Origin of the sequence: Kitasatospora sp. NBC_01300 (assembly GCF_041435235.1) — a bacterium.
Classification (GTDB): Bacteria; Actinomycetota; Actinomycetes; order Streptomycetales; family Streptomycetaceae; genus Kitasatospora.
In genome coordinates this window covers 1,871,095-1,926,942 of sequence record NZ_CP108408.1, presented here as the reverse complement: position 1 = coordinate 1,926,942, position 55,848 = coordinate 1,871,095, and the positions used below count along the sequence as shown (strand labels likewise).

Here is a 55,848-nt window from a genome sequence, read left to right as displayed (position 1 = left end):
CATGTGGATGAGCCGGCCGACGATGTGGCGAGAGTGAGGATCGAGGAGTCGGGTTGATCCGCTCGCCGTCCGCGTGACCGCTCATACCGCCGGGGTCGGCCGACCGGTGAGTGGTTCGGGATGGCGGTAGCCTCCGGCGGGAGGCGCTGAGCGTCGCTGGACCGGCTGGTGGACGACTGGTCGGTCAGCCCGACGTGGCGCGGGCGCCGCTGTTGACCGGATCTGGTGCCGTCCCTCGGTGCACCGCGGGGCGACACTCGAATTCCTGTCCCCTTGTTGTTCTTTGTTCATGATGTGTCGCCCCTCCTGGTGAAGGAGGGGCGACACATCATTTTTCCCTCTTTAAGGCAGGGGGAGGACGTGGCGGAGGGCTTCGAGGGCGTCGGGGGAGCCGTCTGCGGTGAGGGTGGTGTGGGTGCCGCGGCCGTAGGTGAAGAGGACCAGGTCGCCGGGTTCGCCGGTGAGTTGGACGGTGGGGGAGCCGGTGGGGCCGACGGTGAGGGACTGGCCGTCGGGGCGGCGCAGGGTCAGGCGGACGGGGGAGCGGCGGCCGGCTTCCAGGCGGGCCAGGAGCGGCAGGCGGCGCCACAGGGCTTCGGCGCGGCCGGCGGGCACCGGGGAGGGTGTCCAGTCGTCGGCGGCCCGCAGGACGTCCTCGGCGTGCACGTAGTACTCGACGGTGTTCGCGGCCTCGTCGGCGCCGGGCAGGGCGAACAGGGAGAACACCGGCGGGCCGGAGCGGAAGAGCTTCAGCAGCTCCTCGTACGGGCGCTCGGCGTACGCCGACTGCACCCGGTGGGTCCAGTCGGCGAGGGCGCCGACCCGGATGCCGGCCGCCGCGTCGGCGCGGCGCTCCCGGATCACCAGGTGGGCGGCGAGGTCGCGGGTGGTCCACCCGGCGCAGAGGGTGGGGGCGTCCGGCCCGGCGGCGGCCAGGAGTTCGGCGAGACGGTGGCGCTCGGCGAGGGCGTGGTTCGACATGGCGTCACCTTAGGGTGTGACGGACCGCGGTCAGTGCAGGTTGCCGGTGAGCTTGGGGCCGCCCTGCTTGTTGGAGGCCGTCAGGGTGCAGGTGTAGTCCCGCCAGCCCTGCTGGTAGTTGGCCTGGGCGGGGCCGAACTGGCGGCCGTAGTACGTCTTCCCGTCGGTCTGGCGGGCCTTGGCGGCGGCCTCGGCCTCCTTGCAGCCCTCGCGCATGGCGAGCGCGATCGGGATCTCGCCGGTCAGGCCGTCGGCCAGTTTCAGGTCGGCGATCACCTGGCCGTCGTGCTCGCCGGTGCAGGGGCGCTCCTCGGCCTTGGTGATCACCGGGCTGAGCTGGGGGTGGTCGAAGCAGGCGCCGACCGGGAAGAAGGCGTACGGCGGGGTCTTGGTCGGGGTGGGCGTCGGTGTGGGGGTGGGCGTCGGGGTCGGGGTGGCCGTGGGGGTGGGCGGGGGCGGCGCGGCGGCGGGCTTGCGCTCCTCCGGCCAGAGCAGGACGGTGGCCACCACCGCGAGCAGCACGGCCAGGACGGCCACGACGGCGAGGACCAGGCCCCGGGACGGGCGGGAGTCGGCGGCTGCGGGCGGCTGCTGCTCGGAGGTCATGGCCATGAGGATGGCCCACGCGGGGCCCGCCCGGCAGGCGGTTGGCCGAAATCGCCCCTTTACGGCGATGTTCGGGGTGGGGCGGGGCAGGCTCCCGGGCCAGACTCCCCGCGGCGCGGATCCGGCCCGGCGGTTGTGAGCGCACCGAGCAGGGGCACACCGCACAGGGGCACAGGCCGCACCGGGGCGGCGGGCCGGACTGCAACAATGGCCCCATGTCCACCACACCCGCCACCCCCGGCACCACCGCCCTGGCCCCCGAGATCGCCGCGCGCCTCAAGCGCACCGAGGACGGCCTGCTCCCGGCGATCGCGCAGCAGTACGACACCGGCGAGGTGCTGATGCTGGGCTGGATGGACGACGAGGCGCTGCACCGCACGCTCACCACCGGCCGCTGCACCTACTGGAGCCGCAGCCGCCGCGAGTACTGGGTGAAGGGCGACACCTCCGGCCACGCCCAGGCGGTCAAGTCGGTGGCGCTGGACTGCGACGGCGACACCCTGCTGGTGAAGGTCGACCAGACCGGTGCCGCCTGCCACACCGGTGACCGCACCTGCTTCGACGCCGACGTGCTCCCGCTCGCCTGACCCCTCCTCCTGCTCCTCCTACCGGAACTCCAGAAGGTGCCGCTCGCCATGGATCTCGAAGCCTTCCGCAAGCTCGCCGTCGACACCCGGGTCATCCCGGTCACCCGCAGGCTCCTCGCGGACGGTCTCACCCCGATCGGCCTGTACCGCAGCCTCGCCGAGGAACGGCCCGGCACCTTCCTGCTGGAGTCCGCCGAGCAGGGCCGCAGCTGGTCGCGCTACTCCTTCGTCGGCGTCCGCAGCGCCGCCGTCCTCACCGTCGGGGAGGACGGCGAGGCCCGCTGGCTGGGCACCCCGCCGGTCGGCATCCCGACCGGCGGCGACCCCCTGCAGGTGCTGCGCGCCGCGCTGGAGGCGCTGCACACCCCGCGCCGCGACGACGACGGCCTGCCGCCGCTCACCGGCGGCCTGGTCGGCTACCTGGGCTACGACGTCGTCCGCCGGCTGGAGAAGCTGCCCGACCTCAACCCGGACGACCTGCGGCTGCCCGAGCTGACCATGCTGCTCGCCACCGACCTCGCCGTGCTCGACCACGTCGACGGCACGGTGCTGCTGATCGCCAACGCCGTCAACCACAACGACCTCGCCAGCGGCGTGGACGAGGCCTACGCGGACGCGGTGGCCCGGCTGGACGCCATGGAGGCCGACCTGCTCAAGCCGGTCGACCCGGGCCTGGCCACCTTCACCCCGGCCGGGCCGGGCGAGGCCCGCTCCCCGTTCGGCGGCGCGCCGTACCGGGCGGCGGTGGAGGTGGTCAAGGAGCGGATCCGGGCCGGCGAGGCCTTCCAGGTCGTCCCCTCGCAGCGTTTCGAGGCGCCCTGCCCGGCCTCGGCGCTGGACGTCTACCGCGTGCTGCGCACCACCAACCCCAGCCCGTACATGTACCTGTTCCGCTTCCCGGGGCCGGACGGCACCGCCGAGGGCGGCTTCGACGTGGTCGGCTCCAGCCCGGAGGCGCTGGTCAAGGTGACCGGCGGCGAGGCGATGGTGCACCCGATCGCCGGGACGAGGCACCGCGGCGCCACCCCGCACGAGGACGCGGCGCTGGCCGCCGAACTGCTCGCCGACCCCAAGGAGCGGGCCGAGCACCTGATGCTGGTCGACCTGGGCCGCAACGACCTGGGCCGGGTCTGCGAGCCGGGCAGCGTGGAGGTGGTCGACTTCATGCACATCGAGCGCTACAGCCACGTGATGCACATCGTCTCCACCGTCACCGGCCGGGTGGCGCCCGGGCGGACCGCCTTCGACGTGCTGACCGCCTGCTTCCCGGCCGGCACCCTGTCCGGCGCGCCCAAGCCCCGCGCGATGCGGATCATCGAGGAGCTGGAGCCCACCCGCCGCGGCCTGTACGGCGGCTGCGTCGGCTATCTGGACTTCGCCGGGGACTCCGACACCGCGATCGCGATCCGCACCGCCGTGCTGCGCGACGGCACCGCCTTCGTGCAGGCCGGCGCGGGCGTGGTCGCGGACTCGGACCCGCACGGGGAGGACACCGAGTGCCGCAACAAGGCGGCGGCCGTGCTGCGGGCCGTCGCCACCGCCAATACGCTGCGGACGCCGGAACTGTCGTGAGTCGCCGGTCGTGAGTCGGCAGTCGTGAGCTGTCAGCCGTGAGTCGTCGAGGGAGGCGGCCGGGATGTCCGAGGTGTCGCCCGACGAACTGCGGCGGGTGGTCGTGCTCGACGCGGCCGCCCAGATCGAGGACCAGCTGGGCGGGCACGGCCGGGTGCTGGCCGGCGCCGTGACCGACGCCCCGGCCGGGGCCCCCGACCTGGTCCCCGACCTGACGGTGACCGCCCCGGGGGCGGAGCCCGACGGCCGGGGCCGGTACGCCGGGGGCGACGTCGAGGCCGTCCTGGAGGTGGCCCGGCCGCACCTCGCCGAGGCGGCGCTGGCGTACGCGCGCAGCGGGATCCCGCTGTACGTGGTGGTCGACCCGGCGGCGGCGGCCTGCACCGTGCACACCGCCCCGTCCGCCGACGGCGGGTACCGGGAGGCGGAGCGGGTGCCGTTCGGCAACGACCTGTTCCTGCCGCTCGCCGGGCGGACGCTGGTGCTGCGGACGGACGAGTTCCCGGCCGGGCCGCCCACCCCGGGTGCGGGGCCGGACGCCGGGCGGGGGATAGTGGACGGGTGAGCGCACCTGACCAGACCCCCGTACCCGCCCCGCCGGCCCCCGCGTCGGGCCGCCGGACGCTCGGCGTGATGCTCCTGCTGACCGTGCTGAGCGCCGTGCTGGTGCTGACCGCCGTCGGCCGGGTCTGGGCCGAGGGCCGGGCCGGCACCCTGGCGGTGTCCGTCTCCGGCGGCGCGATCTCCGAACTCCCGGGCGGGCTGGCCCTGGTGGGGCTCGCGGCGGCCGTCGCGGTGTTCGCGGTGCGCGGCGCGGGCCGGCTCGCGGTCGGCGCGCTGACCCTGCTGGCGGGCCTCGGCGCGGCCGCCGCCTCGGCCGCGGGCGCCGGGGACACCGCCGCGCTGGACGCCGAGGCGGCCCGCAAGCTGGCGCTGTCCGGCTCGGCGGCCACCGAGGTCGGCCACACCGGCTGGCCCTGGGTGGCGCTGGCCGGCGGGCTGCTGCTGGCCGTCGCCGGGCTGCTCACCCTCCGCTACGGCCGGAGCTGGCCGGCCATGGGCAGCCGCTACGAGGCGCCCACCCGCAAGGCCCCGGCGAAGAGCGACACCCCGGCCGACCTGTGGAAGGCGCTGGACCGGGGCGAGGACCCGACCACGGTCTGAGCGCGGGGCCTGGGCACCCTGGGCACCGGTCCTGAGCCGCCGGGCCTCAGCGGGCCGCAGCAGGCCTCGGCGGGCCCCGGCGCCGGTGTGACGCGATAGACCCGCCACCCGCTTTGGGCCGCCGGTGTGTGGCCCGGCACAATGGAACCCGTCAACCCGCCGGCGGCCCCGCAGGCCCGGCCGGGCCCCGAGAGGCTAGGAGCACCACTCAGATGGCAGCAGCAGCACACGGTCACACCACCGCCGCCTGGACCGGCGTGACCATCACGTTCATCGGTTTCGGGATCGCGGGGGTCGCGATGATCCTCCCGTCGGTGATGCTGGTCTGGGCCGGCATTGCGGTCATCCTGGCCGGCGGTGTGGTCGGCAAGGCCATGTCGATGGCGGGCATGGGCAAGCAGCCGAGCGCCAACGTGTACACCTCGCACGAGGAGCAGCGCGCGGCCCGGGCCGCCGTCGCCGCCTGACGACGAACTCCTCGCAGCAGAGCAGTGGATACGAATCGCAGCAGTACCCACTCGTAGCAGTACCGAACGGCGGGCGCGCCACGCCCGCCGTTTCGTTCTGTCCGGGCCCGGCCCGGGCAGAATCGGGGCGTGACCTCCGCCTCCACCACCTCCGCCCTGCCGCCCGTCCTGCGCCGGCTCGGCCCGCCGCTGGCCGCGCTGGCGGCGGTGGCCGTCCCCACCGTCTACGTCGCCGCGGTGGACCCGAACACCCCCGGGCACTACCCCGACTGCCCCTTCCTGGCCGCCACCGGCTGGTGGTGCCCCGGCTGCGGGGGGCTGCGCTGCGTCCACGGGCTGGCCCACGGGGACTTCACCGGCGCGCTGCACGACAACGCCGCGGCCGTCCTGCTGTTCGGCGTCCTGGCGCTGCTGTGGCTGCGCTGGGCCTGGGCCGCGCTGACCGGCGCCGGGCCGCGGCCCAGGCCCCCGCTCGGGGCCCGGCGCTGGGTGCTGATCCTCCTGCTGCTGCTGGTGTTCACGGTGGTGCGCAACCTGCCCGTCGGGGCGGGGCTGGCGCCCCTGCTGGTTTGATCGCCCACGCCGACGGGTAGCGACCCGCGCAGGCTCACGCACCGGTCCACACCGGGGCCCGTACATCGGTCCACTTGGTCCGCAACCCGCGTCCGGGCACCGCCGGAGAACCGGTGAAACCGCAGTTGGGAGCCGCCCAGGGGGGCGTCCGGCACGCGAGACGCACACCGGGCGGATGCGCCCCGCGCCCCCGGGTGCCGATACCATCGAAGTGCCGCCGGGCCACCGCCCGGACGGCTCGTCGCCGGCGAACGAACAGAAATGTTGGGGGCACTTCGCGTGAGCGAGCGAACCATTGACAGGTGCGTGTTGCGCGCAGCGCCTGCTGAGCGAAGCGAGGTGTGCGCATGAGTGTGCTCGACACGATCATCGAGGGGGTCCGTGAGGACCTCGCCGAACGACAGGCCCGGGTCTCCCTGGACCAGCTGAAGGAACTCGCCGCCAAGGCCCCCGAGGCCAAGGACGGCGTCGTCGCGCTCAAGGGCGACGGGGTCCGGGTGATCTGCGAGGTGAAGCGCTCCAGCCCGTCCAAGGGCGCGCTGGCCGCGATCGCCGACCCGGCGGCCCTGGCGAGCGACTACGCGGCCGGCGGCGCCGCCGCGATCAGCGTGCTCACCGAGCAGCGCCGCTTCGGCGGCTCGCTGGCCGACCTGGACGCCGTCCGCGCGGCGGTGGACACCCCGCTGCTGCGCAAGGACTTCATCGTCACCGCCTACCAGCTGTGGGAGGCCCGCGCGCACGGCGCCGACCTCGCGCTGCTGATCGTCGCCGCCCTCGACCAGTCGGCCCTGGTGTCGCTGATCGAGCGGGCCGAGTCGATCGGGCTCACCCCGCTGGTCGAGGTGCACGACGAGGAGGAGATCAAGCGCGCGGTGGACGCCGGGGCGCGGATCATCGGCGTCAACGCCCGCAACCTCAAGACCCTTGAGGTGGACCGCAACACCTTCGGCAACGTCGTCCACGCCATCCCGGACAACGTCGTCAAGATCGCCGAGTCCGGCGTGCGCGGCCCGCTGGACGTGATCTCCTACGCCAACCTGGGCGCCGACGCCGTCCTGGTCGGCGAGTCCCTGGTGACCGGCAAGGACCCGCGCGCCGCGGTCGCCGACCTGGTCGCGGCCGGCGCCCACCCCGCCGTCCGGCACAAGGACTGACCCGCCGACATGAAGATCGCCACCCGCCTCGCCCCCGGTTGCCGCCCGCGCGGCTGCCGCGCGCCCGCACGCCGGGTGCTGGGGCGGCGGGTGCGCTACGTGATCGGCTGCGAGCCCGGGCAGGTGCCGGGCCGCCGATGGCGACGGACATCCGGCTGAGCCCAGCCACGAGACGTCCCTGTCGTCATCTCCCGAAGGACTCCACCATGTCCGACAAGTCCGCGAAGGACTACCTGCCCGGCGCCCAGGTGCCGGATGCCCGAGGCTACTTCGGTGCCTACGGCGGCCGCTTCATCCCCGAGGCGCTGGTCGCCGCCGTCGAGCAGGTCGCCGAGGAGTACGAGAAGGCCAAGGCCGACCCGGCCTTCGCCGCCGAACTCGACGGCCTGCTCAAGGACTACACCGGCCGCCCGAGCCCGCTGACCGACGTGCACCGCTTCTCGGCCGAGGCGGGCGGCGCGCGCGTCCTGCTCAAGCGCGAGGACCTCAACCACACCGGCTCGCACAAGATCAACAACGTGCTGGGCCAGGCCCTGCTCACCCGGCGGATGGGCAAGACCCGGATCATCGCCGAGACCGGCGCCGGCCAGCACGGCGTGGCCACCGCCACCGCCTGCGCCCTGTTCGGCTTCGACTGCACCATCTACATGGGCGAGGTCGACACCCAGCGCCAGGCGCTGAACGTCGCCCGGATGCGGATGCTCGGCGCCGAGGTGGTGTCCGTCACCTCCGGCAGCCGCACCCTCAAGGACGCCATCAACGAGGCGTTCCGCGACTGGGTCGCCAACGTGGACTCCACCCACTACCTGTTCGGCACCGTGGCCGGCCCGCACCCCTTCCCGATGATGGTCCGCGACTTCCACCGGGTCATCGGCGTCGAGGCCCGCCAGCAGGTGCTCGACCGCACCGGGCGGCTGCCCGACGCCGTCGTCGCCTGCGTCGGGGGCGGCTCCAACGCGATGGGTATCTTCCACGAGTTCATCCCCGACGCCGGCGTGCGCCTGATCGGCTGCGAGGCCGCCGGCGAGGGCGCCGACACCCCCAAGCACGCCGCCACCCTCACCAAGGGCGACCCCGGCGTGCTGCACGGCTCGCGCACCTACGTCCTCCAGGACGAGGACGGCCAGACCATCGAGTCGCACTCCATCTCCGCCGGCCTCGACTACCCGGGCGTCGGCCCGGAGCACGCCTGGCTGAAGGACACCGGACGGGCCGAGTACCGCCCCGTCACCGACGACGCCGCCATGCAGGCGCTGCGGCTGCTGTCCCGCACCGAGGGCATCATCCCGGCCATCGAGAGCGCCCACGCGCTGGCCGGCGCCCTGGAGCTGGGCCGCGAGCTCGGGCCCGAGGCCACCATCCTGGTCTCGCTCTCCGGGCGCGGCGACAAGGACATGCACACCGCGGCCGAGTACTTCGGCCTGTACGACGAGCCGGCCGCCGGTTCGGCCCACGACGCGGCCCACGGGGGTAAGTGACCATGGCATCGAAGCTCAGTGGCATCCTGGCGGCCGCCAAGGCCGCGGACCGCGCCGCACTGATCGGCTACCTGCCGGGCGGCTTCCCGACCGTCGACGGCGGCATCCGGGCGATCAACGCGCTGATCGAGGGCGGCTGCGACATCGTCGAGGTCGGCCTGCCGCACTCCGACCCGGTCCTGGACGGCGCCGTCATCCAGACCGCCGACGACATCGCGCTGCGCGGCGGCGTGCGGATCAAGGACGTGCTGCGCACCGTCCAGGAGGTCGCCACCGCGCACCCCGAGGCGGCGGTGCTGGTGATGACGTACTGGAACCCGGTCGACCGCTACGGCACCGCGCGCTTCGCCGCCGACCTCGCCGCCGCGGGCGGCGCCGGCTGCATCCTGCCGGACCTGCCGGTCGAGGAGTCCGAGGAGTGGCGCAAGGCGGCGGACGAGCACGGGCTCGACACCGTGTTCGTGGTCGCCCCCAGCAGCAAGGACCCGCGCCTGGCCGAGGTCACCGCGGCCGGCAGCGGCTTCGTCTACGCGGCCGCCGTGATGGGCGTGACCGGGACCCGCGCCCAGGTCGGCTCGCTCGCCGAGGACCTGGTCGCCCGCACCCGGGCCACCACCGACCTGCCGGTCTGCGTCGGCCTCGGCGTCTCCACCCCCGAGCAGGCAGCCGAGGTGGCGGGCTTCGCCGACGGCGTGATCGTGGGCTCCGCGTTCGTGAAGCGGATCCTGGAGGCCGGCGACGACGAGGCGGCCGCGCTGGACGCGGTGCGCGCCCTGGCCGGCGAGCTGGCGGCGGGCGTCCGCCGGCGCTGACCCCCGTACCACCTGACGGCCCGCCGCCTCCTCGGAGGCGGCGGGCCGTCGCGCTCGCGTGCGCCCGGCTCGCCGGGCGGCGGCGCTCGCGCGGCCCCGAACGGGTGAACAGCGACGGGCACACGCATCAGCCGGGGTTGACCGGCGTTGAGTGGAGGGACGAGTGCACGAACGAGGTGCACGGGGGTTGCCGAGCGAACGAAGGAGTGAGCCGGTGCCGGGTCTCCATCGGGCCGTTCTGCTGCGGGCGGCCGCCGCCGCGCTGGCGCTCGGCGCCGCCGTCGGAGCGCACACCGAGGTGGGGCAGGCGCTGGCCAAGCGCGGTGCCGAGCGGGCCGTGCGGGACGCGTACGCCTGCGCCGAGGCGGCCCGCTGGGACGCCGCCGAGCGGGCCGCCCACCCGCACCACGACGGCCGCGCCGACCTGTTCGACCCCGGCCGCCCGCCCGGCTGCCGCTCCTGAGGGCCGCGCCGACCTGATCGACCACGGCCGGCCGCCCCTGAACGGACGTTCGCCGGATTCGGACACACCATCACCAGACGTCACCCATCCGGCTTAATTCCTGAATATGGAGGAACCGTCCTTCATCCCTTACGGTTCATCAGGAAGTGAACGAGTTTCCCGAGGGGGGTTCCCTGATGGCCGGCCCGGCAGCGCAGCCCGGTGACCCGGCGCCCGCGCCGCCCGCGCCGCCCGCCCGGCGGCCGGTGCCGGCCTGGAGTCCGTGGCTGGGCACCGTCGTCCGGCTCGGCCTCGCGGTGGTCTGGGGCTGGGCCGGCCTGGCCAAGATCGCCGACCCGGCGGAGGCCGCCCAGGCCGTCCGCGCCTACGAGATCCTGCCCGAGGGCCTGGTCAAGCCGGTCGGCTACGCCCTGCCCTTCCTGGAGCTGGCGCTCGCCCTGCTGCTGGTGATCGGCCTCGGCGTCCGGATCGTCGCCGGCGTCTCCGCGCTGCTGCTGCTCACCTTCATCGCCGGGATCGCCGCCGCCTGGGCGCGCGGCATCTCGATCGACTGCGGCTGCTTCGGCGGCGGCGGGCACGTCGACGCCTCGCAGACCGAGTACCTCCAGGAGATCCTGCGCGACACCGGGTTCCTCCTGCTGGCCGGGTGGCTGCTGTGGCGGCCCCGCACCAGGTTCTCGGCGGACGGCCGGCTGGCGAGCTGACCGACCGGCCCCGCGGCACCCCCACCCCACCCCACGAAGGCCCTCCCCGATTGTGGATGTCAAGGCAATGAGCGAGAAGAACCGAGAAGGCAAGCGCACCGCCCGCGAGCGGATGCTGGAACAGCGGGCGGCCGACGAGGCCACGTCCAGGCGCAGGAAGAAGCTGTTGGTGGGCGGCGCGGTGCTCGTGGTGATCGCCGCCGCCGTGGTCACCGGCGTCGTGGTGCAGAACCAGCGCTCCAAGCCGGAGACCCCGGTCGCCGCCCCCGCCGGGACGATCGGCGACAAGAACCTGGTCATCCCGGCCGGCTCGGCCAACGCCCCGGCCGTCCTCACCGTCTACGAGGACCCGCGCTGCCCGGCCTGCGGGATCTTCGAGCGCGAGTTCTCCTCGACCGTCGACCAGCTGGAAGACGCCGGCAAGATCTACACCAACTACCACATCGTGTCGTTCATCGACCGGGCCGTCCCGGGCAAGGGCTCCAAGGCCGGCGCCAACGCGCTGGCCTGCGCCCAGGACGCCGGGCACTTCCGGGACTTCCACGACGTGCTGTACCGCAACCAGCCGGACGAGACCAGCGACGCCTTCGGCGACAAGGCCGTCCTGATCAACCTCGCCAAGCAGGTCGACGGCCTCGACACGCCCGCCTTCCAGGCCTGCGTCAACGACAACAAGTACGGCGGATGGGTGTCGTCCGTGCAGCAGGACTTCGACAAATCGAGCTACAAGTCCACCCCGACCGTGCTGCTCAACGGCCAGCCGATCTACCCCAAGAACGGCGCCGAGGAGATCACCCCGGCGAACCTGGTGAAGTGGGTCGACGCCGCCAACCAGGGCAAGCAACTGGGCACCGCGGGCTCCAACGGGCAGACCCCCGCGCCCACCAGCACCGCCTCGGAGGCCAACAACCCGTCGCCGACCGCGGGCTGAGCCCCGCACACCGCCGGGTGACCGCCGCCGCCTCCTCCCCGTCCGGAGGGGGCGGCGGCGCCGTTCCCGGTGCCCGTTGTTCGGCATCTGTGACCCCGGGGGTGTCCAGCAGGGGCCGCAGACCCTGTAGCGTCGGAACCGCCATGGATATCGCCTACATTCCCAGCCCGTCGCGGGGCGTCCTGCAACTCGGACCGATCCCGCTGCGCGCCTACGCCTTCTGCATCATCCTCGGTGTCGTCGTGGCCGTCTGGCTCGGCAGCAAGCGCTGGGTCGCCCGGGGCGGTGCCAAGCACACGGTCGGCGACATCGCCGTCTGGGCCGTGCCCTTCGGCCTGGTCGGCGGCCGGCTGTACCACGTGATCACCGACCACCAGCTGTACTTCGGGGCCGGCAAGAACCCCTGGAACGCCTTCAAGATCTGGGAGGGCGGCCTCGGCATCTGGGGCGCCGTCGCGCTCGGCGCGGTCGGGGCCTGGATCGGCTGCCGCCGCCGGGGCGTGCCGCTGCCCGCGTACGCGGACGCCATCGCGCCGGGCATCGCGCTCGCGCAGGCGATGGGCCGCTGGGGCAACTACTTCAACCAGGAGCTGTACGGCCGGCCGACCACGCTGCCGTGGGGCCTGGAGATCCACAAGACGCTCCCGGGCGGCGAGGTCGTCAAGGGCGTCTACCACCCGACCTTCCTGTACGAGTCGATCTGGTGCGTCGGGGTCGCGCTGCTGGTGATCTGGGCCGACCGCCGCTTCAAGCTGGGGCACGGCCGGGCCTTCGCGCTGTACGTGGCCGCGTACACGGTGGGCCGGTTCTGGACCGAGTGGCTGCGGATCGACGAGGCGCACGTCTACTTCGGCCTGCGGCTGAACGACTGGACGTCGATCGTGGTGTTCGTCGGCGCCGTGGTCTACCTGGTGGTCGTCGGCAAGAAGCGGCCCGGCCGGGAGGACCCGGCGAGCATCGACCCGCTGGCCGACGAGGAGGGCGAGGCGCAGGGCCCGTCCGACAAGGCGGCGGCGTCCGAGAAGGCCTCGGTGTCCGGCAAGGCCGCGGTGTCCGAGAAGTCGGGCAAGGCCGAGAAGGCCGGCAAGGCCGCTCCGGCGGACAAGGCCGGCGGGAGGCCCGCGCCGTCCGAGAAGGTCGCCGGGGCCGGTGAGACCGCCGAACTGTCTCAGTCCACGGACGAAAAGGCGGACGCGGAGGCAGCCTCCGAAGCCGTCGAGAGCGCCGACAAGAATGCCAAGAACCTGACCTGACCTGGGAGTTCCCCCCGCTTCGGCCGCCCGCGCGATGCTCGCGCAGGGCGGCCGAAGCGCTGTTCGGACAGCCTTACTTTGCTGGAAATGCGCAGGTCAGACGGTCTACGGTCGGGGCAGACGAATCGAACGGAGGGGAACTGCCGTGAGCGCGACCACCCTGGAGCCCGAGGCCGGGCACCACCCCCGCATACCCGCTGCCGGGCACCACCGGGACGTGAACGGCGGCTGGCTGCGGCCCGCCGTGTTCGGGGCGATGGACGGCCTGGTCTCCAACTTCGCGCTGATGACCGGCGTGGTCGGCGGCTCGGTGTCCAGCGGCACGGTGGTGCTGACCGGGCTCGCCGGGCTGGCGGCCGGCGCCTGCTCGATGGCGGCGGGGGAGTACACCTCGGTGGCCTCGCAGGCCGAGCTGGTGCAGGCCGAGATCGAGGCCGAGCGGCTGGAGCTGAGCCGCAACCCGCACGGCGAGCTGGCCGAGCTGGCGCAGCTGTACATCACCCGAGGGGTGGAGCCGGACCTCGCCCACGAGGTGGCCCGGCAGCTGTCCGCCAACCCGGACCAGGCCCTGGAGATCCACGCCCGGGAGGAGCTGGGCATCGACCCGAACGACCTGCCGTCACCGTGGGTGGCCGCCGGGTCGTCCTTCGTCTGCTTCGCGGTGGGCGCGCTGCTGCCGCTGCTGCCGTACCTGCTGGGGGCGACCTCGCTGGTGCCGGCGCTGCTGCTGTCGGTGGTGGGGCTGTTCCTGTGCGGCGCGGTGGTGGCGCGGGTGACGGCGCGCAGCTGGTGGTTCAGCGGGCTGCGGCAGCTGGTGCTGGGCGGGGCGGCGGCCGGGGTGACGTACCTGCTGGGGTGGCTGATCGGCGGACACGTCGGCTAGGTCCTGTCCGGCCGGGGTGTGTGTGACGACCCGGAAGAGTGCATGACTATGCCGGGCAGTGCGTGACGTTCCGCACACGGCTGCCGGGTGGCGCCTGGCCTAGTCTCACCATTCGGGCCTCGGGGCCGAGGATTCGCATCCGCGGGTGAGCCCTCGGGATCGATTCACAGGCGTCCTTGATCGTCCCGTGTGGCGATCGGGTTTCGCCCCTGTTTCAGGCGGCCGACCGCCGGGCACAATCGAGGGGACGCGCATTGTGGCGCGTCCTCTCATTCCCCCCTTGACCTGCGGATCAGTCCGCCATGTGGACGAGATATTCCACTTCCCGGGATCTTGGGCATCATGTAACTTGCACGAAATCGCATCAGGGCCAACGTCGTCCCTCCTTGCACCACACAGCCGAAAGACGACGACGGGAGAGCCGATGCTGCCTGCATCCATGCACTCCGCCAACGAGCCCCAGGCCGGCGCAGCCCGCCAGCCGTACGCGCTCGTTCCGGATGCGCGACCTACCGCTCAGGGCCTGTACGACCCGCGAAACGAGCACGACGCCTGCGGCGTCGGTTTCGTCGCCACGCTGACCGGCATCGCCGACCACACCATCGTCGAACAGGCGCTGACCGTCCTGCGCAACCTGGAGCACCGCGGCGCCACCGGCGCCGAGCCGGACTCCGGTGACGGCGCCGGCATCCTCACCCAGATCCCGGACGCCTTCCTGCGCGGCAAGGTCGACTTCGAGCTCCCCGCCGCCGGCTCCTACGCGGTCGGCATCGCCTTCCTGCCCGACGAGGACGCCGCCGACGCGGACGCCGTCGCCCGGATCGAGGCCATCGCGGCCGAGGAGGACCTCACCGTCCTCGGCTGGCGCGAGGTCCCCGTCACCCCGGACCTGCTCGGCGCCACCGCCCGCAGCGTCATGCCGCGCTTCCGGCAGCTCTTCCTCGCCAAGGAGGGCCTGGCCGGGATCGAGCTCGACCGGACCGCCTTCGTCGTCCGCAAGCGCTCCGAGCGCGAGGTCGGGGTCTACTTCCCGTCGCTGTCCGCGCGCACCATCGTCTACAAGGGCATGCTGACCACCGGCCAGCTGGAGCCCTTCTTCCCCGACCTGTCGGACCGCTCCTACGCCTCCGCCGTCGGCCTGGTGCACTCGCGCTTCTCCACCAACACCTTCCCGAGCTGGCCGCTCGCCCACCCGTACCGGTTCGTCGCCCACAACGGCGAGATCAACACGGTCAAGGGCAACCGCAACTGGATGAGCGCCCGCGAGTCCCAGCTCGCCACCGACCTCATCCCCGCCAACCGCAACGGCCGGGGCCTGGAGCGGATCTTCCCGGTCTGCACCCCGGAGCACTCCGACTCCGCCTCCTTCGACGAGGTCCTGGAGCTGCTCCACCTCGGCGGCCGCTCGCTGCCGCACTCGGTGCTGATGATGATCCCGGAGGCGTGGGAGAACCACGCCACCATGGACCCGGCCCGCCGCGCCTTCTACCAGTACCACTCCAACCTGATGGAGCCCTGGGACGGCCCGGCCTGCGTCACCTTCACCGACGGCACCCAGATCGGCGCCGTGCTCGACCGCAACGGCCTGCGCCCGGCCCGCTACTGGATCACCGAGGACGGCCTCGTCGTCCTCTCCTCCGAGGTCGGCGTGCTCGACATCGACCAGGAGAAGGTCGCCAAGAAGGGCCGCCTGCAGCCCGGCCGGATGTTCCTCGTCGACACCGCCGAGGGCCGCATCGTCGGGGACGAGGAGATCAAGTCCTCCCTCGCCGCCGAGCACCCCTACGCGGAGTGGGTCGCCGCCGGGCAGATCCAGCTCGCCAAGCTGCCCGAGCGCGAGCACATCTTCCACACCCACGCCTCGGTCACCCGCCGCCAGCAGACCTTCGGCTACACCGAGGAGGAGCTGCGGGTCATCCTCGCGCCGATGGCCAAGACCGGCGGCGAGGCGCTCGGCTCGATGGGCACCGACTCGCCGATCGCCGCGCTCAGCGAGAAGCCGCGCCTGCTGTTCGACTACTTCGTCCAGCTCTTCGCGCAGGTCACCAACCCGCCGCTGGACGCCATCCGCGAGGAGCTCGTCACCTCGCTGCTCAGCAACCTCGGCCCCGAGGGCAACCTGCTGGCCGCCGAGGCCGCCGCCTGCCGCTCGGTCGGCATCACCTTCCCGGTGATCGACAACGACGAGCTGGCCAAGCTCGTCCACATCAACCACGACGGCGACCAGCCCGGCCTCAAGGCCGTCACGCTCTCCGGCCTCTACAAGGTCGCCGCCGGCGGCCAGGGCCTGGCCGCCCGGCTGGCCGAGATCGCCGCCGAGGCCGACGCCGCGATCGCCGACGGCGCCCGGATCGTCGTGCTCTCCGACCGGCACTCCGACGCCGAGCACGCCCCGATCCCCTCGCTGCTGCTCACCTCCGCGATCCACCACCACCTCATCCGCACCAAGCAGCGCACCCAGGTGTCGCTGCTGGTCGAGGCCGGCGACGTCCGCGAGGTGCACCACGTCGCGCTGCTGATCGGCTACGGCGCCGGCGCCGTCAACCCGTACCTGGCCATGGAGTCCGTCGAGGACCTCGTCGCCCAGAAGGTGTTCATCCAGGGCGTCGAGGCCGAGAAGGCCATCAAGAACCTGATCAAGGCGCTCGGCAAGGGCGTGCTCAAGGTCATGTCCAAGATGGGCATCTCGACCGTCGCCTCCTACCGCGGCGCCCAGGTCTTCGAGGCCATCGGCCTCTCCCAGGAGCTGGTCGACGGCTACTTCGCCGGCACCACCACCAAGCTCGGCGGCATCGGCCTGGAGGAGATCGCCAAGGAGACCGCCGCCCGCCACGCCAAGGCCTACCCGGCCTCCGGCATCCCGGCCGCGCACCGCGCGCTGGAGATCGGCGGCGAGTACCAGTGGCGCCGCGAGGGCGAGCCGCACCTGTTCGACCCGGACACCGTCTTCCGGCTCCAGCACTCCACCCGCAACCGCCGGTACGACATCTTCAAGCAGTACACGGACCGGGTGAACGAGCAGTCCACCCGCCTGATGACGCTGCGCGGCCTGTTCCAGCTGGACGCCCTCGGCCGGACCCCGATCCCGGTCGAGGAGGTCGAGCCCGTCTCCGAGATCGTCAAGCGCTTCTCCACCGGCGCCATGTCGTACGGCTCCATCTCGCTGGAGGCGCACGAGACCCTCGCCATCGCGATGAACCGCCTCGGCGGCAAGTCCAACACCGGCGAGGGCGGCGAGGACCCGGACCGCCTGTACGACCCCGAGCGCCGCTCGGCCATCAAGCAGGTCGCCTCCGGCCGCTTCGGCGTCACCTCCGAGTACCTGGTCAACGCCGACGACATCCAGATCAAGATGGCCCAGGGCGCCAAGCCCGGCGAGGGCGGCCAGCTGCCCGGCCACAAGGTCTACCCGTGGGTCGCCAAGACCCGGCACTCCACGCCGGGTGTCGGCCTGATCTCGCCGCCGCCGCACCACGACATCTACTCGATCGAGGACCTGGCGCAGCTCATCCACGACCTCAAGAACGCCAACCCGGCCGCCCGCATCCACGTGAAGCTGGTGTCCGAGGTCGGCGTCGGCACGGTCGCCGCGGGCGTCTCCAAGGCGCACGCCGACGTGGTGCTGGTCTCCGGGCACGACGGCGGCACCGGCGCATCCCCGCTGACCTCGCTCAAGCACGCGGGCGGCCCCTGGGAGCTCGGCCTCGCCGAGACCCAGCAGACCCTGCTGCTCAACGGCCTGCGCGACCGCATCGTCGTGCAGACCGACGGCCAGCTCAAGACCGGCCGCGACGTCGTCATCGCCGCGCTGCTCGGCGCCGAGGAGTTCGGCTTCGCCACCGCGCCGCTGGTCGTCTCCGGCTGCATCATGATGCGCGTCTGCCACCTGGACACCTGCCCGGTCGGCGTCGCCACCCAGAACCCGGTGCTGCGCGAGCGCTTCTCCGGCAAGCCCGAGTTCGTGGTCAACTTCTTCGAGTTCATCGCCGAGGAGGTCCGGGAGATCCTCGCCGAGCTGGGCTTCCGCACGATCGAGGAGGCCGTCGGCCACGCCGAGCACATCGACGCGGCCGCCGCCATCGACCACTGGAAGGCCGCCGGGCTCGACCTGGCCCCGCTCTTCCACGTCCCCCAGCTGCCCGAGGGCGCGGCCCGCCACCGCACCACCTCCCAGGACCACGCGCTCGACAAGGCCCTGGACAACCAGCTGATCACGCTCGCCGAGGACGCCCTGGAGCGCGGCGAGACCGTCCGCATCCAGCTGCCGATCCGCAACGTCAACCGCACCGTCGGCACCATGCTCGGCCACGAGGTGACCAAGCGCTACCGCGGCGAGGGCCTGCCCGAGGGCACCATCGACGTCACCTTCACCGGCTCCGCCGGGCAGTCCTTCGGCGCCTTCGTGCCGCGCGGCGTGACCCTGCGGCTGGAGGGCGACGCCAACGACTACGTCGGCAAGGGCCTCTCCGGCGGCGTCGTGATCGTCCGCCCGGCCCGCGACGCCGCGGCCATCGGCAACGACGCCCAGAACCACGTCATCGCCGGCAACACCATCGGCTACGGCGCCACCTCCGGCCGGATCCACCTGCGCGGCAAGGCCGGCGAGCGCTTCGCCGTCCGCAACTCCGGCGCCACCCTGGTCGTCGAGGGCGTGGGCGACCACGGCCTGGAGTACATGACCGGCGGCCGGGTCGTCATCCTCGGCGAGACCGGGCGCAACCTGGCGGCCGGCATGTCCGGCGGCATCGCCTACGTCCTGGACCTGCGCCCCGCGAACGTCAACGACGGCCTGGTGGGCATCGAGGCCCCCTCCGCCGCCGACCGCGACTGGCTGCGCGAGACCGTGCAGCAGCACTACGAGGAGACCGGCTCCACCGTCGCCGCCGAACTCCTGGCCGACTGGGGCAGCGGGGTCTCCCGCTTCTCCACGATCATGCCGACCGACTACAAGGCAGTGCTCGCCGCCAAGGACGCCGCTGAGCGCGATGGCCTCTCCGAGGCCGAGACCACTCGCAAGATGATGGAGGCGGCTAATGGCTGACCCCAAGGGCTTCCTGACCACGCCCAAGCAGCTGGCCGAGCGGCGACCCGTCGACGTGCGCCTGCGGGACTGGAACGAGGTCTACGTCGAGCGCAGCCTCCTGCCGATCATCACCGAGCAGGCCGGCCGCTGCATGGACTGCGGCATCCCGTTCTGCCACAACGGCTGCCCGCTCGGGAACCTCATCCCCGAGTGGAACGACCTCGCCTACCGGGACGACTTCGTCGGCGCGATCGAGCGGCTGCACGCGACCAACAACTTCCCGGAGTTCACCGGCCGCCTCTGCCCGGCGCCCTGCGAGTCGGCCTGCGTGCTCGGCATCAACCAGGACGCGGTGACCATCAAGAACGTCGAGGTCACCATCATCGACAAGGCCTGGGACCGCGGCGGCGTCACGCCGCAGGTCCCGGAGCGGCTGTCCGGCAAGACCGTCGCCGTCGTCGGCTCCGGCCCGGCCGGCCTGGCCGTCGCCCAGCAGCTCACCCGGGCCGGGCACACCGTCGTCGTGTACGAGCGCGCCGACCGCGTCGGCGGCCTGCTGCGCTACGGCATCCCCGAGTTCAAGATGGAGAAGCGCCACATCAACCGCCGCGTCGAGCAGATGCGCGCGGAGGGCACCCGCTTCCGCACCGGCGTGCACGTCGGCGAGGACATCACCGGCCAGCAGCTGCGCGAGCGCTTCGACGCCGTCGTCGTCGCCGCCGGCGCCACCACCGCGCGCGACCTGGCGGTGCCCGGACGCGAGCTCAAGGGCGTCCACCAGGCCATGGAGTACCTGCCGCTGGCCAACAAGGTGCAGGAGGGCGACTTCGTCGAGTCGCCGATCAGCGCCAAGGGCAAGCACGTCGTCGTCATCGGCGGCGGCGACACCGGCGCCGACTGCGTCGGCACCGCCCACCGCCAGGGCGCGGCCTCCGTCACCCAGCTGGAGATCATGCCGCGGCCCTCCGAGGAGCGCCCCGGCCACCAGCCCTGGCCGACCATGCCGATGACCTACAAGGTCACCTCCGCGCACGAGGAGGGCGGCGAGCGGATCTACTCCGTGAACACCACCCGCTTCACCGGCGACGAGGACGGCAACGTCCAGGAGCTGCACCTCGTCGAGGTCGAGTTCAAGGACGGCCGCTTCGAGCCCGTCCCCGGCACCGAGCGGGCCATCCCGGCGCAGCTCGTCACCCTGGCCATGGGCTTCACCGGCACCGACGTCCGCAACGGCCTGGTCGAGCAGCTCGGCGTGGACCTGGACGCGCGCGGTAACATTGGCCGCGACGGCCGGTTCGCCACCAATGTCGATGGCGTGTACGTCTGCGGAGACGCCGGCCGCGGTCAGTCGCTGATCGTCTGGGCCATCGCGGAAGGCCGCTCGGCCGCAGCCGCGGTGGACAAGTACCTCGGCGGCAAGACCCCACTGCCGGCCCCGATCCGTCCCACCGACCGCCCGCTGGTCGTCTGACGGGCCGACCGGCCCCCCGAACCCCCGGTGCCGCATCGCCGGGAGCTCAACCCGCTGCCCCCGCCAGCGTCGCCGGGCCAACGCGGTCTCCTGGCGCCTGCCCTCTTCCCCGACCAGTTGGAGGGCGGGCGCCGTCGCGTTCCCCCGCTCTACCCCGAAGCCGGCCGGCCCGTCAAGGGTCGTGTCAACTCTCAGACATTTCCCAGGACTTGGGTCTACCGTAGGCCCGTTCCGGACGCCGCGCGGGAGGGCCTGACCGGACGGACTGTTGTTCGTCGGTGCCAGGTGGCAGACTGCCGCCGACGGCCGGGGGGCTGCTGCGCGAGTGCGGAGGTTGACGCGATGAGCACGACTCAGACAAGCGGAGGCGCCACGGTACGGCGCCTGCTGCTCGGCACCCAGCTGCGCAAGCTCCGCGAGGCCAGGGGCGTCAGCCGCGAGGAGGCCGGCTACTCGATCCGCGCCTCCGAGTCCAAGATCAGCCGGATGGAACTCGGCCGGGTCGGCTTCAAGGAACGCGACGTCGCCGACCTGCTCACCCTCTACGGCGTCGAGGCCGAGCAGGAGCGCGCCACCGTCCTCGGACTCGTCCGGGACGCCAACGCCACCTCCTGGTGGCACGAGTACGGCGACGTGCTGCCCGCCTGGTTCCAGAACTACGTCGGCCTGGAAGAAGCCGTCGCCGAGATCCGCAGCTACGAGGTCCAGTTCGTCCACGGGCTGCTCCAGACCGCCGACTACGCCCGCGCCGTCATCGCCGCCGGCGGCCACGTCACCGACCCCGGCGAGATCGAACGCCGCGTCGAGGTCCGGCTCAAACGCCAGGCCCTGCTCACCGCCGAGAGCGGCCCCCGTCTGCTCGCCATCCTCGACGAGGCCGCGCTGCGCCGCCCCTGGGGCGGCCCCGAGCTGATGCGCAACCAGATCGACCGGCTGCTCGAACTCGGCGAACTGCCCAACGTCCGGCTCCGGGTGCTGCCGCTGGGCTGCACCGGACTGAGCGCCGAGAGCGGCGCCTTCACCGTGCTCGGCTTCGCCGAACCCGAACTCGCCGACGTCGTCTACGTCGAACAGTTCACCACCGCGCTCTACCTCGACAAGCCGGCCGAGGTCGCCGAGTACCGCCACGCCATGGAAGGGCTGCTCGCCGACAGCCTCGACCCCGAACAGACCCGGCAGCTCCTGTACTCCGTACGCCAAGAGCTCTGAGACGTCAGTACGATGATGCCCAATCAGACCGGGCCGTAGCGGCTCGCCCGCCGACGTTCCCCGAACCGGCACGAGAGGGATCAGATGTCGTACTTCTCCGAGTTGGCGCTGCAGTACATCGACGGCGAATGGTGCAGCGGCAGCGGCTCCTGGGACATCGTCGACGTCGACCCCTACACCGGCGACAAGCTCGCCACCATCACCGTCGCCACCACCGCCGAGGTCGACCGGGCCTACCGGGCCGCCGAACGGGCCCAGAAGCAGTGGGCCGCCACCACCCCCTACGCCCGCCGGCTCGTCTTCGAACGCGTGCTGCGCCTGATCGAGGAGCGCGAGGAGGAGATCACCCACGCCATCATGGCCGAACTCGGCGGCACCGCGCTCAAGGCCGCCTTCGAACTCTCCCTGGTCAAGGACATGCTGCGGGACTGCCTGCGGGTGGCCCTGGGCCTGGAGGGCCGGCTGCTGCCCTCGATCACGGAGGGCCAGGAGAACCGCCTCTACCGGCTGCCGGTCGGCGTCGTCGGCGTGATCAGCCCGTTCAACTTCCCGCTGTACCTCTCGATCAAGGCCGTCGCCCCCGCCCTCGCCCTCGGCAACGGCGTGGTGCTCAAGCCGCACCAGGAGACCCCGATCGTCGGCGGCACCCTGATCGCCCGGCTCTTCGAGGAGGCGGGCCTGCCGGCCGGGCTGTTCAACGTCGTGGTCACCGACATCGCCGAGATCGGCGACGCCTTCATCGAGCACCCGGTGCCCAAGGTCATCGCCTTCACCGGCTCCGACCGGATCGGCCGGCACGTCGCCACCGTCGCCGCCGCCAACTTCAAGCGCACCGTGCTCGAACTCGGCGGCAACAGCGCGCTGATCGTGCTCGACGACGCCGACCTCGACTACGCCGTGGACGCCGCCGTGTTCAGCCGCTTCGCCCACCAGGGCCAGGTCTGCATGGCCGCCAACCGCATCCTCGTCGACCGCTCCGTCGAGGCCGAGTTCACCGCCAAGTTCGTCGCGAAGATCTCCTCGCTCACCGTCGGCGACCCCAAGGACCCGGCCACCCAGATCGGCCCGCTGATCAACCCCGTCCAGGCCGACACCATCACCGCCCAGGTCGACCAGGCCATCGCCGCCGGCGCCACCGCACTGCTGCGCGGCACCACGGTCGGCAGCCTGATGGAGCCCGCCGTCCTCACGGGGCTGGCCGAGGACGCGCCGATCCTCCAGCGCGAACTCTTCGGCCCGGTCGTGCTCGTGGTGCCCTTCGACGGCGAGGACGAGGCCGTCCGGCTCGCCAACGACAGCCCCTTCGGGCTCAGCGGCGCGGTGCACACCGGCGACGTCGAGCGCGGCGTCCGGGTCGCGCACCGGATCGAGACCGGCATGATCCACGTCAACGGCGGGACCATCGCCGACGAGCCGGCGGTGCCGTTCGGCGGGGAGAAGAACTCCGGCATCGGGCGGCTCAACGGGGAGTCCACGGTGGACGCGTTCACCACCGTGAAGTGGATCTCCGTCCAGCACGGGCGCACGGCCTTCCCGTTCTGAGCGTGATCGTTCTGGCGGTGCGGCTTTCGGCGGTGCTTTGACGGCTCTGCTTTCGGCGGTGCCGCCCTTGAGGGTGCCGCTTCGGACAGCGCGAGGCCCCCGGCGGATGGATGCCGCCGGGGGCCCGAGAGCGGTCCTGGGTCAGCTCACGCCGAGTTCACCGAGCTGGAGGTAGTAGTCGCCGAACTGGTCGGCGCTCAGCCGGGTTCCGGCGACCTTCACGTACCGGGCCGTGGTCGGAGCGAAGGTGAGGACCTGCGGCGCCGCGCCGGGGCGCGGCGTGCCCGTCCGGGTGGCGACGGTCGACCAGGTGGAGCCGTCCGCCGAGACCTGGACGGTGTAGTCCACCGGGAAGCCCAGACCGGTGTTGGCACCGTCGTTGCGCGGGGTCAGGCTCACCCGGCTGATCAGGCTGGGGCCCTGGAGGTCCACGGTGACCCACTCGTTCGCGACCGGCCCGGCGGAGCGGGCGCTGCTCCAGCCCATCGAGTAGTCGAGCGTGGAGTTCGCGATCCCGTCGTTGACCGCGGCCGGCCGCCAGCTGTACGGGCCCGCCGAACTCGACGCCTGGACCGGCCGGTTGACCGCCAGCTCGCCGCCCGCCGCCTCGATCTCGGCGAACTGCATCCGGTACTGGCCGTTCGGGTCGGTGCCGAGCCTGGTCCCCGTCACCCGGACGTAGCGCACGTCGGCGGGCTGGAACGGGAAGGTCTGGACGGAGGCGTCCGACGGCTTCGGGTAGTTCTTGCGGTCGGCGACGGTCGACCAGGTGGAGCCGTCCGCGGAGACCTGGACGGTGAAGTCCACCGGGAAGCCCTTGCCGGCGGCCGGACCGTCGGCGCGCGGGTGGAGGTCCACCCGGCTGATCCGCCTGGTCGCGCCGAGGTCCAGCTGCGCCCACTCGCTGTGGTCCGCGTTCACGTCGGTGTTGCTGCTCCAGCCGTTGGTGCCGGTGGCCAGGCCCCGGCGCCCGTCGGTCAGCGCGGCCGTGCTCCAGCCGTCGCCCTCGTACGTGCTGGAGGTGACGACGGCGGCGTTCTCCGCCGGGTCGGTGCCCGGGTTGAGCCGCACGTGCTCGAAGCGGGCGGACGCCCCGCCGGTGGCGAGGCCGAAGCCGCCGACCGGGTAGCCCTGGTCGGTCACGGTGAGCAGTTGGACGGCCCCGGCGTACACCTTGATCGTGCCGCCCTGGGCGGACACCCGCAGGCTGACCGTCTGGCCCGGGGTGTAGCCCGGCACCTTGGCCGACGCCAGCGGGACGCCGCTGCGGTTGACGAACACCTCGCCGGTGTTGCGCAGCGCGACCAGGTACCCGGTCTGCGACTCGGTCGGGTTCTGGTTGCGGACCACCATGCCCGCCCAGTTGGTGTCGCCGCCGTCGGCCCGGACTCCGGTGATCCGGACGTCGACGGAGGCCGAGACGTCCTGGTACGCGCGCCCGGTCAGGCCCGCGACCACGTCCCAGCCGGAGTTGGCGTCACCCTGCACGTACCCGCCGTCCCCGGCCGCCGACCAGGAGCCGCGGACGGTGCGCCAGGAGGCGTCCTTGTCCGCGCCGAAGTCGTCGGTGAACGGGAAGGCCGCGTCCGGGGCGGGGGAGGCGAGCGCGTCGAGGAGCTGCTTGTGCCGCTGGTCGGCCGCCGCGCCGGAGGTGGAGAAGCTGGTGGTGCCGCTGATCAGCGAGCCGAGGAGCGCGCGGGCCAGCACCGGCTTGGTGGCGGAGAGCTGGTGCAGCAGCTCGTAGTCCTGGATGCCGGCGAGCAGGGCCTCGCTGCGGACGCTGTCGTAGACGCCGTAGGTGGCCTTGTTGGGACGGACGAGGTAGAAGTCGCCGTCCATCCTGCCGTTGAAGGTGTCGAGGGGGGCGTAGTTGTTGCTGGGGTCGGTCCAGATGTTCCAGCCCCAGTGCAGGAAGCCGTTGCCGCCGGCGGACGCCACCATCCACGGCGTCAGCCGGGAGTCGGACAGGGGGTAGCTGATGTAGCGGTTGAGGTGCTTGTCGGTGGGGTTGTTGCAGTAGTAGAGCCAGAAGTCCTTCCCGGAGAGGCGGAGGTTCTGGTAGTACGCCGTGTTCTCGTCGTACTGCGGCCCGCCGATGGAGGTCACCGTGCTGAGCGAGCCGTCGATGCCGGGGACCGGGCTCTGACGGGACTCGTTGCTCAGGCCGGCCGGGAACGCGCGCTTGTAGTGGTCGTAGAGCCAGACCGCGTTCCGGGTCTGGGTGGTGTCGGCGGGGTTGGGCTCGTCGACGGCGCTCATGTAGAAGACGTCGCTCCAGCGCCGCCCCGGGGCGCAGGTCGGACCGGAGTCCAGGCACTTGGTGTCGAGGTGGTCCTTGAGCGCCTTGAACACCGTGTCCAGGTACGTGCCGGCCGCGTCCGAACCGGCCTGCTGGGGCGGCGAGGCTGTACGGGGTGTTCTCGACCAGCGCGTCGTAGTAGCTCGACCCGCCGTCCGGGGGCTCCTGGTGGTCGTTGCCCGTCCAGTCGGTCTTCTTGTCGACGTTCGGGTGGTTGTACTCCCGGTTCACGGTGATCCGCGAGGCCGGGATGGTGGCCCCAACCCGATGGGCCACGACGTGACGGGCCCGGACATGACGAGGAGCCCCGGCCGCGGTTGCGGCACGGGGCTCCTCGGTTCAGCGGAAAGGGGCCGGGCGGGCTAGAACACCGGCTGGCCGGCGCGCACCAGGCGCCAGGAGTCGGTGAAGAAGTCGGCCGGGTCGATGACGCCCTTGGCCTTCACCCAGGCGATCATCGTGTTGCGGATCTCGTCCGAGTTCGACCAGACCAGCTTGGCCTGCGCCACGTGCGGGAAGTTGCCGCCGCCGTTGGCACGGTAGTTGTTGACCGCCAGGACGAACTGCGCGGCCGGGTCGATCGGCTTGCCCTGGAACGACAGGTTGACGATCCGCTTGCCCTTCGGCTGCGCGATGTCGATGTCGTAGCTCAGCCCGTACACCGAGTCGTAGTTGTAGTCCGGCGTGGTCTCCGCACCGGTCAGCGCGTCCTTGTCGACCGGAGCGCCCGGGGCCAGCTGGTTGTAGTACTTGGCCGAGAACTCCAGGTAGTCCTTCAGCTGCGCACCCGTCAGGACGCGCGCCTCCAGGGTGTTCTCGTAGATGTACAGACCCGCCGCGTCGCGCAGCTTCACCTGGCCCGCCGGGATCAGCGCCGTCCGGTTGAACGGCGCCGCCTGCGCCAGCACCGGCAGGTTGGCGTACTGCCCGCCCGCCAGCGCCGCCTTCACCGCGTCCGCCTGCACCCGGCCGATCAGGTCGATGATCGGGGTCGCCCGGAACCGCGCCTCGGCGATCGACAGGTCCGTCTTGCAGGTGCCGATCTGCTGGTTGACGTACGCCACGACCTTCTTGTGCTGCTCGGTCAGCGCGTCCACGATCTCCGGGTTCTCCGGCACGGTGTTGGAGTTCAGCACCCGCGAGGACACCGAGAGGACCTTCCACGCGCCGTCGGCGAACTCGACGTCGAAGTCGAAGCAGCTCAGGCGCTGGCCCCAGCACAGCGGCTCGGAGAGCACCACGGTCCTGCCGGTCTTCTTGTTGACGATCAGCCGCTGCGCCACCTCCTTGTGGGTGTGGCCCACCAGCACCGCGTCGATGCCCGGAACGGTCTCGGCCATCTCGCCGGAGGCGTCCTCGGGCCAGGGCAGCTGGTCGCCGTAGGTGGTCGGCTCGTCGATGCCGGAGTGGGCGGAGACGACGATGACGTCCGCGCCCGCGGCCTTCATCCGGGGCACGTACTTGGCGGCCGTCTCGACGATGCCCGGGAAGACCATCTTGCCGGTGACGTTGGCCTTGTCCCAGATCGCGATGCCCGGGTTGGTGAGGCCGAGGATGCCGACCTTCAGCGGGGTGTCCTCGTCCAGCCACACCTCCTTGATCACGTACGGCTTGAAGGCCGGCTTCTCGTTCTTCGCGTGCAGCGCGTTGGCGCCCAGCAGCGGGAACTCCAGCTGGTCCTCGAAGGCCTTCAGGGTGGGGATGCCGTAGTTGAACTCGTGGTTGCCGAGCGCGGCGGCGTCGTAGCCCATGAGGTTCATGGCGACGGCCATCGGGTGGTCGGGCACGTTGTCGCCGTCGGTGGCGATCGGCTCGATCCGGGCGTAGTAGTAGGTCAGCTGGGTGCCCTGGATGATGTCGCCGGAGTCGATCAGCAGGCAGCGGTCCCAGCCCTTCTCCTCGCGGACCTGGTTGGCCAGGGTGGAGATCTTGGCGAGGCCGACGTCGTTGTGCGCCTTGTCGGCGTACACGGCGTCGGTGAAGTAGTCCCAGTTGAGCACCCGGCCGTGCAGGTCGGTGGTGCCCATGACGGTGAAGGCCTGCTTGCGGCCCTTGCGCTTGCCCTTGGCGGCCGCCGGAGCCGGCTCGGCGGCCACGGCGGCGGGGGCGGCGGCGACGACTGCTCCGCCGGTCAGGGCGGCGCCGGCGGCGGTGGCGGCGGACCGGGTGACGAAGTCACGGCGGTTCAGGGGCATGGACGACTCTCCCGGGTGGGGACTGACGGGCCGATGGTCCGTCAACTGGTGTTCGGGTGGCGTGCCGACGCGCATCGACGCGCGTAGAAGGACGCGCGTAGAAGTGTGCCGTGCGGGCCCGGCCGGTGGATAGTCCTCCGACGTTTCCAGCAGGTGAGATCTTGGCGACTCGTTCGTGACGGGGGTGCGCGGAGGGCGGGGTGGTAAGGGGCCCTGCCCGGGTCTCCTCGGGCAGGGCCCTCAGGTCAGGGCCCTCAGGCCAGGTCCGCGACCAGTAGGCGCACCTCGCGGCCGAGCTCCGCCTCCGGGTCCGGCGCGTCCGGCCCCGCCCACGGCCGCCAGGTCAGCGCCCGCAGGTAGCCGGCCACCGCCACCGGCAGCCGGTGCCGCACGATCCCCTCGGGCACCGGCCCCGGCTCCGCCGAGCGCAGCGCCGCCAGCAGGCCCGCCACCCCCGCCGAATCCGGTAGCGGCACCGTGGCCAGGTAGTCGGCCAGCGCCGCGAGTTCGGGATCGGGCCGCGGTGCGGGCTCCGGCTCGGGCTCCGGTCGCGGCCCGGGCGTCGGTGGCAGTAGCAGCGGATCGCCGGGCAGGACGACGGGCAGGACGACGGGCGGCTCCGTCCGCGGGCCCGGCGTCAGCAGCGCGCCCGCCCCGTACAGCCCCGCCACCACCGCCGGCCACCACGCCCCGCCCAGCCCGGCGAAGTGCAGCCCCAGCCCCACCGCGCCGCCCCCGCAGCCGACCAGGTTCCGCGCCGACTCCAGGTACCGCAGCACCCGCCGGCCGAACCCGTCACTGGTAGCCACGGATCTCCTCGAACACCCCGTCCAGCGAACCCGACCCGTCGAACAGCTTGCCGCCGCTCACGTCCGCGATCCCCTGTAACTGGCTCACCGCCGCCTCCCCGAACTTGATCGGGAACACCGGGATCGACTTCTGCCCGGCCGGCAGCCCGTCGTGGAACCGCTTGAAGTCGCCGTCCGAAGCCCCCTCGTTGCTCTCCCCGTCGGTCATCAGCACGATCGACGTGAACCGGTCGTCCCCCGCCGCCGACTGCTGCCGGTCGATCACCCGGTACGCCTCCTCCAGCGAGTCGTACAGCGCCGTACCCCCCGACGCCGCCAGCGACTGCACGTCCGCGTCGATCGACGCCAGCTCCGCCTCCGGGCCCGGCTTGCTCCCCGAGGCCGGCACCGCGTGCGTCCTCGCCCACTTCACCTTCGACGCGAAGGAGATCAGCGTCACCTCCTCGCGGTCCCGGAAGCGGCGCACCGCCCGGGTGTCGTCCGCCCCCGTCAACCGGCCCAGCGCCGACTTCAGCGCCGAGATCCGCGAACCCTCCATCGACCCCGAGGTGTCCAGCACGTACACCGTCCGCGACGGCCGCCGCAGCTCGTTCTGGTACGAGGCCAGCAGCCCGTCCGCCACCGCCCGGCTCCCCGGGAACGGCAGCTCCCGCCGCCGGTCCGCCGGCAGCCCGGCCGCCGGCGACACCCCCGGCGCCACCGGGCGGCGCAGCGTCACCTCGGAGATCCGTTTCTGCACGTCCTCCTTCAACAGGTACGCCGTCAACCGCTGGAAGGAGTCCCGCTCCCGCTGCGCGGACGAGGACAGCAGCGACAGCGGATAGTCCGCCGACACCACCCCGTCCACCGGGCGGATCACCGTCAACTGCTGGTCCGCCGCCAGCGACTTGTTCATCGACAGCAGCACCGACTCGTAGTTCACCAGCGCCCCGACCTTGCCCGGCTCCGCCCGGGTGTACGCCTGCGCCAGCCAGCCCGAGGAGCCCGACGTCAGCTTCTGGCCGGTGAAGAACTGCTTCAACTGCGGCGCAGCCTTCTGCACGTCCCCCTCGGTCAGCGCCGCCCCCGCACCCGAGAACGCCGACGCCACCGCCACCAGCGTCGAGAAGCCCGAGTTCGACCGGGACGGGTCCGCCATCCCGTACGCCAGCTTCCCGGCCGACGCCGCATCCCCGATCTGCGCCCAGGAGACCTTCGAGCCGTCCCCCCAGCCGAGCTCGTTGAGGACCGAGGAGCGCACCCCCACCGCCACCGGCGACACCATCACCGGCGTCTCCGACAGCACCTTCGACTTCCCCGCGTCGTCCAGTCGCAGGTACTGGTTGGACGGGAACCACACCGCGTCGTACTTGCCGCCCGCCCGGCCCGAGGACACCGCGTCCGCGCCGTCCAGCGAGCCCGTCCAGGAGAACTGCACCGTCACCCCGGTCGCCTTCCGGGCGTCCTCCAGGATCGGCGCCAGGTCCTGCAGCTCGCTGCCGGCCAGCACCCGCAGCACCCCCGCCTGCGCCGTCGTGGCCGGCGGGTCGGACGGCTTCGGGCCCGGCGGGGTGGAGGTGCAGGCGGTGGCCGCCAGCAGGGTCGCCAGCGCAGCGACCGGCCAACTGTGCTTCTTCATGCGGGAGTTCACTGAGCCTTCCCCTTGGCGGCCTTGATCAGCCTGGTCAGGACGTCGGGCACGGGAATCTGCGGCTGGTTGACCTTCGCCGCCGCGAGATTGGGCGCCAGGACCGGGGTCTTGCCCTTCACCAGCGCGGCGAAGGCGTCCGGGTCGTCCTGCGGGCGGAAGCCGAACTTCGCCTCCAGCCGCCGCAGTTCGGCGTTGTCGTGCAGCAGGGCGGCCAGCCGCCGGCCGTTCGGCGTGCGGCCGACGATGGTGTGGTCGGTGTAGATGGTGGTGTCCGGGTACAGCACCACCATGTCGCCGGTCGACTCGCCCTTCAGCACCATCGCGGCGGCCTGCGACTCGTACGCGAGCACCAGCGGATTGCCGACCCCGGCCAGGAAGGCCTTGAACGGCTCGTCGCTGCTGCTCTTCTGGCCGCCCTGGATCGCCGTCGCCGTGCGCAGCACGTCCTTGGTGGCGTCGATCCCGGCCTGGTCGTAGACCACCTGGCGGTTGTTCAACAGGTACGACAGCAGGGCGATGTGCAGCGCCCCCGAGGAGGACGTCTCCGGGTCGGTGGTGGTGAGGAACACCGGGCCCTTCAACTCCGCGTGCTCGGCCGCGCCCGTGAGGTCCGGCCAGGTGCGGCCGGCCTTCAGCGCGGCCAGGTAGGCGTCCATCCGGAACGTCCACAGCCCGGTGGAACTGTCCAGGGTGGCCAGGCCGTTGCCCATCAGGACGTCCGCCACCGGGCGGTGCGCGAGGATCACCAGCGGCGAGTAGAACGGCTGGACCGGGACCTCCTTGATGTTCCAGTCCGCGCGCAGCTTCTCGGCCGGCGGCTGGCTGGCCGGGAACGCGAAGTCCTTCGCGTCGCCGTCCATCAGCCAGGAGCCGATGCTCTCCGCGTTCACCTTCATGCCCTGCTTGGCCAACTCGGCGACGACCTGCGGATCCTGGAAGAAGTCGCGCTTCTCCGAGCCGATCAGGCCGGAGACGGTGACGATGTCGCCGCCCGGGCCGTCCTGCGGGATCAGTGCGTACGTCACCCCGCCCAGCAGGGCCAACGCCGCCAACACCCCCAGAGTGCGTCTCATGCCGAACGCCTCCCCCTCGTCCGCTACGTCGTCCGGGTGGTCACCCGGAGGTGACGAGCGTCCCGCCGGGCGAGGAGCGGTGGCCGAACCGACAGTGAACCAAGGGTGAACACCCCTTCACGGGTTCGCATCGGAAGGCCGGACGGCGACGGCACCCGGGCAGGTGCTCGTACACCGGTCCGAGGATGTGTCAGATTGTTCAACTCGCCTTACGGCAAAGGTCATCCCGCCGTCCGGACCCGCGTCGTGGTTACGCGCCGGTAATGCCTACCCTCAGCAGTATGCGCCGAGCAAAAATCGTCTGCACCCTCGGGCCGGCCACCGACTCGTACGACCAGATCAAATCCCTGGTCGACGCCGGAATGGACATCGCCCGTTTCAACCTCAGCCACGGAACCCACGACGAGCACGAGGAACGCTACCGCCGCGTCCGCAAGGCCGCCGACGAGAGCGGCCGCAGCGTCGGCATCCTCGTCGACCTTCAAGGCCCGAAGATCCGGCTCGACACCTTCGCCCACGGCCCCGTACTTCTCGAACGCGGCGACGAGTTCACCATCTCCACCGACAACGGCGTCGTCGGAGACAAGGACATCTGCGGCACCACCTACCCCGGCCTCGCCGCCGACGTCACCCGCGGCGAACGCATCCTCGTCGACGACGGCCGGGTCACCCTGGAGGTCGTCGAGGTCGACGGGCCGCGCGTGCGCTGCCTCGTCATCGAAGGCGGCCTCGTCTCCGACCACAAGGGCCTCAACCTCCCCGGCGTCGCCGTCTCCGTCCCCGCACTCAGCGACAAGGACATCGCCGACCTGCGGTGGGGCCTGCGCACCGGCGCCGACCTGGTCGCGCTCTCCTTCGTCCGCAGCGGCCGCGACATCGAGGACGTCCACCGGATCATGGCCGAGGAGGGGCGCCTCGTCCCCGTCATCGCCAAGATCGAGAAGCCGCAGGCGGTCGACAACCTGGAATCCATCGTCGACGCCTTCGACGGCATCATGGTGGCCCGCGGCGACCTGGGCGTGGAGATGCCCCTCGAACAGGTCCCGCTCGTCCAGAAGCGCGCCGTCAAGCTCGCCAAGCGCAACGCCAAGCCGGTCATCGTCGCCACCCAGATGCTCGACTCGATGATCAACGCCTCCCGGCCCACCCGGGCCGAGGCCTCCGACGTCGCCAACGCCGTCCTCGACGGGACCGACGCGGTGATGCTCTCCGGCGAGACCTCCGTCGGCAAGTACCCCGTCGAGACCGTCAAGACCATGAGCCGCATCATCGAGGCCGCCGAAACCGACATCCTCGCCGCCGGACTGCCGCCCCTGACCACCGGCAACAAGCCGCGCACCCAGGGCGGCGCCGTCGCCCGCGCGGCCGCCGAGATCGGCGACTTCCTGCACGCCAAGTACCTCATCGCCTTCACCCAGTCCGGCGACACCGCCCGCCGGCTGACCCGCTACCGCTCGCCCATCCCCGTCCTCGCCTTCACCTACGAACCCGCCGTCCGCAGCCAACTCGCCCTCACCTGGGGCGTCGAGACCTTCCTCGGTCCCTTCGCCCCCACCACCGACCAGATGGTCGAACAGGTCGACGCGGCCCTCCTGTCACTCGGCCGCTGCCAGAAGGGCGACATCGTCGTCATCACCGCCGGCTCCCCGCCCGGCCTCGCCGGCTCCACCAACCTCGTCCGCGTCCACCACGTGGGGACCCTGGACAACTGACGGCCCCTGGGCGGCATCCCTCGTGTGAGGGATGCCGCCCAGGACGGAAAGAGCGCGATGAACGAGCACACCCCCTGGCGCGAGCTCCGCGAGGAGATCCTCAACCACCCCGGCGCGGGCGCAGCCTACGAGGCCGCCAGAGCCCGATTCGAACAGGACGAACAGGTGGAGCCGGATCCCGAGGGTGACTGAACCACTCTGCCGCTGTCAGTACTTGGGGCCGATGTGGGCGTCCATGAGGGCGACGGAGTCCTTGCGGGCGACGGAGATGTTGGTGGCACCGGTCGGCCGGGCCGCGGCCTTCCACTGGACGCCGACGGCGTCGAGGGTGGCGGTGAACAGGCCGATGATGTCGGTCGAGGTGTTGGTGAAGAAGTACCGCGGGTACTCGTAGCGCTTCTTGACGCCGCCGACCGTTCGCGTCGTCCAGTTGGTGATGCGGCAGCCGTCGGAGTGGATCAGGCCGCGCAGGAACTCCCACGGGTGGGCGTCGACGATCTCCTGCTGCCAGGGCGCGAGGGAGATCGACCGTCGGTGCTTCGGGCCGGGGCCGTGCTGGGGGAAGAGGCAGGGCCAGTGCTTGCTGGTGCTCACGACACTGGTGCAGCCCGGTGCGCGGACGCGCTGAACCCCGTTGAGCGGCATGACGGCGGAGACGGCTCGCTGGCATTCGTCGATCAGGCCGGGCCAGGCGTCGCAGCACGCGATGCGGAGGGCGTAGACCTTGCGGCGGCCCTCGCTGACACAGCCGTCGCCGAGGTAGAGGCCGAGGAGGTAGGCGTAGTCGGCGCGCGGGCGTGACGGGTCGAGCCGGCCGCCGCGGACCGGGCACTCGGCGGTCATCCGCGGGCTGGGCACGGCACCGGAGGCCCACGCGCGGATCGCGGACCGGGATATGCCGGTCGTACGGCTGACCTGGCTGAAGGTCAGCCCGGTCGCGTGGAGGTCGAGCGCCCGCTGCCGCGTGGCCGTGTCGTACATGCCGCTGTCAGTACTTGGGGCCGATGTGGGCGTCCATGAGGGCGACGGACTCCCTGCGGGCGACGGAGATGTTGACCTGGCCGGTCGGGCGGGGGACCGAGGCCTTCCACGAGACGCCGACGGCGTCGAGGGTGGCGGTGAAGAGGCCGATGATGTCGGTGGAGGTGTTGGTGAAGAAGTAGCGCGGGTACTCGTAGCGGCGGACGACGCCTTTGACGGTCCTGGTCGTCCAGTTGGTGATCCGAGTACCGTCCGAGTGGATCAGGCCGCGCAGGAACTCCCAGGGGTGGGCGTCGACGATCTCCTGCTGCCAGGGTTCCAAGGCGATGGTGCGCTCGTGCTTCTTTCCCGGGCCGTGCTGGGGGAAGTAGCAGATGAGGTGTGTCGAGTACATCTTGACGTTGTGGCTGCCGGGCCGCCGCACGCGGCAGGGCGTGAGGTTCGGCAGGACCTGCCTCATGGCCGTTTCGGCGGCATCCATGATTCCCGGCCACTTGTCGTCACAGGATATGAACAGACTGGGGACTCGATGCTGTTTGGGGTGGCTGATGTGGCCATCGCCGAGGTAGAGCCCGAGTAGATACGAGTAGGCGGGGCGGTTCAGTTCGTCGCCGTGGCAGTGCATGCAGGAGGTGCGCTTGCGGCCGGGGAGTTCGCCGCGCTTGGCCAGGTCCTGATGCTTCCACCAGGAGACCGTGCCGCAGGGAACGGCCAGTCGGCGGGCGGTCTCCGCAGTGCCGACGCCGCTGCGGAGGAGACTGACGGCCTGCTCGCGCACAGATCGGTCGTACATGTGACCGAGATTGCACGGTCGAGGGGATGTCGGCATGCAAACAAAGAGAGCTTCACCCGTGTGGGTGAAGCTCTCCGGCTGTTGGACCGAATTAGGCTTCCTTCGATTCGAAGGTTAGGTGCCCCGAGTGGGATTCGAACCCACACTGTATGGTGTTTGAGACCACTGCCTGCTGCCGATTGGGCTATCGGGGCCTACGATTCGAAGGCGGTTGCCCGAATCGATTAACTCAAACATACCGTGTCTAGGTACCCTCGTGCATGCAGTACCCCGCCGGAACTAGGAGCCCCGTGAGCACCGCCGACGAGCAGGCACAGCCGCTTGAGACCGATTCGCCCCAGATCACCCGGATTGTGATCGCCGAGGATGAGGCGCTGATCCGCCTTGACCTCAAGGAGATGCTCGAAGAGGAGGGGTACACCGTCGTCGGTGAGGCCGGGGACGGGGCCACGGCGGTGAAGCTGGTGGAGGAGCTTCGGCCGGACCTCGCGATCTTCGACGTGAAGATGCCGGTGCTGGACGGGCTCTCCGCCGCCGAGCAGATCCACGAGAAGCACCTGGCGCCGGTTCTGATGCTGACGGCGTTCTCGCAGCGGGAGCTGGTGGACCGGGCGCGGGACGCCGGGGCGATGGCGTACATCGTGAAGCCGTTCAGCAAGGCGGACCTGGTGCCGGCGATCGAGATGGCGGTGTCGCGGTACACCGAGATGCGGACGCTGGAGGAGGAGATCGCGGATCTCACCCAGCGGCTGGAGACCCGGAAGCTGGTGGACCGGGCGAAGGGCGTACTGCAGACGAAGTTCGGGCTGAACGAGCCGGCGGCGTTCCGGTGGATCCAGAAGACGTCGATGGACCGTCGGATGACGATGGCCGCGGTGGCCGAGGCGGTCATCGAGGAGGGCGCGGCCCAGGACCGCAAGAAGGCGGACGAGGACGCGTCCGAGTAGCCGGATGCGAGGAGGGCCCGGCGGACCTCGTCCGCCGGGCCCTTCGCGTGTGTGGATGCGTGGAGGTGTCAGTCCTCGCCGAGGTAGGCCTTGCGGACGGACTCGTCGTGCAGGAGGTCGGCACCCGTCCCGGAGAGGACGATGCGGCCGGTCTCCATGACGTAGCCGCGGTCGGAGAGGGAGAGGGCGGCCTGGGCGTTCTGTTCGACGAGCAGGATGGTCGTGCCGGCGGCCTTGAGCTCGATGATGGTCGCCATGATCTTCTGCATCATCAGCGGCGACAGGCCCATGGACGGCTCGTCGAGCATGAGCAGTTTGGGCTGGGACATCAGGGCCCGCCCCATGGCGAGCATCTGCTGTTCGCCGCCGGAGAGGGTGCCGGCGGCCTGGCGGCGGCGTTCTCCGAGGATGGGGAAGAGGTCGTAGGCACGGTCGACGTCGGCGGTGATGCCGGCGGTGTCGGCGCGCAGGAAGGCGCCGAGGAGGAGGTTCTCCTCGATGGTCATGCGGGGGAAGATGTGCCGGCCTTCGGGGGAGTGGGCGAGGCCGAGGGCGACGATCTTGTGCGCGGGGACGGTGGTGAGGTCCTGGCCGTCGAAGGAGATGCGTCCGGCGGTGGGTTTGAGGAGTCCGGAGAGGGTGCGCAGGGTGGTGGTCTTGCCGGCGCCGTTGGTGCCGATGAGGGTGGTGACCTCGCCCTGGTTGACGGTGAAGCTGATGCCCTTGACGGCTTCGATCTTGCCGTAGGCGACGCGGAGGTCCTCGACCTCGAGGAGTGCGGTCACTGGTCGGTCTCCGTAACGGTCTCCGCGACTGCGGGGGTGGTGCCTTCGAGCGGGGCGCCGAGGTAGGCGGTGATGACGCGTTCGTCGTTCTGGACGGTTTCGCGGTCGCCTTCGACGATCTTCTGGCCCTGGACGAGGACGGCGGTGCGGTCGCAGAGGTTGAAGATGAAGCGCATGTCGTGCTCGATGACGAGGATCGAGACGCCCTGGTCGCGGATGGCGAAGACGAGTTCCTCGGCGGCGCGGGTCTCCTGGGGGTTCATGCCGGCGGTGGGTTCGTCGAGCAGCAGGAGGCCGGGGTCGGAGGCGAGGGCGCGGGCGATCTCCAGCTTGCGCTGTTCGCCGTAGGGGAGGTTGCGGGCGAGGTGGTCGGCCTTGTCGGCGAGGCCGGTGAAGGCGAGGAGTTCCATGGCCTTCTCGCGGCTCTCGTTCTCGGCGCGGTGGTAGCCGGGGCCGCGGAGGATGGCGGAGAAGATGCCTTCCTTGGTGCGGGTGTGGCGGCCGACGAGGACGTTCTCCAGGACGGTCATGTTGGCGAAGAGCCGGATGTTCTGGAAGGTGCGGGCGATGCCGGCCTGGGTGACGAGGTGGGGCTTGGGCGGCAGGAGGGTGCCGCGGTAGCGGACGGCGCCCTCGGTGGGGACGTAGAGGCCGGTGAGGCAGTTGAAGAAGGTGGTCTTGCCGGCGCCGTTGGGGCCGATGAGGCCGATGATCTCGCCTTCGCCGACGGTGAGGCTGACGTCGTTGACGGCGGTGAGGCCGCCGAAGCGCATGGTGACGCCGGTGACTTCGAGCAGGGGTGTGGCGGTGGTGGTCATCTGGGTGGTCACGCCCCTGCCTTGGTGAGTGCGGCGCCGTCGCCGGCGGGCTGGGCCGGGATGGCGGCCTCGTGGAACTCCAGTTGGCGGCGCCGGTTGGGGATGAGGCCCTCGGGGCGGACGCGCATCAGGATGATGAGGGCGGCGCCGAAGGCGAGCAGCTGGTAGTCGGAGAGGAATTCGAGCTTCTTGGGGATGAGGAAGAGGAGGGTGGCGCCGGCGAGGGGCCCGCTGATGGTGCCCATGCCGCCGAGGATGACGGCGGCGAGCAGGAACGCGGAGTTGGGCGGGAGGGCCTCGGCGAAGGTGTACTGGTCGGGGGTGACGGTGTAGCTGACGTGGGCCTGGACGGTGCCGGCGAGGCCGGCGAGGCAGGCGCCGAGGGCGAAGGCGAGGAGCTTGAGGCGGAAGCCGTTGATGCCCATGGCCTCGGCGGCGGTCTCGTCCTCGCGGATGGCGACCCAGGCGCGGCCGATGCGGGAGTTGCCGACCCGGGCGAAGACGAGCACGACCAGGGCGGTGACGAGGAGCATCAGCAGGTAGTAGTTGGAGAAGCGGCCGAGTTCGATGCCGGCGACGGTGTGCGGTTTGCCGAGGTCGAAGCCGAGGATCTCCAGGTCGGGGATCCGGGGGATGCCGTTGGAGCCGTTGGTGACCTTGGGGCCGGTGGTGCCGTTGAGGTTGAGCATGGTGATGCGGAAGATCTCGCCGAAGCCGAGGGTGACGATGGCGAGGTAGTCGCCGCGCAGTCGCAGCGTGGGGGCGCCGATGAGGACGCCGAAGACCATGGAGACGGCGGCGCCGGTGAGCATCGCGGCCCAGAACGGGAACTGGACGTGGATGGGGGAGGCGGGGGAGCCGGAGACCAGGGCGGCGGCGTAGGCGCCGACGCCGAGGAAGGCGACGTAGCCGAGGTCGAGCAGGCCGGCGAGGCCGACGACGATGTTGAGGCCGAGGGCGACGGTGGCGAAGATCAGGATGTTGGTGGCGACGGAGGTGTACTGGTCGCTCGTCTGGGTGAAGGGGAAGCTGGCGGCGGCGGCGAAGGCGGCGCCGGTGGTGACGGGGCGGTGCTTGACGGTCAGGGCGCGCAGCCGGGCGAGCAGGCCGGACCGGGTGAGGGCGGGGACGACGAGGGCGGCGAGCAGCAGGTAGCCGATGAAGAGTTCGCCGTACTCGGTGTCGATGCCGAAGGTGATCGCGAACAGTCCGAGGCCGAAGGCCAGGACGATGATCAGGACTTCGGCCCAGGAGGGGAGTTGGCGCGGCGCGGGCAGGGGCCGGTCGACGGTGCCCAGGCGCAGCCAGGCGTTCGCGAGGTGGCCGAGCTGGAGGAGCAGGACGACGCCGGCGGCGATGGCGAGGGCGCCCGCGAGGGCGGTCATCACGGGGGCGACGGCCTGGTCGCCGGGGATGGCGTGGGCGGCGAACCAGCCGGCGGGGGCGACGGGGACGAGCAGGAAGAGTCGCCTGTCGAGGATGCGCAGCGGGACGCGGGTGCGGCGGTCCAGGGGGAGGCCGAGGGCGCCGAGGACGGTGAGGAGGCCGCCGGCGGCGAGGATCCAGCCGCCGGCTTCGAGGTTGGCGAGGCCGCCGAGTTCGGTGGCGATGGCGGCGACGGAGAAGACGCTGACGGCGAGGGCGCCGGTGGCGGCGTAGAGGACGGCGTTGTGGCTGCGGGTGGGGGCGGCCCAGCGCAGGCCGGGGGTGCCGTGGGTGGCGAGGAGCAGGAGGAGGACGAGGAGTCCGGCGGCGAGGGCGAGCCATTGGAGGCCGGCGGGGGAGCCGGTGTAGGTGAGGTCGCCGGGGAAGTCGGAGGTCCAGGTCCAGGGGAGGGCGGCGGAGGCGGCGGTGGTGAGGGCGCCGAGGCCGGTGAGGGCGGCGGCGGCGCGGGCCGGCAGGGGGATGACCGGGGTGGTTTCGGTGGTGGTGGTCATGGTGGTCACGCCCTGTCCGCGACGCGCTCGCCGAGCAGGCCCTGGGGCCGGACGAGGAGCACGAGGATGAGGAGTACGAAGGCCCAGACGTCCTTCCAGGCGCCGCCTCCGAAGAGGTGCATGCCGGGGAGGTGCTGGATGTAGCCGGTGGCGAGGCTTTCGGCGAGGCCGAGGGCGATGCCGCCGAGCATGGCTCCGTAGATGTTGCCGATGCCGCCGAGGACGGCGGCGGTGAAGGCCTTGAGGCCGAGGATGAAGCCCATGCGGAAGTCGACCTGGCCGCTGCGCAGTCCGTAGGCGACGGCGGCGACGGCGGCGAACGCGGCGCCGATGGCGAAGGCCATGACGATGATGCGGTCGGTGTCGATGCCCATGAGCTTGGCGGTGTCGGGGTCCTGGCTGGTGGCCTGCATGGCGCGGCCGGAGCGGGTGCGGGTGACGAACCAGCCGAGGGCGAGCATGCACAGCGGGGCGGCGACGAGCAGGAAGAGGTCGCTGCGCTGGATGGTGACGGAGCCGAGGCTGAAGGGGTCGCCGGGGATCTTGGGGAAGACCCGGGCCTTCTTGGCGTCGGGGTAGAAGGAGAAGACGAGTTGCTGGAGGAAGATGGACAGCCCGATCGCGGTGATGAGGGGTGCGAGTCGGGGGGCGTTGCGCAGGGGCCGGTAGGCGAAGCGCTCGGCGGCGACGGCGGTGAGGGTGGAGACCAGGATGCCGGCGATCAGCATGAGCGGCAGGGCCAGCCACAGGGTGGTGCCGCCGGGGAGGGCGAGGTAGGCGGTCAGGGCGCCGAAGCCGCCGACCATGACGATCTCGCCGTGGGCGAAGTTGATGAGCTGGACGATGCCGTAGACCATCGTGTAGCCGATCGCGACGAGTCCGTAGAGGGCGCCGAGGATCAGGCCGTTGGCCAGCTGCTGCGGTAGGTCGTGCACCGCTGGGCCTCCGTAGTGCGTTCGGGGGTGTCCGCGTGGGTGTGGTGGATGTGGGGGCGCGCGGGGGCACTCGTGGCGCCCCCGCGCGCTGTGCTGCTGGAAGGTGGTGCGGCCGGTTCAGCGGTTGAGGTTCCGCCACTGAGGGTTCAGCCGCTGAGGGCTGAGCCGCTGGAGGTCGGGCCGCTGGAGGTTCAGCCGCTGAAGGTGCCGGTCTTCTCCACGGTCCACTTGCCGTCCTTGACGGTGTAGACGGTGAGTTGCTTGTTGGTGGTGTCGCCGAACTCGTCGAAGGAGACCTTGCCGGTGACGCCGTCGAAGGAGACCTTCTGGACGGCGTCGACGACGGCGGCGCGCGGGTTGGCGGGCAGCTTGCCGTTGTTGGCGGCGGCGACGGCCTTGACGGCCTGGATGATGGCCCAGCCGCTGTCGTAGGAGTAGCCGCCGTAGGTCTCGTAGGGGTCCTTGTAGCCGGCGGCCTTGTAGTCGGCGATGAACTTGGCGGCGGTGGGGAGTTGTTCGACGGCGCCGCCGACGGCGGTGGCGAAGTCGCCGGCGCTCTTGGGGTTGAGCTTGATGAAGTCGGCGCTCTGCATGCCGTCGCCGCCCATCAGCGGGATGTTGACGCCGGCGTCCTTGAGCTGGAGGGAGAGCGGGCCGGCGGCGGGGTACTCGCCGCCGTAGTAGACGGCTTCGGCGCCGGAGGTCTTGACCTTGGTGACGATGGCGGAGAAGTCGCGGTCGTCGGGGTTGACGTGCTCCTCGCCGACGATGCTGCCGCCCTGCTTGGTGAATTCGGCCTTGAAGGTGGCGGCGAGGCCGGCGCCGTAGGTCTTCTGGTCGTCGATGAGGAAGACCTTGGACTTCTTGGCGTCCTTGGCGAGGTACTGGGCGGCGAAGGGGCCCTGGACGGCGTCGGTGGTGGCGGTGCGGAAGTAGGTCTTGAAGGGGCGCTTCTTCTCGCCGGTGACCCACTTCTCGCCCTGGCTGAGGGCGACGCCGGTGTTGGCGGGGGAGATCTCGACGAGGTTGGCGTCGTTGAAGATCTGCTGCATCGACTGGGCGACGCTGGAGTTGAGCGGGCCGACGACGCCGAGGACGCTGTTGTCGGCGACGAGCTGGGTGGCGTTCTGCTGGCCGGGGCCGGGCTTGGCGGTGTCGTCCAGGGCCTTGACCTGGAACTTGACGCCGGGGACCTCGTTCTGCTCGTTGGCCTTCTTGACCGCGAGGTCGACGGAGTTGCGGATGCCGATGCCGATGGCGGAGAGGTCGCCGGTGAGCGGGGCGTCGATGCCGATGGTGACGGTGGTGGCGGAGCCGCTGTTGCCGCTGCCTCCGTCGGCGGACTTCTTGTCGTCGCGGGAGCCGCACGCGCTGAGGCTCAGGGCGCCGATCACGGCAATGCTCACGACAATTGCGGAACGGTGACGCACGAGGGTCCCCTTCGGTTCGGGAGGCGCCGCGCCTGAGTTGGCGGGAGCCGGGATGCGCGGAGGGCCGGGCCCAATCCGTTGGCGCGGTGACTGGCCGTGACTCTAGATGCCTCTGGGCGACTCGGGCAGTGGTGTGGCGAGGCTGTGATTCTCTTGTTATGAGCACACAGAGCACTTGTCTCAGCATGTGGTCGTTTTGGCGCGACCGATCCGCCGATGTAGGGCGTTTAGGGGCTGTTGGGGCGATGTAAGGGCCAGAAATGGGGGTTGCAGCTGGCCTGGTCGATAGTCGGACACGCATGTCCGATTCACTTGTTCCGGTCATGCCTGTCCGAATTTCGGACAACGAGGGCATGGCGAGGGAACTCCGGGCCGCCTGCGGGCCTCGGAGCGGGCCATTGCTCGGATTTCCTACTTGTTACACAGCGTTACCTACGCGGTTTCCGGGCATGCTGCCGCGTCGGCCGCGCCCGGACATGCCGCCGCCCCCTTGTCCAGACCAACGCCTGCCCAGGGGGGCGGAAGGTCAAACAAGGGGGCGGCCAAGGGATTTGATGAACCGTCGGCACCGGGAAGGACCCCGGCGCGGGGTCAGAGGTCGCGCAGCATGCAGGTCAGCCGGCAGCTGGTGACCCGCTTGCCGGTGTCGTCGGTGATCGCGATCTCGTACGTGGCGGCGGTGCGGCCCTTGAACACCGCCGTCGCCACCCCGGTGACCAGCCCGGAGGTGGCCGAGCGGTGGTGGGTGGCGTTGAGGTCCACCCCGACCGCGTACCGGCCGGGGCCCGCGTGCAGCATCGCGCCGATCGAGCCCAGCGTCTCGGCCAGTGCCGCCGACGCGCCGCCGTGCAGCAGCCCGTACGGCTGCTGGTTGCCCTCCACCGGCATGGTGCCGACCACCCGGTCGCCGGAGGCCTCGACGATCCGGATGCCGAGCTTCTCGCCGAGGGCGCCGCCGGAGAAGGTCTGCGGGTCGACGCCGAGCTTGGCGAAGTGGTCCAGCACGTCCTGCGGGACCTTCAGGACGGGGGCCGCGTCGGGGGCCGCGTCGGTCATGGGGAACTCCTGCCGCTCGGGGATCGTCATCGTGCTGCCTGTGATCGTACGACCGTCCTACTCGGCGGTAGCGGCCGTGTCCGGGGTCGGGGCGTGTTCGGGGCCGTGTCCGGGGTCGGGCCGTGTCGACGGGCGCCCGCGCCCCGCGCCCGACCGGCACGGCGCCCCTTTTGTCGGTGCCGGGCCATAGGATCGGTGGCCGGTAGTGGAATCGGCAGGAACGGGACGTTGACGTGGCTACGCAGAGTACGGACAAGGGCGCGACGGGTGGCGGCGGGGCCGGCCCGCGGCCCCGGCTGATGCTGCTCGACGGGCACTCGATGGCCTACCGGGCCTTCTACGCCCTGCCCGTGGAGAACTTCAACACCTCCACCGGCCAGCCCACCAACGCGGTCTACGGCTTCGCCTCGATGCTCGCCAACACCGTCCGGGACGAGCAGCCCACCCACCTCGCCGTCGCCTTCGACCTCTCCCGGCAGACCTTCCGCTCCGTCGAGTTCCCCGACTACAAGGCCAACCGCGCCAAGACGCCGGACGAGTTCCGCAGCCAGGTCCCCCTGATCGGCGAACTGCTCGACGCGATGAACGTCCCCCGGCTGACGGCCGAGGGCTTCGAGGCCGACGACATCATCGCCACCCTGGCCACCGCCGCCGAGGCGGCCGGCTACGACGTCGACATCGTCACCGGCGACCGCGACTCCCTCCAGCTGGTCACCGACCACATCACCGTCCTCTACCCGACCAAGGGCGTCTCCGAGCTCACCCGCTACACCCCGGAGAAGGTCGCCGAGAAGTACGGCGTCACCCCGCGCCAGTACCCGGACCTCGCCGCCCTGCGCGGCGACCCGTCCGACAACCTGCCCGGCATCCCCGGCGTCGGCGAGAAGACCGCCGCCAAGTGGGTCAACCAGTTCGGCTCCTTCGACGAACTCGTCTCCCGCGCCGACGAGGTGAAGGGCAAGATCGGCGAGAAGCTGCGCGAACACCTCGACTCGGTCAAGCGCAACCGCGTCCTCACCGAGCTCGTCCGCGACGTCGAACTCCCGCTCGGCGTCGGCGACCTGGCCCGCGCCCCGTTCGACAAGGCCGCCGTCGGCACGCTGATGGAGTCGCTGGAGTTCCGCAACGCCAACTTCCGCGACCGCGTCCACGGCATCGACCCGGCCGCCGGCGAGGAGGAGGCCGCGGCCGAACTCGCCCCCGGCGTCGAGGTCGACGGCGAACTCCTCACCGACCCGGGCACGCTGGCCGGCTGGCTGCGCGAGCACGCCGCCGACACCAAGGCCCCGGTCGCCCTCGCCGCCGTCTACCAGTGGGCGCTCGGCACCGGCGAGGTCACCGAAGTCGCCCTGGCCGCAGGGGAGTCCGCCGCCTGGTTCGACCCGGCGCAGCTCGCCGAGGAGGACGAGCGGGCCTTCGCCGCCTGGCTCGCCGACCCGGCTGCCCCCAAGGCCCTGCACATCGCCAAGCAGGTCATGCGGGCCTTCGCCGAGCGCGGCTGGGCCATCGAGGGCGTCGTCGCCGACACCGCCCTCGCCGCCTACCTGGAGAAGCCCGGCCGCCGCACCTTCACCCTGGAGGTGCTCGCCGAGGAGTACCTGGCCCGCTCGCTCACCCCCGCCCCCGCCACCGAGGACGGCCAACTCGCCTTCGACGCCCCGGAGGAGGACCCGGCGGCCGGCGCCCAGGCGCTCATGCTCCAGGCCCGCGCCGTCCTCGACCTCGCCGCGCTCTTCGACACCCGCCTCGCCGAGGTCGGCGCCACCGGGCTGCTGCGCGACATGGAGCTGCCGATCGCCGCCCTGCTGGCCCGGATGGAGCGCACCGGCATCGCCGCCGACCGCCCCTGGCTCACCAGCCTGGAGGCGCAGTTCGCCACCGAGATCCAGCGCGTGGTCGAGGAGGCGCACGCCGCCGCCGGGCGCGAGTTCAACCTCGGCTCGCCCAAGCAGCTCCAGGAGATCCTCTTCGGCGAGCTCGCCCTCCCCAAGACCAAGAAGATCAAGACCGGCTACACCACCGACGCCGACGCGCTCACCTGGCTCGCCACCCAGACCGACAACGAACTGCCCGTCATCCTGCTGCGCCACCGCGACCAGGCCAAGCTGCGCACCACCGTCGAGGGCCTGCTCAAGACGGTCTCGCCCAAGGGCCGCATCCACACCACCTTCAACCAGATGGTCGCCGCCACCGGCCGGCTCTCCTCGCAGGACCCGAACCTGCAGAACATCCCCGTCCGCACCGAGGAGGGCCGCGCCATCCGCCGCGCCTTCGTCGTCGGCGAGGACTACGAGTCGCTGCTCACCGCCGACTACTCGCAGATCGAACTGCGCATCATGGCCCACCTCTCCGAGGACGAGGCCCTGTTGGAGGCCTTCGCCACCGGCGAGGACCTGCACACCACCGTCGCCTCCCAGGTCTTCGAGGTCCCGGGCACCGCGGTGGACGCCGAGATGCGCCGCAAGATCAAGGCGATGTCCTACGGCCTCGCCTACGGGCTGTCCGCGTACGGGCTCTCGCAGCAGCTCGGCATCAAGCCCGGCGAGGCCCAGGGCCTGATGGACACCTACTTCGAGCGCTTCGGCGGCGTCCGCGACTACCTGCGCCGGGTCGTCGACGAGGCCCGCGCCACCGGCTACACCGAGACGCTGCTCGGCCGCCGCCGCTACCTGCCGGACCTCAACAGCGACAACCGCCAGCGCCGCGAGATGGCGGAGCGGATGGCCCTCAACGCCCCGATCCAGGGCTCGGCCGCCGACATCGTCAAGATCGCCATGCTGCGGGTGGACGAGGCGCTGCGCGCCGCCGGCCTCACCTCCCGGATGCTGCTCCAGGTGCACGACGAAATCGTGCTGGAGCTGACGCCGGGCGAGCGCGAGCAGGTCGAGGCGATCGTCCGCGAGCAGATGGCCGGCGCCTACCCGCTGCGTGCCCCGCTGGACGTCTCGGTGGGCGTCGGCGCCAACTGGGAGGCCGCCGCGCACTGATCCGGCGGCGCGGTTCTCGGCGCCGCGGTTCGGTGTTGCGGTTCGGCGTTGTGGTTCTCGGCGGGCTCGGACACGGCTGGTGTCCGGGCCCGCCGCTACGTTTCCGCGGGCCGTCGCGCAGCGGGCGCGACGATCGGCGGTGGGCAGCGGTGGGCAGCGGTGGGCAGCGGGGGATGGCGGGGAGCCGCGTGGCGGTCCAGAATGATCTGATGGTCACGCTTGAGACTCCGCGTCTGATCCTGCGCCGCTGGCGCGAGGAGGACGTCGCGCCCATGGCTGCCGTCAATGCCGACCCCGAGGTCATGCGGTGGATCCGTGACGGCAGCGTCCGTGACGAGCAGCAGACCCGCAGCGGGATCCAGGCCTGGGAGAGCGAGTGGGAGGCGCAGGGCTTCGGCCTGTTCGCCGTGGAGATCCGGTCCACCGGTGAGCTGGCCGGGTTCACCGGCCTCTCCGTCCCCGGCTTCCTGCCGGAGGTACTGCCGGCGGTCGAGGTCGGCTGGCGGCTGGGGCGCTCCCACTGGGGGCAGGGTTTGGCCACCGAGGCCGCTGCGGCCGCTGTGCGGTTCGCGTTCGAGGAGCGAGGGCTGGAGCGGATCGTCAGCATCACTCAGGTGGGCAACGACGCCTCCGAACGGATCATGACCAAACTGGGGATGCGGCTGGACCGTGAGACCGTCAGTCCCGCCGGCGGTCGGCGAGTGCGGGTGTTCGCGTTGTCGTCGGACCAGTACGCCGCAACAACCACTCGGCACTGAGCGCGGCCACCTGCTCGGCGGTCCCGCCGAGGCCCGGGAGTCAGCTGCTCACCGTCTCGGCTGCGTCGGCTACTTCGCTGCGTCCGCTGCGTCCGCTACGTCGGCTACGTCCTCTACGTCCGCCACGTCGGCTACGTTCGCGCGGTGCAGGAACGCCTCGACGAGGCGGTCGGTGAAAGCCTCGTCCACGGGTTCCGCCGTCACCAGGACGCGGTGGTAGAGCGGCCCCACGAGTTGGTCGATCTCCGCCGCCATGTCGAGTCCGGCGGCGAGCTGGCCGCGTTCCATCGCGCGTTCCAGCGGGAGCCGGTCGCGTCGGCGCTGTTCGTCGAGGTACCCGGACCGCAGGGCGGCGGCGAACGCGGGATCGTGCTGGGCGTGCCCGATGAGGGCCTTGAAGACGGCGCCCGCGTCGGACCGGGTGAGGAACAGGGCCAGTTGGCGCAGGTGGGCGCGCAGGTCCGGGGCCAGGCTGCCGTGGTCCGGCGGGGTCAGGGCTTCGGCCGCGTCCTGGAGGAAGGCGTCCAGGAGGATGTCGGTCTTGGTCTTCCACCAGCGGTAGACGGTCTGCTTGGCGACGCCCGCCCGGGCGGCGATGCCCTCGATGGTGACGCCGCTGAAGCCCTTCTCGACCAAGAGGTCGTCGGCCGCCTCCAGCACCGCCTGCCGGGCCTGTTCGCTGCGGCCGTGCCGGTTGCCGTGGTGGCGCGCCGCCGGTTGCGACCCGGCCGCCGCGGCGGCCGTACTTCCTCGTTCCATGTCTGCCTCCTGGGGCCAGGGTAGGCCAGAACCGCTAGACGCAACGCAACGGTGCGTCTAGTCTAGGCCCATGACACCCACCAACACCCTCGAAGACCCCCGCGTCGCCACCGCCCTCGACCGGATGTTCCGGCATGCCGAGCAGGACGAGGAGACCAGCAGGCGGATCCGGGCGGCATGGCCCCAGGACTCCGGGCCCCTCGGCCCGCAGGAGCGGGCCGACGCCAACGCCGAGGTCTACATGCCGATCTCCGCCCAGGGCGGCCGCCTCCTCTACAACCTGATCCGGGCCGTCCGCCCCGCCACCGTCGTCGAGTTCGGCACGTCCTTCGGCATCTCCACGCTCCACCTCGCCGCCGCGGTGCGCGACAACGGGACGGGGCGGGTGATCAGTACGGAGCTGAGCGCCGCCAAGGCCGCGGCCGCCCGCCGGACGTTCGCCGAGACGGGGCTGGACGACCTGATCACCGTCCTCGAAGGAGACGCCCGCGACACCCTCGCCGCAGTCGACGGCTCCGCGGACTTCGTCCTCCTCGACGGCTGGAAGGACCTGTGCCTGCCCGTCCTGCGACTCCTCGAACCCCGCCTCGCGCCCGGCACCCTCGTCGTCGCCGACGACGTCGACCTGGAGGCCCTCGCCCCCTACCTCGACTACGTCCGCGACCCCCGCAACGGCTACCAGAGCGTCACGTTCCCCGTGGAGGACGGAATGGAGATCAGCTGCCGCCTCTAGACCCGCTAGACCCGTGTGACGTCGTGATCAGGTGTGGGCGCCGCCTTCTTCGTGGGGGCGGAACCCGGTGAGAGGACACCGGTCACGCGGTACCTCCGGACGGACGGGACTCCGTCAGGTCGCCGGGGTCGAGGAACTGGCGGACGTCCGAGGCGAGACCGGCCAGCTGTTCCCCGGCCTCCAGCCACGTGGTGACCGAGGCCTCCCAGGATGCGTCCCGACCGATCCGGGGCCGGACGGTCCAGGTGAGGCCGACGTGGCCCCCCGGGCGGAAGACGGCCCGCAGGGCGAGGCGGTGGGTGCGCCAGGTGCGCTCCGCCTCCCAGCCCCGGTAGTCGGCGGCCAACTCGTCGAGGAAGTCGGCCGGATGGTCCGGGCCGCAGGCCCAGGCGGTGACCGAGTCGAGCCGGGCCCGGAGGCCTTCGGCGTGCAGTTCCACGGCGAAGCCGGTGCCGTGCTCGTCCGGGAAGTGGCGGTCGGTGAGCCTGACCCGGGTGGCCGGGTCGTTCCGGCAGCGGACGTCGACGGCCGGCGCGTCGGTGGGGGCGGTGGGGTCGGTGGGGTCGGTGCGCTGGTCGTTCATCCGCCGGACGATAGACGGCGCGGTGCCGGAAGTCATCGTGATTCCGGCCCGGCCCGGTGCGATCGCGTGGGCGGAGCCGGTCGCCGTCGGCCGACGGCCCGCACGGCCGGCCCCGGGAAAAGGACGCGCGCCACTGCGCCCCGCCAGGCGATCATGGCTGCCATGACGGATGCAACCGGACCGGAGCCGCTGGGCGTGTGCCTCGTGGCCAATGTCGCTCAGGAGACCGCTCACGGCGAAGGCGGGGCGGAGATCCGCAAGGGGCTGCGGCACTTCGCGCCGGGGGCGAAGGTGTGGATCGCGCCGCCGGCCTGGGGCGACGGCGGTGACTGCGTCATCGTCGCCGGACGTCATCGGGGCAACAGCCGTCGTTACGTGCGGATCGTGATCAAGAGCCGGTTCCTGGTGAACTTCCGGGTCCATGCCGTCTACAGCCCGGCGCTGGTGCGCGCGTTGACGGAGGCGGGACCGGGCGAGGAGAAGGATTTCGGCGCCCGCTTCCTGTGGGATCCGGAGCAGGCGGAGAGCTGGGCGCGATCCCGGAACGCGTCGAGGGCGGGCTGAAGGAGGGCTGGGGGAGGGCCGGGGCGGGCTGGGGGCGGCGAAGCCGGCGCGCCGGTGGGGCGGCGCGCCGGGAGCACCTCCGGGTCAGCCCGCGAGGTGCTCCAGGAGCAGCGGCACGATCCGCTCGGCGTCGGCCTCCGGCAGCCAGTGGGTGGCGCCCTCCAGCGCGACGAACCGGTACGGGGCGCTGACGTGCTTGGCCGTCAGGTCGGCGGCGTCGCGGCCCAGGGCGCGGTCCTCGGTGCCCCAGACGAAGAGCGTGCGGACGGTGATCTCGCCGGCCGGCACCCGGAGTTCCTCGTTGATCGCCCGGTACCAGTTGAGCCCGGCCGTCAGCACGCCCGGCTCGGTCAGGCGTCGGACGTTGGACTCGGCCTGGTCCGTCGGCAGCGCGCCCCGGTAGATCGCGCGCAGCCTGGCCGCGTCGTCGGCCAGCATGGCCCGCTCGGCCACGTGCTCCGGCAGGCGGAACTCCCTGATGTACTGGGAGCGTTGGCGCTGGTCGCTGTCGTTGTTCAGGGCCTCGTAGAGCGCCTCGGGGTGCGGGGTGGAGAGCACGGTCAGGCTGTGCAGCCGCTCCGGGTGGGTGGAGGCCAGTGCCCAGGCGACGAGGCCGCCCCAGTCGTGGGCGACCAGGTGGAAGCGCGGCGCGTCCAGGGCGTCGGCGAAGCCCAGCGCGTCCGCGACCAGCAGCTCGACGGAGTAGTCCGCGATGTCCGCGGGGCGGGCGTCGGGGGAGTAGCCGCGCTGGTCCACCGCCACGGCGCGGTAGCCGGCCGCGGCCAGCGCGGTCAGCTCGGCGCTCCAGCAGTCGGCGAACTCGGGGAACCCGTGCAGCAGCAGGACGAGCTCCCCGTCGGCGGGCCCGGCGGCGAGCCCGTCGAAGGTGTGCCGGCCGACGGTCAGACGGACTGGGGTGGGCAGGGGTGAGGACATGGTCAGCTCCTGTTGGTAGCACGTCAACAGGACGATCACATCACAGGGTTGGGCGGGCGAACGCGGCGGGCCGACGCCGGTGCTCGCACTTGGCGTGAGGGCCCAGGCACAGGAAGTCGGCGGGGCCGACTTCCTGCGTTCAGCCCGGCCCGTCGCTGTCGACGATCGCACGCGCGGGGTCACCGCCTTCGAGGCCCGGGCGAGGAGTGGAGCGGCGATCACACGTGGATGCATGGCAGGCTGCCCTGCATGGTGACCAGTGATGCGTCGTGGGCCGATGACGGGGTGTTGGCAGTGTGTCCTGAGCTGACGGATGCCGAACTCGACGAACTGTTCGGCGCGTCGTGGCCGGATCACAAGCCGACCTCCTTCGCGCCGATGCTGGCCCGCAGCCTCGCTTGGATCGCGGCGCGCCGGGGGAACCGACTGGTCGGATTCGTCAACGTCGTCGGCGACGGCGGTGTGCACGCCTTCGTCCTGGACACCACCGTCCACCCGGACGAGCGCGGGCAGGGGCTCGGGACCCGGCTGGTGAGGGCGGCCGCCGACGAGGCGAGGGCACGCGGCGCCGAGTGGCTGCACGTCGACTACGAACCGCACCTGGAGTCCTTCTACGGCCAGTGCGGATTCCGGCCGACCGCCGCCGGGCTCATGCGGCTCTGAACGGGCCGCATCCGTAGCTTCAGTGGGTGCTGTCGTGGCTGCCGGTGCAGGCAGGGGCCGCCACCGGCGGACTCGGCGACCCCGGATGCGACCCGGTGCGGTACGGCAAGGTCCGTAAGCACGACCCAGCCCCGGTCAGGCCGGTTCTCCGGTGAACAGGAAGTCGTCGGCGGTGGCATCCATCAGAAGCTCGTCGCAGGGACGGCCGAGCCAGTAGCCGGACTGCCGGAGGCGTCCGGCGGGCTGGAAGCCTGCCTTCTGGTAGGCCGCGACGCCCGCCGCGTTCGGCTCCAGGACCTTCAGCCAGACCATCCTCAGTGCGGAGTACTGAAAGGCCCAGCGAAGGGTCAGGGCGGTGGCCTCGGCGGCGAGGCCCTTGCCGCGGGCCTCGGGCGCGATGAGGATGACGAACTCGGCGGTGCGCACGGCGGGGTCGATGGAGAGCGTCGTGAGGCCGACCGGGGTGTGGTCGTCGGCCGTGATCACCTCGAACTGAGGGTAGTCGCGGTTGCGGCCCTGTCCCTCCCAGCCGCCGGCACGGACCTCCCAGGACTGGGCGACCTGGGTGCCGTAGCCGAGGATCGTGCCGGGGTCGTTCTCCCAGCGGTGGTAGTCGGGCAGGTGGTCGCGGTCGGTCATGGCCAGGCTGACACGCTCGCCGGTCAGCAGGATGTGGGGTGTGCTCATCAGGTTCTCGTTCCAGTGGGGTTGGGTACGTTGATCGGGGTGTAGCGCTTGGTGCGCTCGGGCTCTTCGACGGGCTCCTCCTGAGCGTCGCAGATCCAGGCGTGCAGGCGGATGGGATCGGCGGCGATGCCGTGCCGCCAGGCCCCGCCGCGTCGGCCGACGGCGAGCAGGAGGGACGCCGCGGTGGACTCCTCGAGACAAGCGACCCGGGCGGGGATCGCGCGTGCGGCCCACCGAACGGAGAGCACCGCCGCGCGAGCGTGCGCCGTACGGGCCCTGGGCAGTCGATGGCCTGTCTCGGCCAGCCGGGCCATCCGTCCGAACTTCGAAGCGGGGGAGCCGAGGTGGCGGACGGCGAGGGTGATCAGCAGGCAGGCTGTTGCCGAGGTCCGCCAGGCCCAGGGCGGGGTAGGCAGGTGGTCGAGCCGGGCGGTGTTCTCGTCGGTGCCCCAGGACGGGACCGACTCGGCGATGGTGACCGGGGGCGGCGCGGGGCTGTTCTGGACGGCGGTGAGCCATTTCGACAGGGCGTCGCCCGTCAGGAGGACGGTCGCACCGGTCCGGTAGTTGACGACGATCCCGGCCCTGCTGGTCAGGGCGGTGCGGGTGTCCCCACTGGGTGTCGGTGTCATGCGGCGTGAACCTCCCACCGGACCTGTGACGTGGCCGTGTCGGCGGCCCGCAGCCAGAGCTCGGTTCCCAGCAACGGCTCGATCCTTCCCCAGGGGATGTCCACGCCGAGGAGAGCTTGCCGCAGCAGGGATCGGACCGTGCCGGGGCGGATCAGGCCGAGGCCGGCGAGGTGGCCGTCCACGAGGTCCAGGACGCGAGCCTCGTTGGCCCGCAGACCGTGATGGTGGTCGACGGCGAAGGTCCCCTTGGCGCCCCGCTCCACGACCTGCGGGGGAAGGAGTCCGGTGACCGCGTCGGACAGCAGTGGCTTGTACCGGCGGGCGGACCAGCGTCTGGCAGGGTCGGCGGCCAGCACGGTCTCCACCACACGGGGGTCGGTGAACGGGTTGTGCATGGCGATGCCGTGCTCGGCGGCGACCTGGTTCTCGGTTGCCGCCGTCCGGGCGACGTAGCGGGCCTCGGTCAGGAGACGGGTGTCGGCGTGGCCCAAGGTGAGGACATCGCGGTAGGGCTGGGTGGCTTCGGCTGCGAGAGCCACAGCGCGATCGGTCAGCCACGGGGGACGGATGGCGCCGTCGGCCAGGGCTTGGGGGTTGGTCCAGGCGGCTGCGAGCGCGGGCCAGGGGCTGGTGCGGTAGAGGCGGGCCCATGTCTGGGCATCGCGGGCCATTCGTAGGAGGCGGCCGGATCGGGCGAGGTCGGCCAGGTGTACCGGTGGCTGCATGAACAGGGTGTCCCCGCCGTCTCCCGTCAGGTGGACTCTGGCTCCGTGGCTCGCCAACATGGCCATCTGGGAGGTGAGTTGAGCGATGGTGATGGCCGATGGCGCGGGCTCGTCGGTCAGTGGCAGCGTGTCCGGGGCGCTGTACGGAAGGTGCTCGGTGCCAAGCGCCATGAACTCGTGCCGGATGGAGGGGAAGGCCCTGGCGACGGTGCGAGCGTGGTCGACGTCTCCGCCTGTGGCGGTCCCCTTCGGGTGGTAGGTGACCGCGATGACCGGGCCGTGGCCGGCGGCGAGCGCCGCGAACGTGCTGGAGTCCAGACCACCGGAGAGGTCGGAGGAGACCGCCTGGCCATTGATCCGCGAGCTCACGGCCCCGGCCAGATCCTCGCGCAGACGATGGACCGCCTCGTGCCAGGCCAGTACGGGCCTACGCCAGTACGGGGTGGTATCGGAAGCGACGCCCGGCCGCGCGAGCAGCCGATGCCCTGGTGGGATCTGCTCGACATCCGTCCAGGCCGAGTGGCCCGGCGTCCACCCGGCCGGGTCCACGAGGTGCGCGGCCAGCCAGGTCGTGTCGGGTCGTGCTCCTCGTAGGCGGGCGAGGGCCAGAGAGCTGGAAGCCCAGACCGCCGCGCCGCTGATACGGGTGGAGTACAGGGGGCATGCGCCGATCGGGTCGGACCAGATCAGCTGGGCACCGTGCCCGTCGTCGAGGACCAGGGCGTAGGCCCCGGGCCACGCCGTCGCTGCTGTGTCCAGCGTTGAGAGATCGGTCGCGTCCACCAGCCGGGCCAGTTCGGCGTCGGCCGCCCCGCAAGGACCGAACACGGCGAGGCGCCGCCCGCCGCGGCCCTTGGCCAGCCTCACCGGGGTGCCGACGGACCAGAGGAGCGGTTTCCGCCACAGCAGACGTGCACCGAGGGGGATGTGCGCCGTGCTGGTGCGTGTGAGGTGGCCGCCGAACCAGCCCATGTGATCGCCTCCGATGTGCCGAGCCCGTGAGTGGTGCGGCGGCACCCCGACGGGGTGCCGCCGCCGTGCCGTCAGGCCGCGTCGTAGGGCGAACGCTTGCCCTCGACGCTGTTGCTGTTGCTGCCGTTCGTCAGAGCGGCCGCGTCGCCCAGGATCACGACCTCGCCGTCCTGCTCCGGGTCGAAGGTGCTGGTGTCCTCCATGCTGGCTCTCCTCATGCTGGTTGCGGATCGCAGCGGGGCTCGCTGCGGTGGGTCGTGCAGCCTTCCGCGCGGCGACGTCCTGCGTGGCCGGTGATCTGATGGTGGCGGAGACTGTTGGGACTGCGGCACCGCGTACCGGGACGTATTTTGGACGTCCTGGGACGTTCTCAGCGCGACGCGAACGACCGCAGGAGTCCCAGAAGACCTGAGGTGTCCGACAGGTCCGGCAGCACGGTGCTCGCGCCGGCGGCGACGAGGTCGGCCTGGCTGTCGACTCCCGTGGCCACCGCGATGATCTCGGCGTTCGAGGCGAGCGCCGCCTCCACATCGCGAGGAGTGTCCCCCACCAGGACGACCGGCACATCGACGGGCAGGCTGTGGTGCCGATGAACGCGTTCACGGGCGACGGCAACCAGCTCCGGACGCTGGACAGCATCGGCCCCATAGGCCCCGACAGTCATATCCAGCAGCTCGTCGAGATCGAAGGCCGTGAGCTTCACTCGCGCGTTGGCCGCAACGTTGCCGGTCAGTACCGAGGAGACCCAGTCGGGCTGGTCTGCTGCCGCTGCGAGGGCCGCCCGGACGCCCGGCAGAGCCCTGCCGCGTCGGCGCAGCTCGCCCAGCCGCTCAGCTCCCGCAGCCTCAAGGGCTGCTTGGACGGTCGTCCAGTCGGGCTCCGGCCGGCGGTTGCGGAGGAACATCTCGCGCATGATCAGACGGTCGGTGCGGCCTCCGGTCCGAGCCGCCCATATCGGAGGATGTCCCGCCAGGGAGGTGAAGGCGGCGGCGTAGATCTCCTTGCTCACCCCCGCGTTCTCGATGAGCGTGTGGTCGATGTCCCAGAGGATGATCAACGGCATGTCGCCAGCGTAGGTACTCTGTCGACCAGTCAGCTCGATGAAAACGCCCCGCAACGTCCTTGCGAGCCCACGCCCGCCTCGGCTTGTATGGGCTCTGTGAACGAGCGACTTCGCTCCGTACTCGCCCAGCGCGGTGTCTCCCCCGAATCACTCGCCGCCGCCTGCGAGGTGGACCCCAAGACCGTGGGCCGTTGGCTCAGCGGTCGCGTGCCGCACCCGCGACACCGCTTCGTGGCCGCCCAGCACTTGCGAGTTGAAGAGACCTTGCTCTGGCCCGTGCTCCGGCCCCGGACAGGTCGACCGCCGACGGTCGGCATCGAGTTGGTCGGCACCTATGCCAACCGGGCGAGCGTACCCAGGGAGATGTGGCTGTCCCTGCTGCAGGAGGCCAAGACGCAGATCGACGTACTCGTGTTCTCCGGGACGTTCTTCGCCCAGACCAACCCTCACGTGGCGAGGATGCTCGCGGAGCGGGCCGCGGCGGGCGTTCGCGTGCGCCTCTGCTTCGGAGACCCAATGGGCAAGGCCGCCGCTGTCCGGGGCCGAGAGGAGGGTATCGGCGACACCCTCGCTGCGAAGATCCGCGCCTCGCTCACCTACTACCGGAGTCTGCCTGCCAAGGCCGGCTGTGAAGTGCGCCTCCACGACACCACGCTCTACAACTCGCTGTTCCGCTACGACGGCGACCTCCTGCTCAACCCGCACGTGTGGGGCCAGCCCGCGAGCGCCAACCCCCTGCTCCACCTCAAGAGGGTCGACCCCATGGGCTGGTTCGACAACTACGCTCAGAGCTTCGAAGCCGTCTGGGGCAGCGCAAAGCCCTGGACACCCGAACCGGAGGGGAACACCCCGCATGGGCAGGACTGAGTACCTCAACGACCCCGACGCCCCCAAGGCCAACACCCTCATCCCCGCCAGCAACCTGCTCGTGGTCGACGACAGCGGTGCGATCCTGTTGCAGCGCCGCCGCGACACCGGCCAGTGGGCCCTGCCCGGCGGAGCGCAGGACATCGGGGAGACCGCCGCCCAGTGCGCGGTTCGCGAATGCCTGGAGGAGACCGGCGTCATCGCCGAGGTGACCGGCTTCCTGGGCGTCTACACCAACCCCCACCACATCGTCGCCTACACCGACGGCGAGATCCGCCAGCAGTACGAGAACGCCTACATCGGCCGCCCCGTCGGCGGCGAGCCCACGATCAACGACGAGGCCGACGGCGTCCGCTGGATCCAGCCCGCTGACCTCGACCAGTACGACATCCATCCCAGCATGCGTCAGCAGATCGGCGACTACCTCGCCGGCACCTACCCCTACCTCGGCTGAGCCGCCGGCGCCGCCTCCACCCGCGCCACCGCCGCGAAGACCTCCGGCGCCGCCCGACGGATGAACCGCCCCACCACGCTGCCCGCCCCGTAGCGGCCGACGATCTCCGCCACCCGCTCCTCGGCGGTCGTCCGCACCCCGTCGGGCGTCGTCGTCATGTCGCAGTACACCAGGGCGTCCACCAGGCGCTGG

General features: G+C 71.6%; 54 protein-coding genes and 1 tRNA gene (2 of these 55 cut by a window edge). 30 read left to right on the top strand and 25 right to left on the bottom strand.

Annotated elements, in window-relative coordinates; all coding sequences use genetic code 11:
- On the top strand, positions 1-57 hold the 3' end of the coding sequence (locus tag OG556_RS08560; protein ID WP_371516600.1) for a hypothetical protein. It extends 519 nt beyond the left edge of the window; only the last 57 of its 576 coding nucleotides appear in the window; its start codon lies beyond the left edge, outside the window; the stop codon is at positions 55-57.
- A gap of 285 nt (positions 58-342) precedes the next feature.
- Here the strand turns inward: OG556_RS08560 and OG556_RS08555 are convergent, their stop codons facing one another.
- Entirely contained in the window at positions 343-981 is a 639-nt protein-coding gene (locus OG556_RS08555) for a TIGR03085 family metal-binding protein (protein WP_371516599.1), read from the bottom strand.
- A gap of 30 nt (positions 982-1,011) precedes the next feature.
- Complete coding sequence (locus tag OG556_RS08550) at positions 1,012-1,587, bottom strand: hypothetical protein (RefSeq protein WP_371516598.1); 576 nt, start codon at positions 1,585-1,587, stop codon at positions 1,012-1,014.
- A gap of 215 nt (positions 1,588-1,802) precedes the next feature.
- On the opposite strand from OG556_RS08550, the gene hisI reads away from it, so the two are divergent.
- The 19 genes from hisI (at position 1,803) to OG556_RS08455 (ending at position 22,873) form a co-directional block, all read left to right on the top strand.
- Positions 1,803-2,174 carry a phosphoribosyl-AMP cyclohydrolase gene (gene hisI, locus OG556_RS08545; RefSeq protein WP_063347172.1) on the top strand — a complete coding sequence of 124 codons (372 nt, stop codon included), beginning with the start codon at positions 1,803-1,805 and terminating at the stop codon, positions 2,172-2,174.
- A gap of 48 nt (positions 2,175-2,222) precedes the next feature.
- Entirely contained in the window at positions 2,223-3,746 is a 1,524-nt protein-coding gene (locus OG556_RS08540; protein WP_363582808.1) for an anthranilate synthase component I, read from the top strand.
- Positions 3,747-3,810: 64 nt separating this feature from the next.
- Positions 3,811-4,311 (top strand): Uma2 family endonuclease, encoded by a 501-nt coding sequence (locus tag OG556_RS08535; protein WP_371516597.1) that lies wholly within the window; start codon positions 3,811-3,813, stop codon positions 4,309-4,311.
- Positions 4,308-4,910 carry a TIGR02234 family membrane protein gene (locus OG556_RS08530; protein WP_371516596.1) on the top strand — a complete coding sequence of 201 codons (603 nt, stop codon included), beginning with the start codon at positions 4,308-4,310 and terminating at the stop codon, positions 4,908-4,910. Before OG556_RS08535 ends, OG556_RS08530 begins: the two co-directional genes overlap by 4 nt.
- A 212-nt stretch (positions 4,911-5,122) precedes the next feature.
- The gene (locus OG556_RS08525) at positions 5,123-5,377 is read left to right on the top strand and encodes an HGxxPAAW family protein (RefSeq protein WP_350885707.1); all 255 of its coding nucleotides are present in this window, start codon (positions 5,123-5,125) and stop codon (positions 5,375-5,377) included.
- A gap of 129 nt (positions 5,378-5,506) precedes the next feature.
- Complete coding sequence (locus tag OG556_RS08520; RefSeq protein WP_371516595.1) at positions 5,507-5,950, top strand: DUF2752 domain-containing protein; 444 nt, start codon at positions 5,507-5,509, stop codon at positions 5,948-5,950.
- A 347-nt stretch (positions 5,951-6,297) separates the two neighbouring features.
- A complete protein-coding gene (gene trpC, locus OG556_RS08515; RefSeq protein ID WP_371516594.1) occupies positions 6,298-7,104 on the top strand; it encodes an indole-3-glycerol phosphate synthase TrpC in 807 nt (268 codons plus the stop codon).
- A gap of 9 nt (positions 7,105-7,113) precedes the next feature.
- Positions 7,114-7,263 (top strand): tryptophan biosynthesis modulator TrpM, encoded by a 150-nt coding sequence (gene trpM, locus OG556_RS08510; protein WP_167745855.1) that lies wholly within the window; start codon positions 7,114-7,116, stop codon positions 7,261-7,263.
- 47 nt (positions 7,264-7,310) lie between these two features.
- Positions 7,311-8,582: a tryptophan synthase subunit beta gene (trpB, locus tag OG556_RS08505; protein ID WP_371516593.1), complete on the top strand. Its 1,272-nt coding sequence runs from the start codon at positions 7,311-7,313 to the stop codon at positions 8,580-8,582.
- 2 nt (positions 8,583-8,584) lie between these two features.
- Positions 8,585-9,394 carry a tryptophan synthase subunit alpha gene (gene trpA, locus OG556_RS08500; RefSeq protein ID WP_371516592.1) on the top strand — a complete coding sequence of 270 codons (810 nt, stop codon included), beginning with the start codon at positions 8,585-8,587 and terminating at the stop codon, positions 9,392-9,394.
- 214 nt (positions 9,395-9,608) lie between these two features.
- Entirely contained in the window at positions 9,609-9,857 is a 249-nt protein-coding gene (locus OG556_RS08495; RefSeq protein WP_371516591.1) for a hypothetical protein, read from the top strand.
- Between the two features lie 176 nt (positions 9,858-10,033).
- On the top strand, positions 10,034-10,561 hold the full coding sequence (locus tag OG556_RS08490; protein ID WP_371516590.1) for a MauE/DoxX family redox-associated membrane protein: 528 nt from the start codon (positions 10,034-10,036) through the stop codon (positions 10,559-10,561).
- Positions 10,562-10,628: 67 nt separating this feature from the next.
- Positions 10,629-11,492 (top strand): DsbA family protein, encoded by an 864-nt coding sequence (locus OG556_RS08485; RefSeq protein ID WP_371516589.1) that lies wholly within the window; start codon positions 10,629-10,631, stop codon positions 11,490-11,492.
- 143 nt (positions 11,493-11,635) lie between these two features.
- Complete coding sequence (gene lgt / locus OG556_RS08480; protein WP_371516588.1) at positions 11,636-12,745, top strand: prolipoprotein diacylglyceryl transferase; 1,110 nt, start codon at positions 11,636-11,638, stop codon at positions 12,743-12,745.
- 160 nt (positions 12,746-12,905) lie between these two features.
- Positions 12,906-13,628 (top strand): VIT1/CCC1 transporter family protein, encoded by a 723-nt coding sequence (locus OG556_RS08475; protein WP_371522625.1) that lies wholly within the window; start codon positions 12,906-12,908, stop codon positions 13,626-13,628.
- A 439-nt stretch (positions 13,629-14,067) separates the two neighbouring features.
- A complete protein-coding gene (gene gltB / locus OG556_RS08470; RefSeq protein WP_371522623.1) occupies positions 14,068-18,669 on the top strand; it encodes a glutamate synthase large subunit in 4,602 nt (1,533 codons plus the stop codon).
- Complete coding sequence (locus OG556_RS08465; protein ID WP_371516587.1) at positions 18,662-20,122, top strand: glutamate synthase subunit beta; 1,461 nt, start codon at positions 18,662-18,664, stop codon at positions 20,120-20,122. The genes gltB and OG556_RS08465 overlap by 8 nt, the downstream gene beginning before the upstream one ends.
- A 342-nt stretch (positions 20,123-20,464) precedes the next feature.
- Complete coding sequence (locus OG556_RS08460) at positions 20,465-21,331, top strand: helix-turn-helix transcriptional regulator (protein WP_363618935.1); 867 nt, start codon at positions 20,465-20,467, stop codon at positions 21,329-21,331.
- Positions 21,332-21,415: 84 nt separating this feature from the next.
- The gene (locus OG556_RS08455) at positions 21,416-22,873 is read left to right on the top strand and encodes an aldehyde dehydrogenase family protein (RefSeq protein ID WP_371516586.1); all 1,458 of its coding nucleotides are present in this window, start codon (positions 21,416-21,418) and stop codon (positions 22,871-22,873) included.
- A gap of 141 nt (positions 22,874-23,014) precedes the next feature.
- Here OG556_RS08455 and OG556_RS08450 read toward each other — a convergent pair whose 3' ends face one another.
- The 5 genes from OG556_RS08450 to OG556_RS08430 form a co-directional block, all read right to left on the bottom strand.
- Complete coding sequence (locus OG556_RS08450; RefSeq protein WP_371516585.1) at positions 23,015-25,225, bottom strand: discoidin domain-containing protein; 2,211 nt, start codon at positions 25,223-25,225, stop codon at positions 23,015-23,017.
- 309 nt (positions 25,226-25,534) lie between these two features.
- Positions 25,535-27,367, bottom strand: coding sequence for a bifunctional UDP-sugar hydrolase/5'-nucleotidase (locus OG556_RS08445; protein WP_371516584.1), 1,833 nt, complete (start codon positions 27,365-27,367; stop codon positions 25,535-25,537).
- A 254-nt stretch (positions 27,368-27,621) separates the two neighbouring features.
- A complete protein-coding gene (locus OG556_RS08440) occupies positions 27,622-28,176 on the bottom strand; it encodes a hypothetical protein (protein ID WP_371516583.1) in 555 nt (184 codons plus the stop codon).
- Positions 28,163-29,794: a VWA domain-containing protein gene (locus OG556_RS08435; RefSeq protein WP_371516582.1), complete on the bottom strand. Its 1,632-nt coding sequence runs from the start codon at positions 29,792-29,794 to the stop codon at positions 28,163-28,165. The genes OG556_RS08440 and OG556_RS08435 overlap by 14 nt, the downstream gene beginning before the upstream one ends.
- Before the next feature lie 8 nt (positions 29,795-29,802).
- Complete coding sequence (locus tag OG556_RS08430; RefSeq protein ID WP_371516581.1) at positions 29,803-30,879, bottom strand: hypothetical protein; 1,077 nt, start codon at positions 30,877-30,879, stop codon at positions 29,803-29,805.
- 281 nt (positions 30,880-31,160) lie between these two features.
- Here OG556_RS08430 and pyk point away from each other — a divergent pair, with 281 nt between their 5' ends.
- Both pyk and OG556_RS08420 read left to right on the top strand, forming a co-directional pair.
- Positions 31,161-32,591: a pyruvate kinase gene (pyk, locus tag OG556_RS08425; RefSeq protein WP_371516580.1), complete on the top strand. Its 1,431-nt coding sequence runs from the start codon at positions 31,161-31,163 to the stop codon at positions 32,589-32,591.
- A gap of 57 nt (positions 32,592-32,648) precedes the next feature.
- A complete protein-coding gene (locus tag OG556_RS08420) occupies positions 32,649-32,783 on the top strand; it encodes a hypothetical protein (RefSeq protein WP_371516579.1) in 135 nt (44 codons plus the stop codon).
- A 15-nt stretch (positions 32,784-32,798) separates the two neighbouring features.
- Here the strand turns inward: OG556_RS08420 and OG556_RS08415 are convergent, their stop codons facing one another.
- The 3 genes from OG556_RS08415 to OG556_RS08405 all read right to left on the bottom strand — a co-directional run bounded on the left by OG556_RS08415 (position 32,799) and on the right by OG556_RS08405 (position 34,559).
- Positions 32,799-33,572 carry a transcriptional regulator gene (locus OG556_RS08415; RefSeq protein WP_371516578.1) on the bottom strand — a complete coding sequence of 258 codons (774 nt, stop codon included), beginning with the start codon at positions 33,570-33,572 and terminating at the stop codon, positions 32,799-32,801.
- A gap of 7 nt (positions 33,573-33,579) precedes the next feature.
- Positions 33,580-34,365 (bottom strand): helix-turn-helix domain-containing protein, encoded by a 786-nt coding sequence (locus OG556_RS08410; protein ID WP_371516577.1) that lies wholly within the window; start codon positions 34,363-34,365, stop codon positions 33,580-33,582.
- Positions 34,366-34,484: 119 nt separating this feature from the next.
- Positions 34,485-34,559: transfer RNA gene (locus OG556_RS08405), tRNA-Leu, on the bottom strand.
- A gap of 66 nt (positions 34,560-34,625) precedes the next feature.
- Between OG556_RS08405 and OG556_RS08400 the strand changes: the two genes are divergently transcribed.
- On the top strand, positions 34,626-35,312 hold the full coding sequence (locus OG556_RS08400) for an ANTAR domain-containing response regulator (RefSeq protein ID WP_371516576.1): 687 nt from the start codon (positions 34,626-34,628) through the stop codon (positions 35,310-35,312).
- A 68-nt stretch (positions 35,313-35,380) separates the two neighbouring features.
- On the opposite strand, the gene OG556_RS08395 is transcribed toward OG556_RS08400, so the two are convergent.
- The 6 genes from OG556_RS08395 to OG556_RS08370 all read right to left on the bottom strand — a co-directional run bounded on the left by OG556_RS08395 (position 35,381) and on the right by OG556_RS08370 (position 42,273).
- Positions 35,381-36,097, bottom strand: coding sequence for an ABC transporter ATP-binding protein (locus OG556_RS08395; protein ID WP_371516574.1), 717 nt, complete (start codon positions 36,095-36,097; stop codon positions 35,381-35,383).
- Entirely contained in the window at positions 36,094-36,915 is an 822-nt protein-coding gene (locus OG556_RS08390; RefSeq protein ID WP_363588927.1) for an ABC transporter ATP-binding protein, read from the bottom strand. The genes OG556_RS08395 and OG556_RS08390 overlap by 4 nt, the downstream gene beginning before the upstream one ends.
- Positions 36,916-36,923: 8 nt before the next feature.
- A complete protein-coding gene (locus tag OG556_RS08385; protein ID WP_371522621.1) occupies positions 36,924-38,852 on the bottom strand; it encodes a branched-chain amino acid ABC transporter permease in 1,929 nt (642 codons plus the stop codon).
- Positions 38,853-38,857: 5 nt separating this feature from the next.
- Entirely contained in the window at positions 38,858-39,787 is a 930-nt protein-coding gene (locus OG556_RS08380) for a branched-chain amino acid ABC transporter permease (protein ID WP_371516573.1), read from the bottom strand.
- A gap of 191 nt (positions 39,788-39,978) precedes the next feature.
- Entirely contained in the window at positions 39,979-41,217 is a 1,239-nt protein-coding gene (locus OG556_RS08375; protein ID WP_371516572.1) for a branched-chain amino acid ABC transporter substrate-binding protein, read from the bottom strand.
- A 591-nt stretch (positions 41,218-41,808) separates the two neighbouring features.
- Positions 41,809-42,273, bottom strand: a complete 465-nt coding sequence (locus OG556_RS08370) for a hotdog fold thioesterase (protein WP_363368771.1) — start codon at positions 42,271-42,273, stop codon at positions 41,809-41,811.
- Between the two features lie 299 nt (positions 42,274-42,572).
- Here OG556_RS08370 and polA point away from each other — a divergent pair, with 299 nt between their 5' ends.
- Both polA and OG556_RS08360 read left to right on the top strand, forming a co-directional pair.
- On the top strand, positions 42,573-45,260 hold the full coding sequence (gene polA, locus OG556_RS08365; protein WP_371522619.1) for a DNA polymerase I: 2,688 nt from the start codon (positions 42,573-42,575) through the stop codon (positions 45,258-45,260).
- 209 nt (positions 45,261-45,469) lie between these two features.
- On the top strand, positions 45,470-46,018 hold the full coding sequence (locus tag OG556_RS08360; protein WP_371516571.1) for a GNAT family N-acetyltransferase: 549 nt from the start codon (positions 45,470-45,472) through the stop codon (positions 46,016-46,018).
- 69 nt (positions 46,019-46,087) lie between these two features.
- Here the strand turns inward: OG556_RS08360 and OG556_RS08355 are convergent, their stop codons facing one another.
- Entirely contained in the window at positions 46,088-46,777 is a 690-nt protein-coding gene (locus OG556_RS08355; RefSeq protein ID WP_371516570.1) for a TetR/AcrR family transcriptional regulator, read from the bottom strand.
- Between the two features lie 70 nt (positions 46,778-46,847).
- On the opposite strand from OG556_RS08355, the gene OG556_RS08350 reads away from it, so the two are divergent.
- On the top strand, positions 46,848-47,510 hold the full coding sequence (locus tag OG556_RS08350) for an O-methyltransferase (RefSeq protein ID WP_371516569.1): 663 nt from the start codon (positions 46,848-46,850) through the stop codon (positions 47,508-47,510).
- A gap of 82 nt (positions 47,511-47,592) precedes the next feature.
- On the opposite strand, the gene OG556_RS08345 is transcribed toward OG556_RS08350, so the two are convergent.
- The gene (locus OG556_RS08345) at positions 47,593-48,093 is read right to left on the bottom strand and encodes a DUF6228 family protein (RefSeq protein WP_371516568.1); all 501 of its coding nucleotides are present in this window, start codon (positions 48,091-48,093) and stop codon (positions 47,593-47,595) included.
- 162 nt (positions 48,094-48,255) lie between these two features.
- Here OG556_RS08345 and OG556_RS08340 point away from each other — a divergent pair, with 162 nt between their 5' ends.
- Entirely contained in the window at positions 48,256-48,657 is a 402-nt protein-coding gene (locus OG556_RS08340; RefSeq protein ID WP_371516567.1) for a hypothetical protein, read from the top strand.
- Positions 48,658-48,741: 84 nt separating this feature from the next.
- Here OG556_RS08340 and OG556_RS08335 read toward each other — a convergent pair whose 3' ends face one another.
- Positions 48,742-49,593, bottom strand: coding sequence for an alpha/beta fold hydrolase (locus OG556_RS08335; protein WP_371516566.1), 852 nt, complete (start codon positions 49,591-49,593; stop codon positions 48,742-48,744).
- Positions 49,594-49,842: 249 nt separating this feature from the next.
- Here OG556_RS08335 and OG556_RS08330 point away from each other — a divergent pair, with 249 nt between their 5' ends.
- On the top strand, positions 49,843-50,256 hold the full coding sequence (locus tag OG556_RS08330; RefSeq protein ID WP_371516565.1) for a GNAT family N-acetyltransferase: 414 nt from the start codon (positions 49,843-49,845) through the stop codon (positions 50,254-50,256).
- Between the two features lie 135 nt (positions 50,257-50,391).
- Here the strand turns inward: OG556_RS08330 and OG556_RS08325 are convergent, their stop codons facing one another.
- The 5 genes from OG556_RS08325 to OG556_RS08305 form a co-directional block, all read right to left on the bottom strand.
- Positions 50,392-50,943, bottom strand: coding sequence for a GNAT family N-acetyltransferase (locus OG556_RS08325; protein ID WP_371516564.1), 552 nt, complete (start codon positions 50,941-50,943; stop codon positions 50,392-50,394).
- Positions 50,943-51,575, bottom strand: coding sequence for a lasso peptide biosynthesis B2 protein (locus OG556_RS08320; protein ID WP_371516563.1), 633 nt, complete (start codon positions 51,573-51,575; stop codon positions 50,943-50,945). Before OG556_RS08320 ends, OG556_RS08325 begins: the two co-directional genes overlap by 1 nt.
- Positions 51,572-53,272: an albusnodin/ikarugamycin family macrolactam cyclase gene (locus OG556_RS08315; protein ID WP_371516562.1), complete on the bottom strand. Its 1,701-nt coding sequence runs from the start codon at positions 53,270-53,272 to the stop codon at positions 51,572-51,574. The genes OG556_RS08320 and OG556_RS08315 overlap by 4 nt, the downstream gene beginning before the upstream one ends.
- Before the next feature lie 71 nt (positions 53,273-53,343).
- A complete protein-coding gene (locus OG556_RS08310; protein ID WP_371516561.1) occupies positions 53,344-53,475 on the bottom strand; it encodes an albusnodin family lasso peptide in 132 nt (43 codons plus the stop codon).
- Positions 53,476-53,642: 167 nt separating this feature from the next.
- Complete coding sequence (locus OG556_RS08305; protein ID WP_371516560.1) at positions 53,643-54,335, bottom strand: HAD family hydrolase; 693 nt, start codon at positions 54,333-54,335, stop codon at positions 53,643-53,645.
- A gap of 96 nt (positions 54,336-54,431) precedes the next feature.
- Here OG556_RS08305 and OG556_RS08300 point away from each other — a divergent pair, with 96 nt between their 5' ends.
- Complete coding sequence (locus OG556_RS08300) at positions 54,432-55,202, top strand: XRE family transcriptional regulator (protein ID WP_371516559.1); 771 nt, start codon at positions 54,432-54,434, stop codon at positions 55,200-55,202.
- Complete coding sequence (locus tag OG556_RS08295) at positions 55,189-55,656, top strand: NUDIX domain-containing protein (RefSeq protein WP_363368600.1); 468 nt, start codon at positions 55,189-55,191, stop codon at positions 55,654-55,656. Before OG556_RS08300 ends, OG556_RS08295 begins: the two co-directional genes overlap by 14 nt.
- Here OG556_RS08295 and OG556_RS08290 read toward each other — a convergent pair.
- Positions 55,644-55,848, bottom strand: the 3' end of a protein-coding gene (locus tag OG556_RS08290) for an HD domain-containing protein (RefSeq protein WP_371516558.1). 359 nt of this gene lie beyond the right edge of the window; only the last 205 of its 564 coding nucleotides appear in the window; its start codon lies beyond the right edge, outside the window — the gene reads right to left on this strand; the stop codon is at positions 55,644-55,646. The two genes, OG556_RS08295 and OG556_RS08290, sit on opposite strands and share 13 nt — an antisense overlap.

Coding starts and splice junctions, on each gene's coding strand:
- OG556_RS08445 (WP_371516584.1), bottom strand. CDS start 27,367: ATGCCCCTGAACCGCCGTGACTTCGTCACCCGGTCCGCCGCCACCGCC.
- OG556_RS08320 (WP_371516563.1), bottom strand. CDS start 51,575: ATGACACCGACACCCAGTGGGGACACCCGCACCGCCCTGACCAGCAGG.
- trpB (WP_371516593.1), top strand. CDS start 7,311: ATGTCCGACAAGTCCGCGAAGGACTACCTGCCCGGCGCCCAGGTGCCG.
- OG556_RS08400 (WP_371516576.1), top strand. CDS start 34,626: ATGCAGTACCCCGCCGGAACTAGGAGCCCCGTGAGCACCGCCGACGAG.
- OG556_RS08360 (WP_371516571.1), top strand. CDS start 45,470: ATGGTCACGCTTGAGACTCCGCGTCTGATCCTGCGCCGCTGGCGCGAG.
- OG556_RS08420 (WP_371516579.1), top strand. CDS start 32,649: ATGAACGAGCACACCCCCTGGCGCGAGCTCCGCGAGGAGATCCTCAAC.
- OG556_RS08305 (WP_371516560.1), bottom strand. CDS start 54,335: ATGCCGTTGATCATCCTCTGGGACATCGACCACACGCTCATCGAGAAC.
- OG556_RS08555 (WP_371516599.1), bottom strand. CDS start 981: ATGTCGAACCACGCCCTCGCCGAGCGCCACCGTCTCGCCGAACTCCTG.
- trpM (WP_167745855.1), top strand. CDS start 7,114: ATGAAGATCGCCACCCGCCTCGCCCCCGGTTGCCGCCCGCGCGGCTGC.
- OG556_RS08370 (WP_363368771.1), bottom strand. CDS start 42,273: ATGACCGACGCGGCCCCCGACGCGGCCCCCGTCCTGAAGGTCCCGCAG.
- OG556_RS08455 (WP_371516586.1), top strand. CDS start 21,416: ATGTCGTACTTCTCCGAGTTGGCGCTGCAGTACATCGACGGCGAATGG.
- OG556_RS08330 (WP_371516565.1), top strand. CDS start 49,843: ATGGTGACCAGTGATGCGTCGTGGGCCGATGACGGGGTGTTGGCAGTG.
- OG556_RS08310 (WP_371516561.1), bottom strand. CDS start 53,475: ATGGAGGACACCAGCACCTTCGACCCGGAGCAGGACGGCGAGGTCGTG.
- OG556_RS08415 (WP_371516578.1), bottom strand. CDS start 33,572: ATGTACGACACGGCCACGCGGCAGCGGGCGCTCGACCTCCACGCGACC.
- OG556_RS08410 (WP_371516577.1), bottom strand. CDS start 34,365: ATGTACGACCGATCTGTGCGCGAGCAGGCCGTCAGTCTCCTCCGCAGC.
- OG556_RS08460 (WP_363618935.1), top strand. CDS start 20,465: ATGAGCACGACTCAGACAAGCGGAGGCGCCACGGTACGGCGCCTGCTG.
- OG556_RS08535 (WP_371516597.1), top strand. CDS start 3,811: ATGTCCGAGGTGTCGCCCGACGAACTGCGGCGGGTGGTCGTGCTCGAC.
- OG556_RS08315 (WP_371516562.1), bottom strand. CDS start 53,272: ATGGGCTGGTTCGGCGGCCACCTCACACGCACCAGCACGGCGCACATC.
- OG556_RS08540 (WP_363582808.1), top strand. CDS start 2,223: ATGGATCTCGAAGCCTTCCGCAAGCTCGCCGTCGACACCCGGGTCATC.
- OG556_RS08465 (WP_371516587.1), top strand. CDS start 18,662: ATGGCTGACCCCAAGGGCTTCCTGACCACGCCCAAGCAGCTGGCCGAG.
- gltB (WP_371522623.1), top strand. CDS start 14,068: ATGCACTCCGCCAACGAGCCCCAGGCCGGCGCAGCCCGCCAGCCGTAC.
- OG556_RS08385 (WP_371522621.1), bottom strand. CDS start 38,852: ATGACCACCACCACCGAAACCACCCCGGTCATCCCCCTGCCGGCCCGC.
- OG556_RS08485 (WP_371516589.1), top strand. CDS start 10,629: ATGAGCGAGAAGAACCGAGAAGGCAAGCGCACCGCCCGCGAGCGGATG.
- OG556_RS08295 (WP_363368600.1), top strand. CDS start 55,189: ATGGGCAGGACTGAGTACCTCAACGACCCCGACGCCCCCAAGGCCAAC.
- OG556_RS08525 (WP_350885707.1), top strand. CDS start 5,123: ATGGCAGCAGCAGCACACGGTCACACCACCGCCGCCTGGACCGGCGTG.
- trpC (WP_371516594.1), top strand. CDS start 6,298: ATGAGTGTGCTCGACACGATCATCGAGGGGGTCCGTGAGGACCTCGCC.
- OG556_RS08355 (WP_371516570.1), bottom strand. CDS start 46,777: ATGGAACGAGGAAGTACGGCCGCCGCGGCGGCCGGGTCGCAACCGGCG.
- OG556_RS08430 (WP_371516581.1), bottom strand. CDS start 30,879: ATGAGACGCACTCTGGGGGTGTTGGCGGCGTTGGCCCTGCTGGGCGGG.
- lgt (WP_371516588.1), top strand. CDS start 11,636: ATGGATATCGCCTACATTCCCAGCCCGTCGCGGGGCGTCCTGCAACTC.
- OG556_RS08345 (WP_371516568.1), bottom strand. CDS start 48,093: ATGAACGACCAGCGCACCGACCCCACCGACCCCACCGCCCCCACCGAC.
- OG556_RS08340 (WP_371516567.1), top strand. CDS start 48,256: ATGACGGATGCAACCGGACCGGAGCCGCTGGGCGTGTGCCTCGTGGCC.
- OG556_RS08325 (WP_371516564.1), bottom strand. CDS start 50,943: ATGAGCACACCCCACATCCTGCTGACCGGCGAGCGTGTCAGCCTGGCC.
- OG556_RS08390 (WP_363588927.1), bottom strand. CDS start 36,915: ATGACCACCACCGCCACACCCCTGCTCGAAGTCACCGGCGTCACCATG.
- OG556_RS08435 (WP_371516582.1), bottom strand. CDS start 29,794: ATGAAGAAGCACAGTTGGCCGGTCGCTGCGCTGGCGACCCTGCTGGCG.
- OG556_RS08350 (WP_371516569.1), top strand. CDS start 46,848: ATGACACCCACCAACACCCTCGAAGACCCCCGCGTCGCCACCGCCCTC.
- OG556_RS08490 (WP_371516590.1), top strand. CDS start 10,034: ATGGCCGGCCCGGCAGCGCAGCCCGGTGACCCGGCGCCCGCGCCGCCC.
- polA (WP_371522619.1), top strand. CDS start 42,573: ATGCTGCTCGACGGGCACTCGATGGCCTACCGGGCCTTCTACGCCCTG.
- OG556_RS08335 (WP_371516566.1), bottom strand. CDS start 49,593: ATGTCCTCACCCCTGCCCACCCCAGTCCGTCTGACCGTCGGCCGGCAC.
- hisI (WP_063347172.1), top strand. CDS start 1,803: ATGTCCACCACACCCGCCACCCCCGGCACCACCGCCCTGGCCCCCGAG.
- OG556_RS08550 (WP_371516598.1), bottom strand. CDS start 1,587: ATGACCTCCGAGCAGCAGCCGCCCGCAGCCGCCGACTCCCGCCCGTCC.
- pyk (WP_371516580.1), top strand. CDS start 31,161: ATGCGCCGAGCAAAAATCGTCTGCACCCTCGGGCCGGCCACCGACTCG.
- trpA (WP_371516592.1), top strand. CDS start 8,585: ATGGCATCGAAGCTCAGTGGCATCCTGGCGGCCGCCAAGGCCGCGGAC.